This window comes from Achromobacter insolitus, from assembly GCF_002209555.1.
In the GTDB taxonomy this organism is placed as follows: Bacteria; Pseudomonadota; Gammaproteobacteria; order Burkholderiales; family Burkholderiaceae_B; genus Achromobacter; species Achromobacter insolitus.
In genome coordinates this window covers 513,330-569,538 of the sequence record NZ_NJIF01000001.1, presented here as the reverse complement: position 1 = coordinate 569,538, position 56,209 = coordinate 513,330, and the positions used below count along the sequence as shown (strand labels likewise).

55 protein-coding genes (2 of these 55 only partly in view) are annotated in these 56,209 nt (G+C 64.8%); 38 read left to right on the top strand and 17 right to left on the bottom strand.

The features are described from left to right. Window positions 1-986 carry the 3' end of a RelA/SpoT family protein gene (locus CEY08_RS02525; RefSeq protein WP_076815820.1) on the top strand. It extends 1,282 nt beyond the left edge of the window, so 986 of the gene's 2,268 nt are visible here — the last part of the coding sequence; the start codon falls outside the window, past its left edge; its stop codon occupies window positions 984-986. 40 nt (window positions 987-1,026) lie between these two features. Here CEY08_RS02525 and CEY08_RS02520 read toward each other — a convergent pair whose 3' ends face one another. Next, entirely contained in the window at window positions 1,027-2,340 is a 1,314-nt protein-coding gene (locus tag CEY08_RS02520) for an MFS transporter (RefSeq protein ID WP_076815818.1), read from the bottom strand. A gap of 121 nt (window positions 2,341-2,461) precedes the next feature. Here CEY08_RS02520 and argE point away from each other — a divergent pair, with 121 nt between their 5' ends. From argE to CEY08_RS02485, 7 genes are all read left to right on the top strand, one after another. Further along, a complete protein-coding gene (gene argE, locus CEY08_RS02515; RefSeq protein WP_076815816.1) occupies window positions 2,462-3,613 on the top strand; it encodes an acetylornithine deacetylase in 1,152 nt (383 codons plus the stop codon). Window positions 3,614-3,744: 131 nt separating this feature from the next. Next, window positions 3,745-4,944 (top strand): tryptophan synthase subunit beta, encoded by a 1,200-nt coding sequence (gene trpB, locus CEY08_RS02510; RefSeq protein WP_063959865.1) that lies wholly within the window; start codon window positions 3,745-3,747, stop codon window positions 4,942-4,944. A 7-nt stretch (window positions 4,945-4,951) separates the two neighbouring features. Next, window positions 4,952-5,815 (top strand): tryptophan synthase subunit alpha, encoded by an 864-nt coding sequence (gene trpA, locus CEY08_RS02505; RefSeq protein ID WP_076815814.1) that lies wholly within the window; start codon window positions 4,952-4,954, stop codon window positions 5,813-5,815. A 35-nt stretch (window positions 5,816-5,850) separates the two neighbouring features. Beyond that, complete coding sequence (accD, locus tag CEY08_RS02500; protein WP_042796832.1) at window positions 5,851-6,729, top strand: acetyl-CoA carboxylase, carboxyltransferase subunit beta; 879 nt, start codon at window positions 5,851-5,853, stop codon at window positions 6,727-6,729. A gap of 229 nt (window positions 6,730-6,958) precedes the next feature. Further along, complete coding sequence (locus CEY08_RS02495; protein WP_042796833.1) at window positions 6,959-7,507, top strand: acyloxyacyl hydrolase; 549 nt, start codon at window positions 6,959-6,961, stop codon at window positions 7,505-7,507. A gap of 310 nt (window positions 7,508-7,817) precedes the next feature. Continuing rightward, window positions 7,818-8,825: a Bug family tripartite tricarboxylate transporter substrate binding protein gene (locus tag CEY08_RS02490; protein ID WP_076815812.1), complete on the top strand. Its 1,008-nt coding sequence runs from the start codon at window positions 7,818-7,820 to the stop codon at window positions 8,823-8,825. A gap of 62 nt (window positions 8,826-8,887) precedes the next feature. Further along, complete coding sequence (locus tag CEY08_RS02485) at window positions 8,888-10,435, top strand: UxaA family hydrolase (RefSeq protein WP_076815810.1); 1,548 nt, start codon at window positions 8,888-8,890, stop codon at window positions 10,433-10,435. A 68-nt stretch (window positions 10,436-10,503) separates the two neighbouring features. On the opposite strand, the gene CEY08_RS02480 is transcribed toward CEY08_RS02485, so the two are convergent. Next, window positions 10,504-11,439: a dihydrodipicolinate synthase family protein gene (locus CEY08_RS02480; protein WP_063642013.1), complete on the bottom strand. Its 936-nt coding sequence runs from the start codon at window positions 11,437-11,439 to the stop codon at window positions 10,504-10,506. Window positions 11,440-11,611: 172 nt separating this feature from the next. On the opposite strand from CEY08_RS02480, the gene CEY08_RS02475 reads away from it, so the two are divergent. Continuing rightward, a complete protein-coding gene (locus tag CEY08_RS02475; protein WP_063642318.1) occupies window positions 11,612-12,508 on the top strand; it encodes a LysR family transcriptional regulator in 897 nt (298 codons plus the stop codon). Window positions 12,509-12,648: 140 nt separating this feature from the next. On the opposite strand, the gene CEY08_RS02470 is transcribed toward CEY08_RS02475, so the two are convergent. Further along, window positions 12,649-15,717 (bottom strand): Rne/Rng family ribonuclease, encoded by a 3,069-nt coding sequence (locus CEY08_RS02470; RefSeq protein ID WP_076815808.1) that lies wholly within the window; start codon window positions 15,715-15,717, stop codon window positions 12,649-12,651. A gap of 508 nt (window positions 15,718-16,225) precedes the next feature. Here CEY08_RS02470 and CEY08_RS02465 point away from each other — a divergent pair. From CEY08_RS02465 to msrQ, 4 genes are all read left to right on the top strand, one after another. Continuing rightward, complete coding sequence (locus tag CEY08_RS02465) at window positions 16,226-17,203, top strand: RluA family pseudouridine synthase (RefSeq protein WP_088607576.1); 978 nt, start codon at window positions 16,226-16,228, stop codon at window positions 17,201-17,203. A gap of 2 nt (window positions 17,204-17,205) precedes the next feature. Next, window positions 17,206-17,856: an HAD family hydrolase gene (locus CEY08_RS02460; protein ID WP_042792381.1), complete on the top strand. Its 651-nt coding sequence runs from the start codon at window positions 17,206-17,208 to the stop codon at window positions 17,854-17,856. 151 nt (window positions 17,857-18,007) lie between these two features. After that, the gene (gene msrP, locus CEY08_RS02455) at window positions 18,008-18,970 is read left to right on the top strand and encodes a protein-methionine-sulfoxide reductase catalytic subunit MsrP (protein WP_063642011.1); all 963 of its coding nucleotides are present in this window, start codon (window positions 18,008-18,010) and stop codon (window positions 18,968-18,970) included. Between the two features lie 9 nt (window positions 18,971-18,979). After that, entirely contained in the window at window positions 18,980-19,630 is a 651-nt protein-coding gene (msrQ, locus tag CEY08_RS02450; protein WP_076815806.1) for a protein-methionine-sulfoxide reductase heme-binding subunit MsrQ, read from the top strand. Between the two features lie 12 nt (window positions 19,631-19,642). Here msrQ and CEY08_RS02445 read toward each other — a convergent pair whose 3' ends face one another. Genes CEY08_RS02445 through CEY08_RS02435 form a run of 3 tightly spaced genes read right to left on the bottom strand, consistent with a single transcriptional unit; the run spans window position 19,643 to window position 21,741 of the window. Then, window positions 19,643-20,428 (bottom strand): N-acetylmuramoyl-L-alanine amidase, encoded by a 786-nt coding sequence (locus tag CEY08_RS02445; protein WP_076815804.1) that lies wholly within the window; start codon window positions 20,426-20,428, stop codon window positions 19,643-19,645. 3 nt (window positions 20,429-20,431) lie between these two features. Next, window positions 20,432-21,142 (bottom strand): SAM-dependent methyltransferase, encoded by a 711-nt coding sequence (locus tag CEY08_RS02440; protein WP_042792385.1) that lies wholly within the window; start codon window positions 21,140-21,142, stop codon window positions 20,432-20,434. Then, entirely contained in the window at window positions 21,139-21,741 is a 603-nt protein-coding gene (locus CEY08_RS02435) for a Maf-like protein (RefSeq protein ID WP_063959835.1), read from the bottom strand. The genes CEY08_RS02440 and CEY08_RS02435 overlap by 4 nt, the downstream gene beginning before the upstream one ends. 318 nt (window positions 21,742-22,059) lie before the next feature. Here CEY08_RS02435 and CEY08_RS02430 point away from each other — a divergent pair, with 318 nt between their 5' ends. From CEY08_RS02430 to CEY08_RS02340, 19 genes are all read left to right on the top strand, one after another. After that, a complete protein-coding gene (locus CEY08_RS02430; protein ID WP_197723188.1) occupies window positions 22,060-22,608 on the top strand; it encodes a YceD family protein in 549 nt (182 codons plus the stop codon). Between the two features lie 52 nt (window positions 22,609-22,660). Continuing rightward, a complete protein-coding gene (rpmF, locus tag CEY08_RS02425) occupies window positions 22,661-22,843 on the top strand; it encodes a 50S ribosomal protein L32 (protein ID WP_042792387.1) in 183 nt (60 codons plus the stop codon). A 59-nt stretch (window positions 22,844-22,902) separates the two neighbouring features. Then, the gene (gene plsX, locus CEY08_RS02420; protein WP_042792388.1) at window positions 22,903-23,970 is read left to right on the top strand and encodes a phosphate acyltransferase PlsX; all 1,068 of its coding nucleotides are present in this window, start codon (window positions 22,903-22,905) and stop codon (window positions 23,968-23,970) included. Further along, window positions 23,970-24,956 carry a beta-ketoacyl-ACP synthase III gene (locus CEY08_RS02415; protein ID WP_042792389.1) on the top strand — a complete coding sequence of 329 codons (987 nt, stop codon included), beginning with the start codon at window positions 23,970-23,972 and terminating at the stop codon, window positions 24,954-24,956. The genes plsX and CEY08_RS02415 overlap by 1 nt, the downstream gene beginning before the upstream one ends. Before the next feature lie 97 nt (window positions 24,957-25,053). Then, window positions 25,054-25,989, top strand: coding sequence for an ACP S-malonyltransferase (fabD, locus tag CEY08_RS02410; protein ID WP_042792390.1), 936 nt, complete (start codon window positions 25,054-25,056; stop codon window positions 25,987-25,989). A gap of 4 nt (window positions 25,990-25,993) precedes the next feature. Then, window positions 25,994-26,746, top strand: coding sequence for a 3-oxoacyl-ACP reductase FabG (gene fabG / locus CEY08_RS02405; protein WP_042792391.1), 753 nt, complete (start codon window positions 25,994-25,996; stop codon window positions 26,744-26,746). 213 nt (window positions 26,747-26,959) lie between these two features. Then, window positions 26,960-27,199, top strand: a complete 240-nt coding sequence (gene acpP, locus CEY08_RS02400) for an acyl carrier protein (RefSeq protein ID WP_003813816.1) — start codon at window positions 26,960-26,962, stop codon at window positions 27,197-27,199. A 192-nt stretch (window positions 27,200-27,391) separates the two neighbouring features. Next, window positions 27,392-28,621: a beta-ketoacyl-ACP synthase II gene (gene fabF, locus CEY08_RS02395; protein ID WP_042792392.1), complete on the top strand. Its 1,230-nt coding sequence runs from the start codon at window positions 27,392-27,394 to the stop codon at window positions 28,619-28,621. A gap of 79 nt (window positions 28,622-28,700) precedes the next feature. Next, a complete protein-coding gene (locus CEY08_RS02390; protein ID WP_243759346.1) occupies window positions 28,701-29,117 on the top strand; it encodes a hypothetical protein in 417 nt (138 codons plus the stop codon). Next, entirely contained in the window at window positions 29,114-29,713 is a 600-nt protein-coding gene (gene rpoE, locus CEY08_RS02385) for an RNA polymerase sigma factor RpoE (protein WP_063642004.1), read from the top strand. The genes CEY08_RS02390 and rpoE overlap by 4 nt, the downstream gene beginning before the upstream one ends. A 12-nt stretch (window positions 29,714-29,725) precedes the next feature. After that, a complete protein-coding gene (locus tag CEY08_RS02380; protein ID WP_063642003.1) occupies window positions 29,726-30,232 on the top strand; it encodes a sigma-E factor negative regulatory protein in 507 nt (168 codons plus the stop codon). After that, complete coding sequence (locus CEY08_RS02375) at window positions 30,232-31,314, top strand: MucB/RseB C-terminal domain-containing protein (RefSeq protein WP_063642002.1); 1,083 nt, start codon at window positions 30,232-30,234, stop codon at window positions 31,312-31,314. Before CEY08_RS02380 ends, CEY08_RS02375 begins: the two co-directional genes overlap by 1 nt. A 106-nt stretch (window positions 31,315-31,420) precedes the next feature. Next, a complete protein-coding gene (locus tag CEY08_RS02370) occupies window positions 31,421-32,833 on the top strand; it encodes a DegQ family serine endoprotease (RefSeq protein ID WP_372341558.1) in 1,413 nt (470 codons plus the stop codon). Window positions 32,834-33,089: 256 nt separating this feature from the next. After that, window positions 33,090-34,883: a translation elongation factor 4 gene (gene lepA, locus CEY08_RS02365; protein WP_063642000.1), complete on the top strand. Its 1,794-nt coding sequence runs from the start codon at window positions 33,090-33,092 to the stop codon at window positions 34,881-34,883. 23 nt (window positions 34,884-34,906) lie between these two features. Next, window positions 34,907-35,791 (top strand): signal peptidase I, encoded by an 885-nt coding sequence (gene lepB / locus CEY08_RS02360; RefSeq protein ID WP_042792395.1) that lies wholly within the window; start codon window positions 34,907-34,909, stop codon window positions 35,789-35,791. A 2-nt stretch (window positions 35,792-35,793) separates the two neighbouring features. Next, on the top strand, window positions 35,794-36,555 hold the full coding sequence (gene rnc, locus CEY08_RS02355) for a ribonuclease III (RefSeq protein ID WP_042792396.1): 762 nt from the start codon (window positions 35,794-35,796) through the stop codon (window positions 36,553-36,555). After that, window positions 36,552-37,442 (top strand): GTPase Era, encoded by an 891-nt coding sequence (gene era / locus CEY08_RS02350; protein ID WP_063641999.1) that lies wholly within the window; start codon window positions 36,552-36,554, stop codon window positions 37,440-37,442. The genes rnc and era overlap by 4 nt, the downstream gene beginning before the upstream one ends. Next, a complete protein-coding gene (gene recO, locus CEY08_RS02345; RefSeq protein ID WP_063641998.1) occupies window positions 37,435-38,022 on the top strand; it encodes a DNA repair protein RecO in 588 nt (195 codons plus the stop codon). Before era ends, recO begins: the two co-directional genes overlap by 8 nt. An 18-nt stretch (window positions 38,023-38,040) precedes the next feature. Beyond that, window positions 38,041-38,949, top strand: a complete 909-nt coding sequence (locus CEY08_RS02340) for a LysR family transcriptional regulator (protein WP_063641997.1) — start codon at window positions 38,041-38,043, stop codon at window positions 38,947-38,949. Window positions 38,950-38,974: 25 nt separating this feature from the next. Here CEY08_RS02340 and CEY08_RS02335 read toward each other — a convergent pair whose 3' ends face one another. The 9 genes from CEY08_RS02335 to CEY08_RS02295 all read right to left on the bottom strand — a co-directional run bounded on the left by CEY08_RS02335 (window position 38,975) and on the right by CEY08_RS02295 (window position 47,723). Next, window positions 38,975-40,072: a pyridoxal-phosphate dependent enzyme gene (locus CEY08_RS02335; protein ID WP_063641994.1), complete on the bottom strand. Its 1,098-nt coding sequence runs from the start codon at window positions 40,070-40,072 to the stop codon at window positions 38,975-38,977. 3 nt (window positions 40,073-40,075) lie between these two features. Next, window positions 40,076-41,056 (bottom strand): M14 family metallopeptidase, encoded by a 981-nt coding sequence (locus CEY08_RS02330; RefSeq protein WP_042792400.1) that lies wholly within the window; start codon window positions 41,054-41,056, stop codon window positions 40,076-40,078. A 31-nt stretch (window positions 41,057-41,087) separates the two neighbouring features. Beyond that, window positions 41,088-42,050: a Bug family tripartite tricarboxylate transporter substrate binding protein gene (locus CEY08_RS02325; RefSeq protein ID WP_076815802.1), complete on the bottom strand. Its 963-nt coding sequence runs from the start codon at window positions 42,048-42,050 to the stop codon at window positions 41,088-41,090. 90 nt (window positions 42,051-42,140) lie between these two features. After that, window positions 42,141-43,430, bottom strand: coding sequence for an NTP/NDP exchange transporter (locus tag CEY08_RS02320; protein ID WP_042796836.1), 1,290 nt, complete (start codon window positions 43,428-43,430; stop codon window positions 42,141-42,143). A 4-nt stretch (window positions 43,431-43,434) separates the two neighbouring features. Next, window positions 43,435-44,352, bottom strand: coding sequence for an aldo/keto reductase (locus CEY08_RS02315; protein ID WP_042792402.1), 918 nt, complete (start codon window positions 44,350-44,352; stop codon window positions 43,435-43,437). A gap of 90 nt (window positions 44,353-44,442) precedes the next feature. After that, window positions 44,443-45,153 (bottom strand): Bax inhibitor-1/YccA family protein, encoded by a 711-nt coding sequence (locus CEY08_RS02310; RefSeq protein ID WP_042792403.1) that lies wholly within the window; start codon window positions 45,151-45,153, stop codon window positions 44,443-44,445. 130 nt (window positions 45,154-45,283) lie between these two features. Continuing rightward, on the bottom strand, window positions 45,284-45,682 hold the full coding sequence (locus CEY08_RS02305) for a hypothetical protein (protein WP_084738612.1): 399 nt from the start codon (window positions 45,680-45,682) through the stop codon (window positions 45,284-45,286). Window positions 45,683-45,727: 45 nt separating this feature from the next. Continuing rightward, complete coding sequence (locus tag CEY08_RS02300; RefSeq protein ID WP_042792405.1) at window positions 45,728-46,192, bottom strand: DNA polymerase III subunit chi; 465 nt, start codon at window positions 46,190-46,192, stop codon at window positions 45,728-45,730. A gap of 22 nt (window positions 46,193-46,214) precedes the next feature. Continuing rightward, window positions 46,215-47,723 carry a leucyl aminopeptidase gene (locus tag CEY08_RS02295; RefSeq protein WP_063962222.1) on the bottom strand — a complete coding sequence of 503 codons (1,509 nt, stop codon included), beginning with the start codon at window positions 47,721-47,723 and terminating at the stop codon, window positions 46,215-46,217. 57 nt (window positions 47,724-47,780) lie between these two features. Here CEY08_RS02295 and lptF point away from each other — a divergent pair, with 57 nt between their 5' ends. Next, entirely contained in the window at window positions 47,781-48,884 is a 1,104-nt protein-coding gene (gene lptF / locus CEY08_RS02290; RefSeq protein WP_042792406.1) for an LPS export ABC transporter permease LptF, read from the top strand. 51 nt (window positions 48,885-48,935) lie between these two features. Here the strand turns inward: lptF and CEY08_RS02285 are convergent, their stop codons facing one another. Further along, on the bottom strand, window positions 48,936-49,856 hold the full coding sequence (locus CEY08_RS02285; RefSeq protein ID WP_042792407.1) for a LysR family transcriptional regulator: 921 nt from the start codon (window positions 49,854-49,856) through the stop codon (window positions 48,936-48,938). 224 nt (window positions 49,857-50,080) lie between these two features. Here CEY08_RS02285 and CEY08_RS02280 point away from each other — a divergent pair, with 224 nt between their 5' ends. The 4 genes from CEY08_RS02280 (at window position 50,081) to CEY08_RS02265 (ending at window position 54,412) form a co-directional block, all read left to right on the top strand. Next, entirely contained in the window at window positions 50,081-51,298 is a 1,218-nt protein-coding gene (locus tag CEY08_RS02280) for an ABC transporter substrate-binding protein (protein ID WP_063641980.1), read from the top strand. 62 nt (window positions 51,299-51,360) lie between these two features. Further along, window positions 51,361-52,854 carry a CoA-acylating methylmalonate-semialdehyde dehydrogenase gene (locus tag CEY08_RS02275; protein ID WP_063641977.1) on the top strand — a complete coding sequence of 498 codons (1,494 nt, stop codon included), beginning with the start codon at window positions 51,361-51,363 and terminating at the stop codon, window positions 52,852-52,854. Between the two features lie 94 nt (window positions 52,855-52,948). Next, a complete protein-coding gene (locus CEY08_RS02270; RefSeq protein WP_042792410.1) occupies window positions 52,949-53,893 on the top strand; it encodes a CysB family HTH-type transcriptional regulator in 945 nt (314 codons plus the stop codon). A 195-nt stretch (window positions 53,894-54,088) separates the two neighbouring features. Continuing rightward, window positions 54,089-54,412: a DUF2325 domain-containing protein gene (locus tag CEY08_RS02265; protein WP_042796837.1), complete on the top strand. Its 324-nt coding sequence runs from the start codon at window positions 54,089-54,091 to the stop codon at window positions 54,410-54,412. A gap of 160 nt (window positions 54,413-54,572) precedes the next feature. Here CEY08_RS02265 and CEY08_RS02260 read toward each other — a convergent pair whose 3' ends face one another. Beyond that, window positions 54,573-55,232, bottom strand: a complete 660-nt coding sequence (locus CEY08_RS02260; protein WP_042792411.1) for a C40 family peptidase — start codon at window positions 55,230-55,232, stop codon at window positions 54,573-54,575. Window positions 55,233-55,519: 287 nt separating this feature from the next. Here CEY08_RS02260 and CEY08_RS02255 point away from each other — a divergent pair, with 287 nt between their 5' ends. Continuing rightward, window positions 55,520-56,209 carry the start of a propionate--CoA ligase gene (locus CEY08_RS02255; protein ID WP_063641974.1) on the top strand. Its footprint extends 1,200 nt past the window's final position, so the window shows 690 of its 1,890 coding nt (coding positions 1-690); the start codon lies at window positions 55,520-55,522; its stop codon lies beyond the right edge, outside the window.

The following is a 56,209-nucleotide window of genomic DNA, read 5'->3' as shown; positions in this document are numbered from 1 at the left end:
AACGCATCTATGTGCTGACGCCGCAGGCGCGCGTGATTGAATTGCCGGCGGGCGCCACGCCCGTGGATTTCGCCTATCACCTGCATACCGACCTGGGCCACCGCTGCCGCGGCGCGCGCGTCGATGGCCAGATGGTGCCGCTACAGACGCATCTGTCCACCGGACAGACCGTGGAGATCATTTCCGCCAAGTCTGGCGGGCCGTCGCGCGACTGGCTCAATCCTCAGCTGGGCTTTTTGGCGAGCCCCCGGGCCCGGGCCAAGGTGCGCATGTGGTTCAACGCGATCGAGCTGCAGCAACGCATTACGCAGGGCCAGGCCCTGGTCGAAAAAGAACTTCAACGTCTGGGCAAGACTGCCGTCAACCTGGAGCAGCTGGCGCAGAACCTCGGGTTCGCCCGCGCCGACGACCTGTACGTGGCGGCGGCCAAGGAAGAGTTCAGCCTGCGGCAGATCGATACCTTGTTCCAGCAGCCGGCGCCGGCCGCCGAGCCGCAACCGGCTGCCTTGCGCCATGCCAGCGCAGGCAGCGCTGAAAAAAGCGGCAAGAGCGGCGTGCTGGTGGTTGGGGTGGGATCGCTCCTGACCCAGCTGGCGCGCTGCTGCCGTCCGGCGCCCCCGGACCCGATTGCCGGCTTTGTCACGCGCGGGCGGGGCGTGTCGATTCACCGCAGCGATTGCCACAGCTATCTGGCTTTGGCGGCGCGCGAGCCCGAACGCGTCATCGAGGTCGCCTGGGGCGAAACCGCCGATACCTTTTATCCGGTGGACATCAGTGTGCGCGCGCACGACCGTTCCGGCCTGCTGCGGGACCTGTCCGAGGTTTTTGCCCGGCTGCGCCTGAATGTGGTGGGCGTGAACACGCAGAGCAAGCAGTCGCTGGCCCACATGGTGTTCACGGTGGAAGTGCGCGGGGGGGAGTCGCTGTCCCGCGCCCTGGACGCCCTGGCCGAAGTGCCGGGCGTGTCGTCGGCGACGCGCCGCTAGGCGGGAAACCCGGGCCCTGCGGCCCGGGTGGCGGCGGGACTCAGTGGTCCAGCTGCTCGTGCGCGCGCTCGCGCATGTAGAACGCGGCGATCAGCCCCAGCGCCACGCCGAACATCACGTAGTAGGCAGGCGCCATCGGCGACCCGGTGGTCTTGATCAGCCAGGTCACGATGAACTGCGCGAAGCCGCCGAAAATCATCACGGCGACGTTATAGGCCAGGGACAGGCCCACCGAGCGCACGCGAGCCGGGAACAGTTCCGCCATCACGGTGCTGAACACGCCGAAGAAGGCCGACACGAACAGGCAGACCACCACTTGCACGGCCAGCAGGCGGCCGATGGACGGGGCGTCCGACAGCCAGTAGTACAGCGGGTACAGCACGATCAGGTAGCCGATGAGCGAGCCGATCACGATCGGACGGCGACCGACGCGGTCCGACCAGGCGCCCATGAAGGGCGTCAGCAGCACCATCAACGCCGCTCCCGCCATCTGCACCAGGAAGGTCTGGTTCAGCGGCAGCTTCAGGATTTGCGTGGAGTAGGTCACCAGATACGTGAAGGTGATGTAGATGGACACGGTCGCCGTCACCACCAGGCCCACGCCGATCAGCGTCTCCCGGGTGTGCGTCTTCAGCATCTGGCCCAGGCTCAGGCGTCGCACGTCGCCGCGCGCGGCGGCTTGGCGCTCTTCTTCCTTGAGCTGCTTGAAGGCGTCGGTTTCGTCGACGTTGCGGCGAATATAGATGGCGATGGGCACAATTACTAGGCCAAAGGCGAAAGGCAGGCGCCATGCCCAGTCCGCGATCTGCTGCGGCGTGAAGAACTCGGTGATGAGCGTGCCGCAGGCTGCGCCGATCAGCAGGGCCAGCATCTGGCCAGCCATCTGCCAAGAGCCATAGAAGCCGCGCTTGCCGTTGGGCGCCATTTCAATCAGCAGCGCTGTCGAGGTGCCGAATTCGCCGCCGGCCGAGAAGCCCTGCAGGAGGCGTGCGATCAGGATGAAGATCGGGGCGAGGATGCCTGCCGCATGATACGTAGGAGCGACGGTGATGAGCGCGATCGAAATGGCCATCAGCGAGGTCACCATGACCATGGCCGCCTTGCGGCCTTTCTTGTCGCCATAAAGGCCCAGGATGATGCCGCCGACCGGCCGCATGAAGAAGCCTACGCCGAAGATCGCCGTCGTCATCAGGATGGCGTTCAGCTCGCTGCCGGGAACGCTGGGGTCGGTCGGGAAGAACAGCTTCGAGATGATCGGCGTCATGAACGCGAACACGAGGAAGTCGTACCATTCGAGGGCATTGCCTATAACTGCCGCCACGATGTTGCGCGTGGGAACTGCTTTGTGCTGCACGGTTTCTCCTTGGGGGTTTGCCTAACCGGGCGACATTCTAGGCGCTTGCGCGCCGCACCCCGTCCGAGACGCGAACGCCCGCTGGCCTTACACTCCTGTTTTTCCCCAAGAGAGTAGTGACATGAACGCGCGCACCTGGCTGGAAACGCTGGTTGGCTTTGACACGACCAGCCGCAATTCCAATCTTGCCCTGATCGAAACCGTCCGAGATTGGCTCAAGGGCCAGGGCGTCGACGCATGGCTGGCGCACAACTCCGAGCGCACCAAGGCCAACCTGTTCGCCACCTTGCCCGCCCAGGACGGCGGCATGCAGGGCGGCATCGTTCTGTCCGGCCACACCGACGTGGTGCCCGTGGACGGCCAGGAATGGAGCACGGATCCGTTCAAGCTCGTCGAAAAAGACGGGCTGCTCTACGGGCGGGGCAGCTGCGACATGAAGGGCTTCATCGCCAGTTCGCTGGCGCTGGTGCCGGAATTCCTGGCCATGCCGCGCAAGAAGCCGATGCATCTGGCCTTTTCCTACGACGAGGAAGTCGGCTGCGCCGGCGCGCCCTACATGCTGGCCGATCTGCTCGAGCGCGGCATCCGTCCCGAAGGCTGCGTGGTGGGCGAGCCCACCGGCATGCAGGTGGTCGTGGCGCACAAAGGCATTAACCTGTTCCGCTGCAAGGTGCACGGCAAGGCGGCGCACTCGTCCTTGACCCCGCGCGGCTGCAACGCCATCGAATACGCCGCCCGCCTGATCTGCCGCATCCGCGATCTGGCCGACAGCTTCAAGGCCAACGGTCCGTACGACCAGTTCTACGACGTGCCGTTCTCCACGATGACCACCAACCAGATCCGTGGCGGCATCGCGGTCAATACCATCCCCGAGCTGTGCGAATTCACATACGAATTCCGCAACCTGCCCGGCATGCAGCCCGACGAGATCCAGGCAGAAGTCGAGAAATACGTGCGCGAAGAGCTCTTGCCGCGCATGAAAGCCGAATTCGATGGCGCCAGCATCGAAATCGAGACGGGCGCCGCGGCGCCGGCCCTGGAAGCGTCCGAAGAGGCCGCCATTACTCAGCTGGTGCGTGCCCTGACCGAAGACCGTGCCACCCGGAAGGTCGCCTACGGCACCGAGGCCGGCCTGTTCCAGGGCATCGGCATCCCGACGGTGGTCTGCGGCCCAGGCCATATCGAACAGGCCCACAAGCCCAACGAATACGTGGCGCTGGACCAACTGGCCGCCTGCGACACCTTCCTGCGCCGCCTGGGGCAGTCGCTCTGACGGCAAGCTGACGGTTCCCGGCACGGCCACGGCATTGCGCCCGGCCGTTGCCGGCGTCAGGTAAAATGACGGGTTGCAAACCGGATTTGCGGCCGGCAGTGGCCTGCCGCGATACCCGGGGGAGATGCTTGGTGAAACCTTACGACTTTCCGGATGCCCAGGGCCATTTCGGCCCTTATGGCGGTGTTTTCGTGGCAGAAACGCTCATGCACGCGCTCGACGAGCTGCGCGCGGCCTATGACCATTACCGTCTCGACCCCGCCTTCCAGGAAGAGTTCAACTACGAACTCAAGCATTTCGTCGGCCGGCCCAGCCCGGTCTACCATGCCCGCCGCTGGTCGGAAATGCTGGGCGGCGCCCAGATCTGGTTCAAGCGCGAAGACCTGAACCATACCGGCGCCCACAAGGTCAACAACTGCATCGGCCAGGCATTGCTGGCCAAGCGCATGGGCAAGCCCCGCGTCATCGCCGAAACGGGCGCCGGCCAGCATGGCGTGGCCACGGCCACGGTGGCGGCCCGCTACGGCATGGAATGCGTCGTCTACATGGGCAGCGAAGACGTTCGCCGCCAGGCCTCGAACGTCTACCGCATGAAGCTGCTGGGCGCGACGGTCGTGCCGGTGACCTCCGGCTCGCGCACCCTGAAGGACGCGCTGAACGAAGCCATGCGCGACTGGGTCACCAACATCGAGAACACCTTCTACATCATCGGCACGGTGGCGGGTCCCGATCCCTACCCCCGCATGGTGCGCGATTTCCAGACCGTCATCGGCAATGAATGCCTGACGCAAATGCCCGAAGCCGTCGGCCGTCAGCCCGACTACGTGGTGGCGGCGGTGGGCGGCGGTTCCAACGCCATGGGCATCTTCCATCCCTACATCCCGTACGAAAACGTGCGCCTGATCGGCGTCGAGGCGGCGGGCGAGGGCATGGACAGCGGCCGCCACGCAGCTTCCCTGGCCGCGGGCCAGGTGGGCGTGCTGCACGGCAACCGCACCTACGTCATGCAGGACGCCGACGGCCAGGTCCAGGAAACCCATTCGGTTTCCGCCGGCCTGGACTATCCCGGCGTCGGTCCGGAGCACGCCTGGCTGAAGGACTCCGGCCGCGCCGAGTACGTCGGCATTACCGACGAGGAAGCCCTCAAGGCGTTCCACGATTGCTGCCGTATTGAAGGCATCATGCCGGCCTTGGAGTCGTCGCACGCCATTGCGCAAGCCGTGAAGATGGCCGCCACGCTGCCGCGTGACGCCATCATCCTGGTCAATTTGTCGGGCCGCGGCGACAAAGACATGCATACCGTGGCCGAAAAGGCCGGTATCGAGCTCTGAGGCGTCCATGACCACTCGCATCGATCGTATCGCCGCCGCTTTTGCGCGCACCGCCGAATCCGGCCGCGCCGCGGCGCTGATTCCCTACATTGCCGCCGGCGACCCTTCGCCTGCCGCGACCGTCCCCCTGATGCATGCGCTGGTCGAGGCCGGCGCCGATGTCATCGAGCTGGGCGTACCGTTCTCCGATCCCATGGCCGACGGTCCGGTGATCCAGCGCGCAGCCGATCGGGCCATCGCTCAGGGCGTGGGCCTGGCCCGCGTGCTGGAGCTGGTGGGTGAGTTCCGCCAGGGCGACGCCTCCACTCCCGTGGTGTTGATGGGCTATGCCAACCCGATAGAACGCATGGGTCAGGCGGAGTTCGCGCGCCGCGCCGAGCAGGCTGGCGTGGACGGCGTGCTGGTGGTGGATTATCCGCCCGAAGAAGTCGTCGAGTTCGCCGCCACGCTGGGCGAACACGGCATTGCGCCCATTTTCCTGCTGGCGCCCACGTCGACGGAAGCGCGGATCAAAGCCGTCGCCCAAGTAGCGCGGGGCTACGTGTACTACGTGTCGCTCAAGGGTGTCACCGGCGCGGGCTCGCTGAATACCGACGACGTCGCCGAGCGCCTGGCCGTGATCCGCCGCCATGTGCGCGATATTCCGGTCGGCGTGGGCTTCGGCATCCGCGACGCCGAAAGCGCCCAACGCGTGGCGCGCGCGGCGGATGCCGTCGTGATCGGCAGCAAACTGATTGAAACCATGGAGCAGGCGGCGGCGAATGCCCCCGCGGCCCAGAAAACCGACGCTGCAGTCACCGCCGCCAGCGGCTGGCTGCGCACCATCCGGCAAGCGCTGGATCAAGTAAAACGAGAAAGCGCGTCGGCCTGAGCGGCGGGCGTGACCTCAAACGGGATGAATAATCAATGAGCTGGATCGAAAAACTCCTGCCTCCTCGCATCAACAAAACCAGCGATAGCGGCGCCCGCCGCGTTCCCGAAGGCCTTTGGGTGAAATGCCCGTCGTGCGAATCGGTGCTGTACAGCGAAGACCTGGCGGCCAATCTGCACGTTTGCCCCAAGTGCGACCACCACATGCGCATCGGAGCCCGCGCCCGCATCGATTCGCTGCTGGACGTGGAGGGCCGCGTCGAGATCGGCCAGACCACGCGTTCGGTCGACACGCTGAAGTTCAAGGACACGCGTAAGTATCCCGAGCGCCTGCAGGAAGCAGTCAAGCAAACCGGCGAGACCGATGCGCTCGTGGTCATGAGCGGCTCCATCCGTGGTGTGCCGGCGACCCTGGCCTGCTTCGAATTCGAATTCATGGGCGGTTCCATGGGTTCGGTGGTGGGCGAGCGCTTTGCGCGCGGCGCCCAGGCCGCCCTGGACAACAAGACGCCTTTCATCTGCGTGGCCGCCTCGGGCGGCGCACGCATGCAGGAAAGCCTGTTGTCGCTGATGCAGATGGCCAAGACCAACGCCATGCTGACGCGTCTGTCGGCGGCCGGCCTGCCGTTCATCAGCGTCCTGACCGACCCGACCATGGGTGGCGTATCGGCCAGCTTCGCCTTCATGGGCGACGTGGTCATCGCTGAACCCAAGGCGCTGATCGGCTTTGCCGGTCCGCGCGTGATCGAACAGACCGTGCGCGAAAAACTGCCGGAAGGCTTCCAGCGCGCCGAATTCCTGCTGCAGAAGGGCGCCATCGACATGGTCGTCGATCGCCGCCAGCTGCGCGAAGAAATTGCCCGTCTGCTTGCCTTGCTGACCAACCAGCCGGCAGATGTCGTCACCGCGGCCTGATGGCCTGGTGATCCAGCCCATGCGCGGGTAGGGCAGATAGTGGCAGAAATGCCGCCGGCAGCATCGGGCTCCCGGCGGCATTTTCGTATGGACTGGGAGCCCGTGTGACGCTTGTTTTGCGGAACAGTGTTTTCCATCCGCGATGTTGCCTGCGTGCGACAAAGCGGGAGCCGTCCGGCCCGGATTTTGCTATGTTGCGTACTAGGATTGAAATCTACGGAGTTTCCCAATGCAGTTGACCAAGAAGAAGATGCTTACCGGCCTTTTGGGGCTTGCGCTGGCTGCTGGCGCGTCGTTGGCAAGCGCCCAATCGTCCACGGGTACTCAGGGCGGTGTCAGCGTGCATTACGGCATTGGAGACCACTACCAGCGTCTGACGCTCAACTACGAGACGCCCTCGGTCTGGACGTACCAATTCGGCGGCAACTGGGGGCGCCTGGACCTCACGCCTGAACTCGGCGCGTCGTACTGGAAGGCGAGCGGCTCGCGTTCCCCGGGCCATGTCTGGCAACTGAACGCCATCCCGATGTTCCGCTGGTGGACCGGCGAGCGCTTCTACATTGAAGCGGGTATTGGCGCCACGCTCTTTTCCAGCACGCGTTTCGCCGACGAGAACATCAGCACGGCCTTCCAGTTTGGCGACCACATCGGCATGGGTTTTCTCGTGACGCCGAACAATCGCATCGGCGTGCGCTATTCCCACTTTTCGAACGCCAGCATCAAACGCCCGAATCCCGGCCTGGACGTGGTGCAGCTGACCTACACCTACCAGTTCTGATCCCCGGCGCGTTGATGCGCGCATGGCGCCGCCCGCGGGTGCGCCACACACACAGATCCACCCCCACCGGGGTGGATTTTTTTTGGGCGGCCGCCGCCCCGTTCTGCCGTTCGGTATCTGATTCGATTCAAGAACATAAAAATATTATGTTCTGACGGTGTGTACACATACTTGTTGGTACGGGATGCAATCGCCAGAATGCCCTGGCATTGCCCAACACACACAATGGCCGCCGCTAGGCCTGGCCTCTCCGTCGCGCCCATGGCCGCGCGGGGGGAGGGAAGAGACGGCGGCCGACGGAGACCAATACATGAACTACCCCTGTACGCCCGCGCGTCGCCTGGCGCGCATGGCCCCCGCCGTCTGCTTGGCCCTTGCGTTGTCCAGCGGCCCGTCCGCCGTCATGGCCGAGGAGTTTCCCAACAAGCCGCTGCGCATGGTGGTGGGCTTCGCTCCCGGAGGCGGCGCGGACATCGTGGCGCGCCTGGTGGGTGCCAAGATGGCCGAAAGCCTGGGGCAGCAGGTGGTCGTGGAAAACCGGGCTGGCGCCACCGGCACCATTGCTGCCGACAACGTCGCGCGTTCGCCAGCCGATGGTTATTCGCTGTTCCTGGGATCGCAATCCACCATGGTGGTCGCACCGTCCCTGTTCCCATCCCTGCCGTTCAAGCCTGAAAAGGACTTCGCGCCGGTGTCGCAGGTCGTGACCATGCCCCTGATACTGGTCGTCAACCCGGCACTGGTCGAGGCGAAAACCGTGCAGGAACTCACCGAGCACATCCGCAAGGCGGGCGATGGCGCGGTGAGCTACGCCTCTTCCGGCCAAGGGGGGCCACAACATATCGCCGGGGAACTATACGCGCACATGGTGGGCACCAAGGTCACGCACGTGCCCTACAAGGGCGAATCGGCGGCCATGGCCGACGTGCTGGGCGGGCATGTGCCGTACATGTTCGCCAACCTGCCGGTGGCGCTGCCGCACATCAATTCGGGCAAGGTCCGGCCGCTGGCCATTACCAGCCTGAAGCGGGATCCCAAGGCGCCGACGATCCCGACGCTGGCCGAGTCGGGCTTCAAGGACTTCGAGGTGTCTACCTGGTATGGCGTTTTCGCGCCGGTAAACACTCCCAAACCCGTGGTGGGCAAGCTCTCCAATTCCATTCGCGCCGCCCTGGAGCAGAGCGACATGCAGGCCAAGCTGAGCGAGCAGGGATTCACGGTCGTGGGCAGCGACTCCGAGACCTTCACGCGCTTCGTGGGCGCGGAGTTGCCGCGCTGGTCCGTCCTGATCCGCGACATAGGCATCAAACCCGAATAGCCGGCCCGCCCGCGCGCGAGCGTCCTCGGCCGGGCATCCGTTTATCCATACGAGAGCAAGACATGATCGATTTCACAGAAAAGCGCGCTGCCGGCCCTGTCATCCGGCTGCATTCCGCGGACAACGTCGTGGTGGCTCGCGTGCCTATCAGCATAGGGATGGCCGTGCCTTCCGAAGGCATCGTCAGCCGCAGCCAGATTCCGGCCGGGCACAAGATCGCGGCGCGCGACCTGCGCGCGGGCGAGCCCATACTCAAGTACAACGTGTGCATAGGCTTCGCGGCCAGCGACATCCCGGCGGGCACCTACGTCCATTCGCACAATATGGATTTCCAGGAATTCGACCGCGACTATGCGCATGCCCGCGATTACGTGCCCACACCCATCCTGCCCGAGTCCGAGCAGGCGCGCTTTCTCGGTATCGTGCGCGCCAACGGCCAGGTCGCCACGCGCAACTACATAGGAGTCATGGCGACCGTCAACTGTTCGGCGACGGTCGTACACCGCATCGCCGAGGCCTTCACGCCGGCGTTGATGGCCGCTTATCCCAATGTGGACGGCGTGGTGGCATTGAGCCATGGCATGGGCTGCGGCATGGAAATGTCGGGTGAACCCATGGATCTGTTGCGCCGGACGATGGGCGGCTATGCCTGCCACGCCAATTTCGCGGCTGTACTGATTGTTGGACTGGGCTGCGAGCGCAACCAGCTGGATGCCTTGCTCAAGGACCAGGGGCTGGAGGCGGGCGCGCGCCTGAAGACGTTCATCATGCAGGAGACCGGCGGCACTCGGAAGACCATCGAGGCGGGCGTCGCCGCCGTGCAGGCGCTGCTGCCCGAGGCCAACAATGTCGAGCGCGTGCCGGTGCCGGCGAGTCATCTCACGGTAGGACTGCAGTGCGGCGGCTCGGACGGATTTTCTTCGATTACCGCCAATCCGGCATTGGGTGCGGCCATGGACATCCTGGTGCGCCATGGCGGTACCGCCATTCTGTCTGAAACGCCTGAGATCTACGGCGTGGAGCATACGTTGACGTCGAGAGCCCGGAACCGCGAGGTCGGCGAGAAACTGGTGCAGCGCATCCGATGGTGGAAGGAAGAATATTCTCCCGGGCGGGACGTGCAGATCAACGGCAAGGTCAGCCCCGGTAATCAGATGGGCGGATTGGCCAACATCTTCGAGAAGTCACTCGGCTCCTCGATGAAGGGCGGCACGACGGCGTTGATGGAGGTGTACCGTTACGCGGAACCGGTGCGGCAGCCCGGGATGGTCTTCATGGATACGCCGGGCTTCGATCCCGTGTCCGCGACCGGCCAGATCGCCGGGGGCGCCAATATGATTTGTTTCACCACCGGTCGAGGCTCGATGTTCGGCGCCAAGCCCGTGCCGTCGATCAAACTGGCGACCAATACGCCGATGTATGAAAGGCTGACGGAAGACATGGATGTCAATTGCGGCGACATCCTGGATGGCACGGCCACTCTGCAAGAGGTGGCGCAGCGGATCTTCGAGGAAATCCTGCTGGTGGCCTCCGGCACCCGAAGCAAAAGCGAGCTCCTGGGACTGGGCGACCACGAATTCGTGCCCTGGAACATCGGCGTGGTGAGTTAGGACCCACCCCGCGGCACAGGGCTGCCGTCCTGTCCCGCAGGTACTGGCGTACCTGCGGGCGGATTGGATCAGTTGTCGGCCAACGAGTCCGCGCCCGGCATGTCAAAGCCGTTGTCGTTCAGGGCGGCTTGCAGGGCGGAGCGCTGCTCGGCGTTCAGTTCCACCAGCGGCGGGCGCACCGTCGCCCAGGCGGGATCGCCGGACTTCCAGGCGATGGCGGCCTTCATTGCGGGAATCATGGGGAACTTCCCGAACACATTGCGGGTTGCGTTCAGCCCGGCCTGGCGGGCGTCGGCGTCTGCCTCCTGCCAGTGCTGCTGGAGCGCGACGATAGGGCCCGGATTGACGTTGCCGGTGGCGGTGATGCAACCCACGCCGCCCGCGCGCAGGGTCTGCAGCAGGAATGCTTCGCTGCCCGCATAGACCTGGAAGCCACGCGGCGCAAAGCGTTCGATCATGGCGGCGGTATTGTTCCAGTCTCCGCCGCTGTCCTTTACGCCCGCGACCTGGCCGGGATAGCGGTCCAGCAGGCGGTCGATCAGGTCCAGGCTCAAGGGCACCTGGCTCACGGGCGGGATGTGGTACAGGTACATGCGCAGTCTGTCGTCGCCCACACCTTCGATCAGTTCGGCGTAGTAGCGGAACAGGCCCTCGTCGCTCACTCCCTTGTAATAGAAGGGCGGCAAGACCAGCACGCCCATGCTGCCGCTGTGCACGGCATGGCGTGTCAGTTCGATCGCGTCAGGCAGCGCGCAGGCCCCCGTGCCGGGCATCAACGCGGAGGGCTCCACGCCGGCTTCCAGCAAGGCGTCCAGCAGGCTGCGCTTTTCGGACAATGCCAGCGAGTTTGCTTCCGAATTGGTTCCGAAAATGGCCAGGCCGACCGATTGTTCGCGCAGCCAGCGGCAATGCTTCACGTAGCGTCCCAGTGCCGGGCGATAGGCTTCGTCGAACGGCGTCAGGACCGGAGAAAAAACGCCGGGAATGCTGGCTTGGGTGCTCATGATCTGTACTCGCAGTCGGATGGATGGGGAAGACGCACCATGGCGGCGCGCCAACAACATCTGATTCTGGCATCGAACCGGCCGATGAACATCTGCTGTTTAATTGCTTCAATCCATAAAATTGTTGTGGTTTGCCCTGGCGCAAACCGTGCATATAGAAAAAGGGGGCGCAGTGGATACTCGGTATGTGCAGAGCTTTGTGTCGGTCGTCGAGAGCGGATCGCTGGCGGAGGCGGCTCGCAGACTGGACCTGACCCCGGCCGCCATCGCCGCGCGTGTGCGCACCTTGGAAGAAGAACTGGGCGCCATCCTGATCAAGCGCGTGGGCCGCAGCGTCAAGGCCACCGAGGCGGGACTGAAGGTGCTGGAGCGGGCCCGCAGCGTGCTGCGCGAGGTGCGGGATCTGCGCGCCAGCGCAAGCGACGATGCACCGCTGGGCGAGCTTCGCCTGGGAGTGTCGGTGTCGGCGCTGACCGGCATCATGCCCACGGTCTTGGCGCGTCTTTACCGCCGCCTGCCCAAACTTGCCGTATTCGTGGAACCCGGCACTTCCAATCACCTGTATCACCGCGTGATCAATGGCGACCTGGACGCAGCCTTCATCGTCAAGCCCCAATTCAACCTGTCCAAGGGCTACGCCTGGAAATTGGTGGCGGAAGAGCCGCTGGTAGTGCTGGCGCCGCCCGATACCGTGAGCAATGATGCGCACGAGCTGATGAGCACCCAGCCTTTCATCCGATACGACCGCAACGTCTGGGGAGGCCGCCTGGCGGACCAATACCTGCGGCAGCATGGCATCGTGCCGCGCGAACGCCTGGAGGTCGACGGCCTGATGGGGATCGCCTGCATGGTGTCGGAAGGGCTGGGAGTGTCGCTGGTGCCAGACTGGGCGCCGGATTGGCTGGACAGCCGGCGCGTCAAGCGCGTGCCTTTGCCCGGGCGCGCACCGTTGCGCCGCATGGGGATCATCTGGGCGAGGCATATGCCGCATTCGGCGTTGGCGGAGGCTTTCGTCGAGGAGGCGGGACTGGCGCTCAACCTGCCTGCTGATCCAATAGAAGGGGACTGAACAGCAGGGATGGATCCGATGGGGGCAGGCTTGGGCGCGGCTGCCCCAGGTCCGCCATGAAAAACACCCCGGCGCCGGATCAGTGTCCAGCTTCCGGGGTGGCAGGCTACTGCAGCCACAAGCCCTTGCGGGCCTGGGGTTTAGTGGCGCGTTTCGACCTGAACCAAGGGTTCGTTGGAAACGGGGGCAACGGGCTTGCGCTCGCGGCCCAGACGGACCGGCGTATGCGCGGCGGCGATGCGCAGCTGGGTCTGTGCGTGGCGGTCCGGATCGGTTTCCACCCACTGCAGGCCGGCGGCGTTCACCACGTCATGCAAGGCTTGCGCCTTGGCGGACGGCGCGGCTGCCGGCACCACGATGGGCTGGCTGGCGGGCGCCGCGGGCGCGGGCGCTGCGGCAACCGCTTCCTGGGCGACCGGTGCGGGCGCGGGGGCCGGGACAGGAGCAACCACGGGCTCGACGGCGGCAGCTTCCACCGGCGCCTGTTCGGACGCGGCGGGAGCGGACACCTCGCTAGCGGCCTGCACGGCGATCGACTGCGTCACTTCGGGTGCGGCGGTCTGCACGGGCTGGGCCACCTGCTCGACCGCTTGCACGGCTTCGGCCTGGACGGGTTCTACCTGCTGGGCCTGAACGGGAGCCTCGGCAACCTTGGCGGGTTCAACCGGCGCGGCTTCGGTCTGCTGGGCTTGCGCCGGGACGGTCTCGGCTTGTTGAGCCTGGGCGGGTTCCACGGCTTGCTCGGCGGTCGCGGCCGTCGCGACGGGCTGGGCGACAGCTTCTTCCGACTGGTCGGCGCTGTCGTCGTCGGCGCCATCATCCTGCTGCTCGTCGCTGCCGGCCAAGCCTGCTTCTTCCTGGCTGCGGCGGCCACGGCGGCTGCGGCGGCGGCGGCGCTTGCGTTCGGGATCGGCTGCGCCTTCGGTGCCTTCCACCGAGGGCACGCCATCGGCGGTTTGCTCAGCGGTGTCGGCGGTCTCGGCCACGACCGGGGCTGCTTCAGCGGCAGGCTTGGTCTCGGGCAGGGCGGTAGCGACGGTCTGGGCCAGGGCGGCGACCATGCTTTCCTGTTCGCTCATCGGAGCGTCGGACTGACCTTCTTCGCGCCGATTGCGGCCACGGCCGCGGCGGCGGTTGCGGCCGGCGCCGCTGTCCTCGGCACCGACTTCCGCGGCCTGCTCGGGACGGTTGGACGCCAGGGCGGCGTGCGTAGCCTGGGTATCGCGTTCGCCGCGGGCTTCGTTGCGGTTGTGGCGATCCGTGCGCTCTTGGCGTTCGCCTTCGGCGCGCCGGTTGCCGCGCACGTGGTGACGGCCGCCTTCGCTGCCCTCGGCGCCTTCGCCGCGCGATTCGCCGCGGCGGTTGCGGTTGCGGTCCGAACCGTGGCGTTCGCCACGGCGTTCCTGGCCGTCATGGCTGCTGCGGCCCTTGCCGCGGCCGGAGCTCGCACGCTTGGCGCTGTCTTCCTGGGCGGCGGGGGCGGGCTTGGCCGTGTCGGCGCCGCCGCCCAGCCAGCCGAACAGACGCTTGAACAGGCCGCCCAGGCCGCCGGTGGCCGCCGGAGCGGGAGCCGGTGCGGCGGGAGCGGGCGTCGAAACCGGAGCGGGCTGCGAGGGCGTGATGCCCTTGACCAGCGCTTCGGGACGCGACTTGATTTCGTGCTCGCGAGGCTGCCAGGGGGCGTCCGTGGCCGGAGCTTCAACCAGTTCGAAGCTGGTCTTCACTTCTTCCAGGCGCGGATCGTCGTGGCGCAGGCGTTCGATGTGGTGGTGCGGCGTTTCCAGATGCTTGTTGGGGATCAGCATCAGGTTGACCTTCAGGCGGGCCTCCATCTTGGTGATGTCGGCGCGCTTTTCGTTCAGCAGGTAGGTGGCCACGTCGACCGGCACTTGGGCGTGCACGGCGGCGGTGTTTTCCTTCATTGCTTCTTCTTGCAGCAGGCGCAGCACGTGCAGGGCGCTGGACTCGGCGTCACGGATCACGCCGGTGCCGTTGCAGCGCGGGCAGGTGATGTGCGAGCCTTCGTTCAGGGCGGGGCGCAGGCGCTGGCGCGACAGTTCCATCAGGCCAAAGCGCGAAATCTTGCCCATCTGGACGCGGGCGCGGTCGAAATGGAGGGCATCACGCAGGCGCTGTTCGACGGCGCGCTGGTTCTTGCTGTCCTCCATGTCGATGAAGTCGATGACGATCAGGCCGCCCAGGTCGCGCAGGCGCAATTGGCGGGCCACTTCGTCGGCTGCTTCCGAATTGGTGCGCAGCGCGGTTTCTTCGATGTCGGCGCCGCGGGTGGAACGGGCCGAGTTGACGTCCACGGAAACCAGGGCTTCGGTGTGGTCGATAACGATGGCGCCGCCCGAGGGCAATTGCACCGTGCGCGAGTAGGCCGTTTCGATCTGGTGTTCGATCTGGAAGCGCGAGAAGAGCGGAATATCGTCGCGGTAGCGTTTGACGCGCTGGACGTTGTCCGGCATCACCACGCTCATGAAGGCCGTGGCCTGGTCGGCGATCTCGTCGGTATCGATGAGGATTTCACCGATTTCCGGGGAGAAGTAGTCACGGATGGCCCGGATGACCAGGCTGGATTCCAGGTAGATCAGGATGGGCGCGGAGTTGTCGCGCGCGGCGCCATCGATGGCCGTCCAGAGCTGCAACAGGTAGGACAGGTCCCACTGGAGTTCTTCGACGTTGCGGCCGATGCCGGCGGTGCGGGCAATGATGCTCATGCCCTGGGGCAGGTCGAGCTGCTCCATGGTGTCGCGCAGTTCCTGGCGGTCCTCGCCCTCGACGCGGCGCGATACACCGCCGCCGCGGGGGTTGTTGGGCATCAGGACCAGGTAGCGGCCAGCCAGCGAGATGAACGTGGTCAGGGCGGCGCCCTTGTTGCCGCGCTCTTCCTTTTCGACCTGGACGATCAGTTCCTGGCCTTCGCGCAGGGCGTCCTGGATACGGGCGCTGCGGACATCCACGCCTTCCTTGAAGTAGCTGCGGGCCACTTCCTTGAAGGGCAGGAAACCGTGACGGTCTTCACCGTAGTTGACGAAGCAAGCTTCGAGGCCGGGTTCGATCCGGGTGATGACACCTTTGTAGATATTGCCTTTGCGTTGTTCGCGGCCGGCAGTCTCGATGTCGAGGTCGATGAGTTTTTGCCCATCGACGATAGCGACGCGTAATTCTTCCTGATGCGTCGCATTGAACAGCATGCGCTTCATGAGAGGGGTTCTCCGTTGTCATGACGCGCCGATATCGGCGCGTGACCTCGGGTCACTCGGGCTGCGGGCTGAAGCGGGCAAGAGTTGCGGACCGTACCTGGGCGGCGCCCAGGCGTATCCGCCGCGGGTCAGGCGGGCACGTCGTGCCGTGGGGCACGGGGTTCTGTCAGCAGGAGGGTCAGCTTCACTGAATGTGGTTTGACGGAAAAGTGCTGTGAACGGCAGTTGCGGTCGGATTGGTTGCCCACACGCAGCTGGTGCTTTAAATATGCGACGATTCTTGCGGTGCTTCAGAGCCGCTTGCGGCATGCAACGGACCTGCTGGGACAGCGGGCAAAATGAATGCCACACCACTATCCGGCAGGGCGCGGTTGCGCCGGCGACCAAATGACCCCAGGGGTTGAATAAGCAGGCAGTACAATGGCGGCCCGCGCGCTCGACGGAGTTGCGTACAGTTGCATCTCTACGTCAGGCGGCTAGTTCAGCCCCGTTAGGCTGTCCCGATTATATGTCGCTTTCCGCAATGCGCAAAGAAACTTCCTCCTCGAAATCCCCCTCTAAAGCTCCCCCTGCCGTCCGGCTGGTGGAAGTCGACGCCGAGCATGCCGGCCAGCGCCTGGACAACTACCTGGCGCGTCTGTGCAAGGGCGTCCCCAAAACCCATATCTACAAAGCGATCCGCGGCGGTGAGGTGCGCGTAAACAAGGGACGCACTTCAGCCGACTACCGGGTCGCTGAAGGAGACGTGGTCCGTGTTCCGCCCCTGCGGCTGCCCGATCCGGGCAAGCCCCGTCCGGTGCCTGGCGCGGAGTTTCCGGTGGTTTTCGAGGACGAGGCGCTGCTGGTGGTGGACAAGCCCGCCGGCGTGGCGGTCCACGGCGGGAGCGGGGTGTCCTTCGGCGTGATCGAGCAATTGCGTGCGGCGCGGCCTGGCGCCAAGTTCCTGGAACTGGTCCATCGCCTGGACCGCGAGACCTCGGGCCTCCTGATGGTCGCCAAGAAGCGCAGCGCCTTGCTGGCGCTGCACGCCATGCTGCGCGAAGGAAAAGGGGACAAACACTATCTGGCCCTGGTCGAGGGCGATTGGGTCAACGACCGTCAGCACATCAAGCTGGGCCTGTCCAAGTGGACCACCCAGTCCGGAGAGCGGCGCGTCAAGGTGGATCCGGACGGTCAGTCGGCGCACACCATCGTCACCCTCAAGCAGCGGTTTGGTGGCTATAGTCTGGTCGACGCCGAGCTGCGCACCGGCCGAACCCACCAGATCCGGGTGCACCTGGCCGCCAGCGGCTTTCCCATCGTGGGCGACGACAAGTACGGCCACGACGAGGTGCGGGCGCATTTTGCGCGCATGGGCTTTGGCAGGATGTTCCTGCACGCCCATCAATTGACCTTGGCCCACCCGGTGACGGGCGAGCCGCTGACGCTTACCGCCGAGCTGCCCCCAGCTTGCCGGAAAATACTGAAACAACTGGAGTCGGTCTGATTATGTCGTATTCGCTGGTCGTCTTTGACTGGGATGGCACCCTGATGGATTCCACGCACAGCATCGTGGCCGCCATCCAGGGCGCCTGCCGCGACCTGGGGCTGGCGGTGCCCTCGGCTTCCGACGCCAGTTGGGTCATCGGTCTGTCCCTGGAAAGCGCCCTGCGCCGAGCGGTGCCGGAACTGACGCAGGCAATGCTGCCGCGCTTCCTGGAGCGCTACCGCACGCATTATCTGCTGCGCGACCCGGAACTGCGCCTGTTCGAGGGCGTGCAGGAACTCCTGGCTGAGCTGGCGGGGCAGAACGTGCGCCTGGCGGTGGCCACCGGTAAAAGCCGAGTGGGCCTGACCCGCGCCCTGGCCGCCACCGGCCTGGGCCCGCTGTTCGACGCGACCCGAACCGCGGACGAAACCTTCAGCAAGCCTCACCCCGCCATGCTGCACGAACTGATGCAGGAGCTGGACGTGGATCCGGATCGCGTCGTCATGGTGGGCGATACCTCGCACGACTTGCAGATGGCGATTAACGCCGGCGTGCACGGCCTGGGAGTCACCTACGGCGCGCATACCCTAAAGGAACTTGAGGGTTGCTCGCCCCAGGCGGTGCTGGACAGCGTGCCGAAAGTGCGCGAGTGGCTGCTTCCGCGGGTCTGACCACCGCAGGGCGTGGAACGCCCGCCGCTGGCGCAGGTCTATAGGAAATACCCGCAATTGCTCGCCGCTGCGGAATATCATGGGGCGGCGCGGCGTCCATGGCTTGCGCAGGTGCGCCCATGACCAGGCGGGTGCCAGACCGGAGACCATGATGTTGATACGCAAGCCCGACGATATTCTTCCCTCCGAGATCACCTCCGAGGCCGTCTGGCGCTCGCGCCGAGAACTGATGTTGCGCGCCGGGATGGTTGCGGCTGCCGCGGGCTTGCCGGGATGGGCCATGCGCAGTGCGCACGCCCAGGAAGCCGGCGCCTTGCCGGGCAAGGCCAATGCCGCCCTGAGCGTCATGGACAAGCAGACTTCCCTGGCCGATGTCACTTCGTACAACAATTACTACGAGTTCGGCGTGGATAAGGACGATCCCGCCGCAAATGCGGGCAAGTTGCAGACACGCCCTTGGAGCGTAAGCGTCGAGGGGGAGGTCGGCAAGCCGCGTGTCTTCTCGATCGAAGAGCTGCTCAAGCTGGCGCCGATGGAAGAACGCGTCTACCGGCTGCGCTGTGTCGAGGGTTGGTCCATGGTGATTCCGTGGGTGGGCTATTCCCTGTCTGCGCTGCTCAAGCAGGTCGAGCCCACGGGCAACGCCAAGTATGTGGAATTCGTGACTGCCGTGCAGCGCGAGAACATGCCGGGCGTGCGGGCGGCGATCCTGGAGTGGCCCTACGTGGAGGGCTTGCGCATCGACGAGGCCATGAATCCCCTGGCCATGCTGGTTTTCGGGGTCTACGGCAAGGTATTGCCGAACCAGAACGGCGCGCCGCTGCGGCTGGCAGTGCCCTGGAAGTACGGTTTCAAGTCAGCCAAGTCGCTGGTGAAGATCCGCTTGGTGGAAAAGCCGCCCGTGTCATCCTGGATCAAGGCCGCGCCACAGGAATATGGCTTTTATGCCAACGTGAACCCGGATGTACCTCACCCGCGCTGGAGCCAGGCCACCGAGCGCCGCATCGGCGAAGACGGCTTGTTCTCGCCGAAGCGCAAGACCTTGATGTTCAACGGCTATGGCGAGCAGGTGGCCTCGCTCTACCAGGGCATGGATCTGAAGGCGAACTACTGAGGCGATTCCATGCCTGACGGCACCCCGCGGGCGGCTTCGGCCGCGCCGCCACGCAAGACGGCGCTTTCCGCCAAGACGGTGGGGCGCTTCAAGCCATTCCTGTTCCTGTTGGGATTGGCGCCTTTCGCGCGCTGGATCTGGTTGGGCATGAATAACGGGCTGACGGCCAATCCCGTCGAGTTCCTGACCCGCTCATCGGGTACCTGGACCCTGGTTTGTCTGCTCGTGACTCTGGCCATTACGCCGCTGCGCCGGATCACCGGCCAGCCCGCGCTCGTGCGTTTGCGCCGCATGTGCGGGCTGTTCGCCTTTTTCTATGGCTTCATGCATTTCATGGCCTGGGTCTGGTGGGATCGCGGTTTCGACCCGGCGGGTATGCTGCGCGACGTCGGTGAGCGTCCCTTTATCACCGTGGGATTCGCGGCGTTCGTGCTGATGAGCGCGCTGGCGGCCACCTCTACGCAATGGGCCATGCGCAAGCTGGGCAAGCGCTGGCAGACCTTGCATCGTGCCATCTATGCCATCGGCCTGCTGGCGGTGCTGCATTATTGGTGGCACAAGGCTGGCAAGAACGATCTGGCGCAACCTGCGCTTTACGCCGCTGTGCTGGCGCTGTTGCTGGGCTGGCGGTTGGTTGTGTGGCTGCGCAGCCGGCGCTAGCCCTGCCCGGTTTTACAGCATCGCCAGCATGATGGCGGCGGTTTCCGCGTCGGGTTGGCCGTCGTATAGCGCTGGCCGGTAATGCATCTGGAAGGCTGCCAGCGCGCCGATCGTCGCCGGGTCCAGCGTGCCATCCTGCGGGCAGGCGTAGCCCAGCCGCGCCAGTTGCTTCTGGAACCATGCCACGTCGGGGATGCCTTGGACCTGCAGGCGCGCGAGATGCGCGGGGGCTCCGCTTTCGTCATACCAGCGTCCGATTCCGGCTTCGGCCAGCATTTTCCACGGGAAAAGAGGGCCGGGGTCGACCTTGCGCTGGGGCGCGATATCGCTATGGCCCACCACGTTCTCGGGCGCGATGCCATGCCGTTGCGCGATGTCGCGCAGCAGTATGGTCAGGGCGCGCAGTTGCCGTTCGTCATAGGGGTGCCAGACAGGCTTGCCGTCCGTCCCCTGTGTCCAGCCCGGGTTGACGATCTCGATGCCGATGGAGGTGCTGTTCATGGCGATGTTGCCATACCAGGAACTGGCGCCGGCGTGCCAGGCGGCGCGGTTCTCGTCGACCAGCCGGTAGACGCGGCCCGCCTCGTTCACGAGGTAATGGGCGCTGACTTTGCCCTTGGAGAGCAATTCCATCGAGCGGGCGTCATCAACGCTGGTGTAGTGCAGGACGATGCTGCGTACCCGGCTGGCCTGGCTGACGGCAGTGACCGAGGTGTCCAGGTCCAGGCCGGCAGGGCCGCGCGCGGCGCATCCCGCCAGGATGGCCGCGGCAAGCGGCGCAAGAATCAGGTGGCGCATGGATCAGCGCGCCAGGAAAAGGAACAGGGTGGGCAGCTTGTCGAGCTGGGGCGCCGGCTGCTTTTTCCAGTCGGCCACGCTACGCGTGACGATCCATTCGTCCGCGGTGGTGACCGAGCGGGCCACGCACAGCTTGGTGTCGCCCTTCAGGCTGGTCAGCAGCGTCGCGAACATGGCGGCGTTGCGGTAGGGGGTCTCGATCAGCAACTGGGTCTGGTTGTGCTTGGCCGAATGCTGCTCCCAGGCCCGCAGTTGCTTGGCGCGTTCCGCCGGGTCCACCGGCGCGTAGCCATGGAAGGCGAAGCGCTGTCCGTCCAGGCCGCTGGCCATCAGGCCCAGCAGGATGGAGGAGGGGCCGACCCAGGGTTTCACGGTGATGCCGAGTCGGTGGGCGGCGTCCGCGACCTTGGCGCCCGGATCCGCGACGGCGGGGCAGCCGGCCTCGGAAACCAGGCCGATTTCCGCGCCGCTCAATGCCGGCGTCAGCCAAGTCTTGATCTGGGCGGCGTCGACCTTGTCGCTCAGGGTGTGGATCGTGATTTCCTGCAGCGGCCGGGTGGTGCCGATCAGCTTGAGGAAGGCGCGGGCGGTCTTGGCGTTTTCAGCGATGTAAGTATCCAGCCGGCCTGCCAGGGCGCGGACCTCGGCCGGAAGCCAGCGTTCGGGTGGGGCTTCTCCCAGTCCGACCGGTATCAGGTGCAGTGCGCCGCTCATGCCGCGGCCCCTGGGGCGTCCAGCGGGTCCAGACCGAAACGCGCCAGCATGCCGGTCAGCGCGATCAGGGGCAGGCCGATGATGGCCGTGGGGTCATCGCTCTGGATGCTCTCCATCAGGGCGATGCCCAGGCTTTCCGCCTTGGCGCTGCCTGCGGTATCGTAGGGTTCTTCGGCGCGCAGATAGGCTTCGATGGCGCGGTCCGTCAGTTGGCGGAAACGGCAGCGCGTGACAATGTCGGCTTTTTCCACCCGGTGGCCGTCGGTGACCGCCAAAGCGCTGTGGAATTCCACGATCTGACCCGACAGGGCCCGCAATTGCGCCAGGGCGCGCGGGAAATCTCCCGGTTTCCCGATAGGCTGTCCGTCCACCGTGGCCACCTGGTCCGAGCCGATCACGATGCTGCCGGGGTGGTTGGCGGCGACCGCCATGGCTTTGGCCACGGACAGGCGTAGCGCCAAGGCTTCGGGGGTTTCGCCGGATTGTGGCGTTTCGTCTACATCGGGAGAAATGGCCGTGAACGGCAGGCGCAGGCGGGACAGCAGTTCTTTGCGGTAACGCGAGCTGGACGCGAGGATCAGGCTGGGTTTTGAAGGCATGCGATATTTGACGTTAATACGTAAGTCACAGTATTATCTAACGTTTTGCGGGATTTTTGCATGAGCGGGCGCGAGCCCCGCGCTCTGAGAGGCTTTGGCCGACGCTTTATAAAGCACTGCTAAGCAAGCAGACTGCTTTAAGGGCGGACTGCTTAGGCAGGCTCTAAGAGCGCCATGCAGGTGGTGTGTATGCGGCTAAGCATGTGGCAAGTAGCTGCGGCTGGCGAGAAGCAACGAGCTGCATAGACGCCCCCGAATTTTTCCCGCGAATGCAAAGGACTGAAAATCAAGCGCATCGATGCCTACGCATTTGCCCAGATGGGCAAGGAAGCGCAAGGAACCATACCTCTTGTGCGGCTTACGCGCGTGGTTGACGGGCTGCCCGAACAACCGCAGGGCGATGCCGGACTCGTGACGTGGTCCGTGCGTGGCGAAATCGGCAAATCCGGCCTGATGCTGGGTCGGCCGCTGTTGCATCTCCATGTACAGGCGAATCCTGTGCTGGTGTGCCAGCGGTGCAATGAGCCGTTCGTGTTTCCGATCGACAGCGAAGTCCTTTTGCAGCTGGTCAAGTCCGAGGCCGATCTCGACGACGATGCTTCCTACGGGGATGCATCCGGCGAGGACGACGAAGACGAAGAAGGAAATGGTTTTGTGTCCAACCTGCCTGAAAAGGTGGTGGGTTCGCATCATTTTGACCTGCTGGCCCAGGTCGAAGATGAGCTCATTCTGAGCGTTCCGTATGTGCCCAAGCATGATGTATGCCCGGGCGCGCTGGCCAATGTCAGCGAAGCTTCTCCCGAGGAGCCCGCTGTCAAGCGTCCGTCGCCGTTTGCGGTGCTGGAACAACTGAAGCACAAAGATTGAGATCAACATCGGGCCGCATCGCGTACAATGCGCCCCGTTTCTAGGAGTCATCATGGCCGTTCAACAAAACAAGAAGTCCCCGTCCAAGCGCGGTATGCACCGTGCACACGATTTTCTGGTGAACCCGCCGACGGCGATCGAACCCAACACGGGCGAAACCCATCTGCGTCACCACATCAGCCCCAACGGCTTTTACCGTGGCCGCAAGGTCCTGAAGACCAAGGCCGACGAATAAGGCCTCCGGGCCGAACTCGTACTCGGACCATTTCGGCTGAGCGCTGATACCTGGCACCCGTGATACGCATCGCCATAGACTGTATGGGCGGAGACTTCGGTCTGCCCGTCACGATTCCGGCTGCGATCGAGTTCGCCCGGCAATTTCCGGATACCCGGCTATTGCTGGTCGGGCTTCCCGACGCCATCGAAGCGGCGCTCTCCGAGCACCGCGGCGTGGCGCGTGATCGCATTGAAATCGTGGCGGCTTCCGAAGTCGTCACCATGGACGACCCGGTCGAGGTCGCCCTGCGCCGCAAAAAAGACTCCTCCATGCGCCTGGCCGCCCAGTCCGTCAAGGACGGGCGCGCCGACGCCTGCGTTTCCGCAGGCAATACCGGCGCGTGGATGGCCATTTCACGCTATGTGCTCAAGACGCTGGACGGCATAGACCGCCCCGCGATCGCCACGTCCATTCCGAACCAGACGGGCCGCGCCACCACGGTGCTGGACCTGGGCGCGAATGTGGACTGCACGGCCGAGCACCTGCTCCAATTCGCCATCATGGGCGCCGCGCTGTCGCAGGCGGTCGACCATCGTGAGCGCCCGTCGGTGGGCTTGCTCAATATCGGCGAAGAGGTCATCAAGGGCAACGAAGTCGTCAAGGAAGCCGCCGAGCTTCTTCGGAGCAGCCCGCTCAACTTCTACGGCAACGTGGAAGGCAATGACATATTCAAGGGTACGGTCGACGTCGTCGTCTGCGACGGTTTCGTCGGCAACGTCGTGCTCAAGTCCGTCGAAGGACTGGCGAAGATGTTGTCCAGCGTCATTCGCGAAGAGTTCAAACGCAATCTGATCACGCTGCTGGCTGGCGCGGTGGCCAAGCCGGTGCTCAACCGCCTGCGCACCCGCGTCGACAACCGGCGCTATAACGGCGCCGCGTTGCTGGGCTTGCGCGGCGTGGTCATCAAGAGCCATGGTTCCGCGGACGTCTACGCCTATGGTTTTGCGTTGCAGCGCGCCCGCGAAGCCGTAGTGAGTAAACTGCTGGAGCGCACCGCTGAGACGGTCGCTCAGATTACCAAGCGCGTTCAATCTGGCGGGGGCCCTACGGCGCCGTTGCCAAACGTGGCTGGGGACACCGCTTGATGGATACCGCAATGAAATATTCCGTGATCGCGGGCACCGGCAGCTTCTTGCCGGAACGCGTGGTTTCGAATGACGAACTGGCGGCGGAGCTGGCGACGCGCGACATCGCCACTTCCGACGAATGGATCGTCGAGCGCACCGGCATCCGCCAGCGCCATCTGGCCGAACGCGGCGTCACGACCAGCCAGTTGGCCACCGAGGCCGCGCGCCGCGCGCTGGCCGACGCTGGCGTGGAGGCCTCGGACATCGACCTGATCGTCCTGGCCACCTCGACTCCCGATTTCGTCTTCCCCAGCACCGCTTGCATCGTGCAATCCAACCTGGGCGCCAAGGGGTCGGCGGCATTCGACGTGCAGGCCGTGTGCAGCGGTTTCGTCTATGCGATGACCACCGCCGACAGCTTCATCCGCGCCGGCCGGGCGCGCTGCGCGCTGGTCATCGGCGCTGAAGTCTTTTCGCGCATCCTGGACTGGAATGACCGCTCCACCTGCGTATTGTTCGGCGACGGCGCCGGCGCCGTGGTGCTCAAGGCTTCCGACAAGCCCGGCATCCTGGCCGCGCAATTGCACGCCGACGGCAGCCAGGCCAAGATCCTGAACGCCGCGGGCAACGTCGCGTACGGTGACGTCACCGGCGATCCGTTCCTGCGCATGGACGGGCAGGCCGTGTTCAAACAGGCCGTCACCGTGCTGGACCGTTCCGCGCGTGATACCTGCGCCGAAGCGGGCGTGGAGATCGCCGATGTCGACTGGCTGATTCCGCACCAGGCCAACGTGCGCATCCTGAATTTCCTGGCGCGCAAGCTTGCCGTGCCGGTCGAGAAGGTCGTCGTAACCGTCGACAGCCACGCCAACACCTCTGCGGCCAGCGTGCCGCTGGCCTTGGACGCCGCGCGCCGCGATGGCCGTGTCAAGCCGGGTCAGCTGATTCTGATGCAAGGTGTGGGCGGCGGATTCACCTGGGGCTCGGTACTGGCCCGCATGTAAGGGCGCGGTCCGGCGTGGCGCGGCGTACCCGCCGCAGCCGCCGGAACGATGTGCCTGGCATTCCACACAGACACTGAATCAATCCATACGGTCAATCATGAAAATCGCTTTTGTCTTTCCTGGCCAAGGTTCCCAAGCTGTCGGCATGCTGGACGCCTGGTCTGGCGTTGCGGCCGTCACGGACACCGTGGCGCGGGCCTCACAGGCGCTTGGGCAGGACCTGGGCGCGCTGATTGCGCAAGGTCCCGCGGAACAACTCAACCTGACCACCAATACGCAGCCCGCCATGCTGACCGCCGCTGTCGCGATGTATGAGGCCTGGTGTGCCGCGGGCGGCCGCAAGCCCGATGTCGTGGCCGGTCACAGCCTGGGCGAGTATTCCGCGCTGACGGCAGCGGGTTCGCTCGCGCTTGAAGACGCCGTGCGCCTGGTGCGCGTGCGCGCCGATGCGATGCAGGCCGCCGTGCCGGTGGGCACGGGCGCGATGGCCGCCATCCTGGGCTTGGACGACGATGCCGTGCGCGCTGCCTGCGAGGCCGCCGCTCAGGGCGAGGTCGTCGAGGCCGTGAATTTCAACGCGCCTGCTCAAGTCGTGATCGCCGGCCACAAGGCTGCTGTCGAGCGCGCCTGCGAGGCCGCCAAGGCCGCGGGCGCCAAGCGGGCGCTGCTGCTGCCGGTATCCGCGCCGTTCCACTCCAGCCTGCTCAAGCCCGCCGCCGAAGTGCTGGCTGGCGCGTTGGCTGGCGTGGCCGTGTCCGCGCCGCAGGTGCAAGTGATCAACAACGTCGATGTGGCTTCGCCCGCAGACCCCGGGGCAATCCGGGATGCGCTGGTGCGCCAGGCATGGCATCCTGTGCGCTGGGTTGAAACCTTGCGCGCGATGAAAGCGCAGGGCGTCACGCACGTCATCGAATGCGGTCCCGGCAAGGTGCTGGCCGGCTTGACCAAGCGCATCGACCCCGAACTCACGGGCATGGCCATTACCGATCCTGCTTCGCTTGAAGCAGCGTTGGCCGCCGTCAACGGAAATTAAGAACATGGACAACACCTCGATCGAACTGCAGGGCAAGATCGCGCTGGTGACCGGCGCCACGCGCGGCATCGGCCGCGCCATCGCGCAGGAACTGGCCGCGCGCGGCGCCACGGTCGTCGGCACCGCCACGTCCGAATCGGGCGCTGCCGCCATCACCGAAGCGCTGGCCCCGTTCGGCGGCCGCGGCGTGGTGCTGGACGTGACCGACGCCGCTGCATGCGACGCGCTGATCGACACGCTGGGCAAGGAAGGCGGCGGTCCGCACATCCTCGTCAATAACGCCGGCATTACCCGTGATACGCTCGCAATGCGCATGAAGGACGACGACTGGTCGGCTGTCATCGACACCAACCTGGCTTCGGTTTTCCGTCTGTCGCGCGCCGTATTGCGCAACATGATGAAGGCTCGCTGGGGACGCATCATCAACGTTACGTCGGTGGTGGGTTCCAGCGGCAATCCCGGCCAGGCCAACTACGCGGCCGCCAAGGCTGGCGTGGCAGGCATGTCCCGCGCCCTGGCGCGCGAGCTGGGCAGCCGCAACATCACCGTGAACTGCGTCGCACCGGGTTTCATCGATACCGACATGACGCGCGCGCTGGGCGAAAATCAAACTGCGGCCCTGCTGCAGCAGATTCCGCTCGGCCGCCTGGGTTCGCCCGCGGACATCGCCCACGCAGTGGCGTTTTTGTCCGGGCCGCAGGCGGGTTACATTACCGGCACGACCCTGCACGTCAACGGCGGGATGTACATGCAATAAATCACGGATCGCGCGTAGGCGGCCCAGGCTGCCGTGCCGCCGCCGGACAACCGGCCAGGCAACGCGAGATTCAACCGGAAACGCCGCACACCGGTTTCCTGCGCCATTCCCGGCGACAGATCAAGTGCGCGGTGTTATTTTTGTCACGGCCAGGCGTCGCAAATCTCAGCGCTTGGCTATAATTCGCGGGATTTTTCCCAATTGGAGATCTGCATGGAAAGCATCGAACAGCGCGTCAAGAAGATCGTCGCTGAACAACTTGGCGTCAACGAAGCCGAGATCAAGAACGAATCCTCCTTCCTTGACGACCTCGGTGCCGATTCGCTCGACATGGTCGAACTGGTCATGGCTCTCGAAGACGAATTCGAGACCGAGATCCCCGACGAAGAGGCCGAAAAGATCACGACCGTGCAACAAGCGATTGACTACATCAATTCGCACGGCAAGCAGTAAGCTGGGCTTTTACCCTTCTGGTTGCCTCGCGACGCAAGTCGGGGCCAACCGGGAAATCGGGGCGGTTTCAGGAATTTGCCGTGTGGTCCGCGTGCGGGAAGGGCGTTGTAATGCCCGACCCGCTTTCGCGTGGGCCGCACGTGCAGCGCATCCCGAAAACCGCCTTTCTTTTGTCTGTTTGAGGAGTCATCCGTGAAGCGACGTGTCGTCATCACTGGCCTGGGTATCGTTTCTCCCGTCGGGAACGACTTGACCACCGCTTGGGACAATATCGTCAACGGACGTTCTGGCATCAGCCGCATCACCCGTTTCGATCCCTCGGCCATCACCACGCATATTGCTGGCGAAGTCAAAGACTTCGACATCAGCACCTATATCTCGGCCAAGGAAGCCCGCCAGATGGATACCTTCATCCATTACGGCCTGGCAGCAGGGATGCAGGCATGGCGTGACAGCGGCCTGGAAGTTACCGAAGCCAACGCGGAACGCATCGGCGTGATCGTGGGCTCCGGCATCGGCGGCTTGCCGCGCATCGAGGAAACGCAGGTCGAATACCTGTCCAAGGGGCCGCGTCGCATTTCGCCGTTCTTCGTGCCGGGTTCGCTGATCAACCTGATCTCGGGGCACTTGTCCATCGCCTATGGCATGAAGGGGCCGAGCTACGCCGTCGTGTCGGCTTGCACCACCGGCCTGCATTGCATTGGCGATGCCGCCCGCCTGATCGAGTACGGCGATGCCGACGTGATGGTAGCCGGCGGAGCGGAATCGACCGTGTCGCCGCTTGGCATCGGCGGTTTTGCCGCCATGCGCGCTTTGTCGACCCGCAATGACGATCCTCAGACGGCATCGCGTCCCTGGGACCGCGACCGCGACGGCTTCGTGCTGGGCGAGGGCGCGGGTGTACTGGTGCTGGAAGAGTACGAGCACGCCAAGAAGCGCGGCGCGCGCATCTATGGTGAATTTGCCGGCTATGGCATGAGCTCGGACGCGCACCACATCACGGCTCCCGACAAGGACGGTCCGCGTCGTGGCATCGTGAATGCGCTGCGCAACGGCGGCCTGAACCTGGAAGACGTCCAGTATGTCAACGCTCACGGCACCTCGACGCCCCTGGGCGACAAGAACGAAACCGATGCCTTGAAGCTGGCTTTTGGCGATCACGCCAAGAAGCTGGTGGTCAACTCGACCAAGTCCATGACCGGGCACCTGCTCGGCGCGGCCGGTGGCATCGAGGCGGTGTTTACGACCCTGGCCGTCTACAACCAGGTGTCGCCGCCCACGATCAACATCTTCAATCAAGATCCGGAATGCGATCTGGATTACTGCGCCAACGAGGCGCGGCAGATGAAGATCGAGGTAGGCCTGTCCAACTCGTTCGGCTTCGGCGGCACCAACGGCTCGATGGCCGTTCGCCGGGTCTGATTTGGAAGAGCCGCTCGGGGGACGCTGGGCGTTTCGCGTGCCTGTCCGACGGCCAGGAAGCGCCACGGCGCTTTTTGGCTTGGCGCTGGTCTCGGCAGGGGCCTGCGTGGTGACGGCAGCGTACTGGCACGGCATGGCATGGGTGGCGAGCGCGCTGGTTGCGCTCCTGCTCGTGCTGGCCGGGCTGTTACACTCGGCACGGAGCAGCCTGTCCCCGGTATCTGCATTACGTGCGGCCGCCGGGGCTGGGCGCTGGCAGGTGCGCCTGCCGCAAGGCTGGCAGGACGCGAGGCTGTTGCAAGGCCAGCGCGGTCTTGGCTGGCTGACGCTCACGTTGCAGCCCTTGCCCACCGGGAGTACGGCCTTTACCAATAGCACAATCACCCTCACCGTCTGGCAGCGGACGTTGCGACCCGAATCCTGGCGGCGCCTGTGCCTGCTGGCGGGCGCGGCGCGGCCCGCCCGTCCGGCGGCCACCCTGCGGGAGGCGTCATGAGCGAGCGCGAAGTCGACGCTGAGCTTGTCGCGCGCGTCCAGCGGGGCGACAAAAAGGCCTTCGATCTGCTGGTGCTCAAGTACCAGCGCAAGATTCTCCGTCTATTGGCCCGCATGATCCGGGACCCCTCGGAAATCGAGGACGTGGCCCAGGAGGCCTTTATCAAGGCTTACCGGGCCTTGCCCCAGTTCCGGGGGGAAAGCGCCTTCTACACCTGGTTGTATCGGATCGCCATCAATACGGCGCGTAACTGGCTGGCCTCGCAGGGTCGGCGTCCCAGCGCGCCCAATGCGATAGAAACGGAAGACGGTGAAACTTTTAACGAAACCGACAACCTAACCGATATAAGCACGCCGGAATCCATGGTTGCCAGCCGCGAAATCGCCGAGACGGTGAATGCGGCCATTGAGGAATTGCCGGAAGAGTTGCGTACCGCAATTGTCCTGCGGGAAATCGAAGGTATGAGTTACGAAGACATCGCCCAGAGCATGGATTGCCCGATCGGTACGGTGCGTTCCCGCATTTTTCGTGCGCGCGAAGCCATCGCCATCAAGTTGCGTCCATTGCTAGGCACCGATGCCGAGCGTCGCTGGTAAGGAGTGGCAGTCATGCAAACAGCAGCCAAATCCGTCGTGATCGCCGAGTCCTCCTGGGAGGAATCGGTTTCCGCCTGGATGGACGGAGAAGAATCCGACGACATATTTCCCGGCTTGTTGTCCCGCGAGGGGCGCGAGACCTGGGACACCTATCATTTGATCGGTGATTCCCTGCGCAACGCCGATCTGGCGCTGACCCCCAGCGCGGCCTTTCAGGCCCGCCTGGCACGGGCGCTGGACGCGGAATTACCCATTGTGGCGGCGCCTCGGCGCCGTTCGCCTTTGCGCGTCGGGCTGTCGGGCCTGGCGGTGGCCGCGGCGGTTGCAACGGTTGCCTGGGTGGCGCAGCCTTACCTGACCGGCGAGCCGGCCACCGAAGTGCGCGTGCTGGCCGATGCCAGTACGCCGGCGTCGGCTGCGGACGACTCCGGCCTGCGCGACTATCTGGAGGCCCATCGCCAGATGGCCGGCCCCAGCGCCGTGCGCCAGGTGTCCTTTGACACCGGGGTGGGGCGCTGATGGCGCTGGTGCTTCCATCGCGTTGGCCGGTGCTGGGTCGGGCCGCCACGCTGCAGGCCCACCGCGCCGGCTGGTTTGCCGCAACGCTCCTGACCGCTTTCCTGGCCGCGCACGAACCCGCGCGCGCCGCCGATGCCGCTCCCGCCGCCACGGATGACGTGGTCCAATTGCTGACCCGTATCCAACAAGCCGCCCGCAAGCAGGACTATGCGGGCGTCTTCATGTATCAGCAGGGCGAGACGATCCAGTCTTCGCGCCTCGTGCACGTCATGGATGGCACCGGCGAGCGCGAACGCCTGGAAATCCTCGACGGCCAGCCCCGCGAATACCTCCGCCACAACGAAGACGTGCAGTGCCTGATTCCCGAACGCAAGACCGTGCTGCTGGAGCGCCGCCGCGGCGACCGCTTCCCGGGCTTGTTGCTGGGAGATGCCGCCAACCTGTCCGAGCACTACAAGATCCGTGCCGAGTCTGCCCTGCATCGTGTGGCCGGACGTGAGTGCCGCCTGATCACGATCGAACCGCTGGACAAGCTGCGCTATGGTTACCGGCTGTGCGCCGACGTCGAGACCAATCTGCTGCTCAAGGCCCAGACCCTCAATGCCGCACGCGGTGTGGTCGAGCAGGTGTCGTTCACCTCACTGCGGCTGGGCTCGGAAGTCGATCCCCAGTTGCTGACGTCGCGTTGGAGCACGCGCGACTGGAAGGTGCTAGAGCCTTCGATGAAGCCGGTGGATCTGGCCGCCCAGGGGTGGCGCATCCCGGCGCCCAAGGGATTCAAGGCCGTCATGCAGGTCGCGCGTTCGATGGGGCGGGGTGTAACGGTCAATCAGATGGTATTGTCAGACGGACTGGCGGCCATTTCCGTATTCATCGAGCCCTACGACAGCCAGCGCGGCCACCGCCCTCCCCACGGTGCGGCGCAGCGCGGGGCGATCACGGTATACGGCACCCGCATTGCTGATTTCTGGCTCACGGCCGTGGGCGAAGTGCCCGTCGCGACGCTGGAGCAGCTTGCGCAATCCACTGAATATGTGCCCGCCGCGCCTGCGGCAGCGGCGCCCGCGGCCGAATCCAAGTGATCGGCCGGGCGCGGCAAGCAGCAATTTCGGAGTAACACTTATGAAAGCAATGACAGTGTCGAATGCAGTTTTCCGGCGCTTTCTGGTGGCGGCCGCGGCCAGCGTCATGATGTCCGCCGCCTACGTGCCCGCCGCGGTGGCCCAGGCGCCGGCGGTAACGCTGCCCGATTTCACCAGCATTGTTGAGAAGGCCGACCCCGCAGTCGTGAACATCCGCACCACGGCCACCGTGCCGGTGCGCGGCATGGGGCCCGGCGGCGGCAGCGACCCTTACGAATTGTTCCGCTGGTTCTTCGGTCCTGAATTCCAGCCTCCGGGCCAACCCGGCCCGTCGCCGCGCCAGCGTCCCCAGCCTTCCCAGCCCGAAGAGCGCACCGTGCCTCGCGGCGTGGGTTCCGGCTTTTTCATTTCGGCTGACGGCTACATCCTGACCAATAACCACGTGGTGGTGGATGCGACGGACATTTACGTGACGCTTACCGACGGCCGCGAGTTCAAGGCCAAGGTCATCGGCACGGACGAGCGCACGGACGTGGCGCTGATCAAGATCGAAGCCAAAGACATGACGCCGCTGGTCATCGGCGACCCCAAGAAGCTCAAGAAAGGGCAGTGGGTGCTGGCCATCGGTTCGCCGTTCGGCCTGGATTCCACCGTGACCTCCGGCATCGTCAGCGCCATCGGCCGCGACACCGGTGAATACCTGCCCTTTATCCAGACCGATGTGGCGGTCAACCCGGGCAACTCGGGCGGCCCGCTGATCAACCTGGAAGGCGAGGTCGTGGGCATCAACTCCCAGATCATCTCGCGCAGCGGCGGCTTCATGGGTATTTCGCTGGCCATCCCGATCGACGAAGCCATGCGCGTGGTGGACCAGTTGCGCGCCACGGGCAAAGTCACTCGCGGCCGTGTCGGCGTGCAGATCGGCGAAGTAGGCAAGGATGTGGCGGAAGCCATCGGCCTGCCCAAGGCCGAAGGCGCGCTGGTCAGCAGCGTGGAAGCCGACGGTCCCGCCGAGCAGGCGGGGGTGCAGCCCGGTGACGTCATCCTGAAGTTCAACGGCGAGCCCATCAAGCGCTGGTCCGATCTGCCGCGCATTGTGGGTGAAACCAAGCCGGGCACGCGCGCCGACATGGAAGTGTGGCGCAAGGGCAAGAATGTGACGCTGTCGGTCAAGGTGGGTGAAATCCCGACGGAGAAGGCGGCGAGCGCCAACAAGAAGGGCGCGACACCGGCGCCGGAAGTCACCAACGCGCTGGGCCTGGGCGTGATTGACGTGCCGGCCGACGTGCAGAAGAAGCTGCGCATCAAGGGAGGCGTCCAGGTGAAGGTCGCCGAAGGGGCTGCCGCCAAGGCCGGCCTGCAGGAAGGCGATATTGTGTTGGCCCTGAACGACACCGACGTCACTGGCGCCAAGCAATTCGGCGACCTGGTGGCCAAGCTGGACAAGGGCCGCGCCGCCGGATTGTTGGTACGCCGCGGTGACCAGACGCAATGGGTGGCCGTGCCAGCTTCAAAGTAAATTCGCTCAACGCCACGCCCCTGCGCGGCGGGTTATACCCCACCGGGGCGTGGCGCCTTTTTGCCTCAGGACGGTCCCGTCGGCAAAAAAGGTCCAAGACCGGCTAAAATGCCTGGTTGCCGCAAGAGGGGGCGCATGGCGCCCCCTTGTTTTGCCCGGGCCAGGCCCGTTGGCACCCTCCTCGTCAGCCGTGCGTACTCCGGCGGCGGTGTCTTCCGGCTCCGTGCCGAGTGTTCCGTCCCTTATAACTTCAAGCATGCAGCATATTCGCAACTTCTCCATCATTGCCCACATCGATCACGGCAAATCGACCCTGGCCGATCGCCTGATTCAGCGCTGCGGCGGATTGGCGGATCGCGAGATGTCGGCGCAGGTCCTCGATTCCATGGAAATCGAGCGCGAGCGCGGCATTACCATCAAGGCGCAGACTGCGGCTCTGCATTACAAGGCGCAGGACGGCAAGATCTACAACCTGAACCTGATCGACACCCCGGGGCACGTGGACTTCTCATATGAAGTCAGCCGTTCGCTTTCGGCCTGCGAAGGCGCGCTGCTGGTTGTGGATGCCTCGCAGGGCGTCGAGGCTCAGACCGTGGCCAACTGCTACACCGCGATCGAGCTGGGCGTGGAAGTCCTGCCCGTGCTGAACAAGATGGATCTGCCCCAGGCCGATCCTGATGGCGCCCGCCAGGAAGTCGAGGATGTGATCGGCATCGACGCCTCTGAAGCGGTGCTGGCCAGCGCCAAGACCGGCATGGGCATCGATGAGATCCTGGAATCCATCGTTGCGCGCGTGCCCGCGCCCAAGGGCGATCCGGACGCACCGTTGCAAGCGCTGATCATCGACTCGTGGTTCGACAATTACGTGGGCGTGGTGATGCTGGTGCGCATCATCAACGGCGTGCTCAAGCCCAAGGACAAGATCCTGCTGATGGCTTCGGGCGCCACCCACCTGTGCGAGCAGACCGGCGTGTTCACGCCGAAGTCGCAACAGCGTCCGCATCTGTCTGCGGGCGAAGTGGGCTTCATCATCGCCGGCATCAAGCAGCTAGAAGACGCCAAGGTGGGCGATACCGTCACCCTGGCCAACAAGCCCGCAGCCCAGCCGCTGCCTGGCTTCAAGGAAGTGAAGCCGCAGGTGTTCGCGGGCCTGTATCCCGTGGAAAGCTCCGAGTACGACCAGCTGCGCGATTCGCTCGAAAAGCTCAAGTTGAACGACGCCGCCCTGATGTTCGAGCCGGAAGTGTCGCAGGCGCTGGGCTTCGGCTTCCGTTGCGGCTTCCTGGGCCTGCTGCACATGGAAATCGTGCAGGAGCGCCTGGAGCGCGAATTCGACATGGACATCATCACCACCGCGCCGTCGGTGGTGTACGAGGTCGAACAGCGCGACGGCTCCGTGATCACGGTGGAAAGCCCGTCGCGCATGCCGGAAATCGGCAAGATCGCAGACATCCGCGAACCCATCGTGAAGGTCACGCTTTTCATGCCGCAGGACTACGTGGGTCCTGTCATGACGCTGTGCAATAACAAGCGCGGCGTGCAGGTCAACATGAGCTACCACGGCCGCCAGGTGCACCTGGTGTACGAGATTCCGCTGGCCGAGATCGTGCTGGACTTCTTCGACAAGCTGAAGTCGGTTTCTCGCGGCTACGCTTCGATGGACTACGAGTTCCTGGAGTACCGTTCGGCCGACGTGGTGCGCGTGGACCTGCTGATCAACAACGACCGCGTCGATGCGCTGGCCGTCATCGTTCACCGCAGCAACGCCCGTCACCGCGCGCGCGACGTGGTCACGCGCATGCGCGGCCTGATCCCGCGCCAGATGTTCGATGTGGTCATCCAGGCCGCCATCGGCGCCGAAATCATCGCGCGCGAGAACGTCAAGGCGCTGCGCAAGAACGTGCTGGCCAAGTGCTATGGCGGCGATATCTCGCGCAAGAAGAAGCTGCTTGAAAAGCAGAAGGCCGGCAAGAAGCGCATGAAGCAGGTGGGTAGCGTGGAAATTCCGCAGGAGGCGTTCCTCGCCATCCTGCAAGTGGAAGACAAATAGAACCCAAAGAAGGCGGTTAGCTGATGAGTTGGAACTTTGCCCTGATTCTTTTTGTTTTGCTGGTATTGACCGGCATTATCTGGGTGCTTGATCTGGCAGTGCTGCGCAAGGGCCGCGAACGCCGGGCCCAGGCGGCGATGGCGCAGTATGATGCTGCCCTGGTCGGCGATGCGCAGGAAGCCGAGCGTTTGCGGCGCGAAGCCGGCGACGCCGCGCGCCGTGTGCCGTGGTGGATCGAATACGCCGTCAGCTTCTTCCCCGTCATCCTGTTCGTGTTCATGCTGCGCTCGTTCGTGGTCGAGCCGTTCCGCATCCCTTCGGGCTCCATGCTGCCGACCCTGCAGTCGGGCGACTTGATCCTCGTGAACAAGTTCAGCTATGGACTGCGCCTGCCGGTCATCGACAAGAAGATCATCGACGTGGGCAAGCCGCAGCGCGGAGACGTGTTCGTGTTCCGCTACCCCGTGGATCCGGACGTCGACTACATCAAGCGCGTGGTCGGCCTGCCGGGCGATGAGGTCGCCTACCTGGACAAAAAGCTCTACATCAACGGCGAATTGGTGCCGCATGTGCGCGACGGCGATTATTTCGAGCCGGATCGCGTTTCGTATATCGCGCAATTTAAAGAGAAATTGGGCGAAGTTGAGCACAAAATCCTGCTGGATGAGGGAAAACCGCAGGAATACGCACCGATGTGGCAATTTCCCAACCGGCAGAACTGCCAATACAGCCGTAATGGGGTACGCTGCAAAGTACCCGAAGGGCAGTTTTTCGCCATGGGCGATAATCGGGATAACAGCGCCGACAGCCGATATTGGGGCTTCGTTCCGGAATCCAATATCGTCGGCCGCGCGTTCTTCATCTGGATGAATTTCAGCGATCTCAGCCGTATCGGCCGGTTCAACTGATCATGTCGCTAGCCACGCTAGAAAACCGCCTGGATCACCACTTCAGTGATCCGGCATTGCTCGAACAGGCGCTGACGCATCGCAGCCACGGCGCGCGCCACAACGAGCGGCTGGAATTCCTGGGGGATTCCGTGCTGAACTTCGTCGTTGCCGCAATGCTGTTCGAGCGCTATTCGAAAATCGACGAAGGCGATCTGTCGCGCCTGCGGGCAAACCTGGTCAAACAGGCGTCGCTGGCGGATATTGCGCAGCGGCTGGAGTTGTCGCAGTACTTGCGCCTGGGCGAAGGCGAGCTGAAGAGCGGCGGTTTCCGCCGTCCTTCCATCCTGGCGGACACGGTCGAAGCGCTGTTCGGCGCCGTCTTCCTGGACGCGGGTTTCGATGCCGCCCGTCGCGTGATCGTGCGCCAGTACCAGCCGGTGCTGGCCTCCGTCGATCCCAAGACCCTGGGCAAGGATGCCAAGACCTTGCTGCAGGAATTCCTGCAGGGCCGCAAACTGGCGCTGCCGGTGTACACGGTGGTGGCCACGCATGGCGCGGCCCACAGCCAGCAGTTCGAAGTCGAATGCGCCATTCCGGCGCTCGAGATCAAGGTGATGGCGCCCGGCGCCAGCCGCCGCGCCGCCGAGCAGTCGGCGGCCAAGCTGGCGCTGGAGGCCGCATTGGCCGTCAGCCCGGCGACCAAGGCTGCCCGCAAGTCGGGCAAGGCGCGCAAAACCGCGCAATTGTCGCTGCCCGTGGCAGTGGCTCAAGAGACTAAATGAGCGATACCCCTTTTCGTACCGGCTTCGTCGCCATCGTGGGCCGCCCCAATGTGGGCAAGTCCACCCTGACGAATGCCCTGATCGGTTCCAAGATTTCCATCGTGTCGCGCAAGGCGCAGACCACGCGCCACCGCATTCACGGTGTGCTGACGCGCGAGCACGAGCAATTCGTCTTCGTGGACACTCCCGGTTTCCAGACCCGCCACGGCGGCGCGATGAACCGCATGATGAACCGCGTGGTCACGCAGGCCCTGGCCGACGTGGACGTGGTGGTCCACGTGGTGGAGGCCGGCAAATGGTCGGAGGGCGATGCCAAGCTGCTGCCGCTGCTGCCGGCGCCTGAGCGCACCATCCTGGTGGTCTCCAAGATCGACGCACTGAAGAACCGCGACGACCTGTTCGCCTTCGTGTCCAAGATCATGGCGCTGCATCCGTTCGGCGCCGTGGTCCCCGTCAGCGCCACCAAGAACCAGCAATTGGACCAGCTGTTGGAAGAAATCGCGTCGCGCCTGCCGGAAGGCGAGCCGATGTTCGAGGAAGACACGCTGACCGACCGTCCCATGCGCTTCATCGCCGCCGAGCTGGTGCGCGAGAAGATCTTCCGCCTGGTGGGCGACGAGCTGCCCTATGGCTGTACCGTCGTCATCGAGCAATGGGAAGAAACCAACAAGGGCGCCAGCATCAATGCCTGCGTGGTGGTCGAACGCGACAGCCACAAGCCCATCCTGTTGGGCACGGGCGGCATGCACATGAAGCGCATCGCCACGGAGGCGCGGCAGGACATTGCCAAGCTGCTGGACAAACCGGTGCACCTGGAGGTCTACATCAAGGTGCGCAAGGGTTGGTCCGACCGCGAGGGTGCGCTCCGCGATCTGGGTTATGAGTAGACGGGCGCCCCGCGTCCAGGATCGCCCCGGATACATGCTGCACGCCACCGCGTGGCGTGAGACTTCCCTTATCGTTCAGACTTTCTCCCGCGACCACGGCTGCGTAGCCATGGTCGCCAAGGGCGCCAAGCGCCCGTATTCCGTCCTGCGCCCGGTGCTGTCCGCGTTCCAGCCGCTGCTGCTGTCATGGACCGGAAACGGCGAGGTCAAGACCTTGACGCGCGCCGAGATCGCCGGTATCCGGCCGCTGACGGGCACCGCGCTGATGTCGGCCTGGTACATGAACGAATTGCTATTGCGCCTGCTGCCTCGCGAAGATGCCCATCCCTTGTTGTTCGACGCCTACGATTTCGCCTTGCAGCAATTGTCCGGCGGCACGCGCGCCGCTGGCGCTCTGCGGCGCTTCGAATGGACGCTGCTGCGCGAGACGGGCTATGGCGTGGATGAGGCAGCCCCTGATTTCGACGACCCGGTGATCGAGCCCGCCCTGCGCCGCGACCTGCGCGAACGGCTGGCCGAAATCCTGGCGGGTCGTCCCTTGTCGACCCGGCGTGTGTTGCTGGATCTGCAACGCATCTGAGCGCATTGCGCCGCGGCCATGACCTTCACGCTAAAACAGGTCGAGACCTTCCGCACCGTCTATGAAACGGAAAGCGTCACAGCCGCCGCCCGGCGGCTGGACGTGTCGCCGGCCACCGTCAGCGCTACTCTCGCTGCGCTTGAAGCAAGCATCGAGCTGCGCCTGTTCGAACGCGTGCGCCAGCGCATGCAGCGCACGCCCGAAGCGACTCTGCTGTATGAGGAAATCCGCCGGCTGAATGTCGGGCTGGAAAGCCTGGGCCGCAAGATCCGCGCGATTCGCGGCGCGGCGCAGCCGCGGCTGCGCATCGGCTGCATCCATGCGTATAGCGGTGCGGTGATCAGCGACACCATCGCGCGTTTCCGTGAACGTTATCCCGATACCGGGCTTTATCTGCAGATCCGGGATTCCAACACCTTGCGCGACATGGTGGTGTCGGGCGAACTGGACCTGGCCGCAGTGGCCGACGAGTCCGAACTTGAAGGGTTGCGAGGCCACCGGCTGGCCAGCCTGCGCGCCGTGGTGGTCTTTCCGAAGGGCCATCCGTTGGCGCGGCTGGAACAAGTGGATTTCTCGCACCTCGCGGACGCCGACGTGATCGCGCTGAACGCAGAGGACGGGTCGCGCAAGCGCCTGGACGCGCTGCTGGCGCAGGCCGGGCAGAGCCTGAAGATCGCCATCGAAACGCCATACTCCAGCACCGTGTGCCAGCTCGCGCTGGCGGGACACGGGGTGGGCATCGCCAATCCGGCCACGGCGGTGGGCATGGCGCCCGCGGGCCTGTGCTATCGCCCGCTGGCGGCGCCCGTGCATTTTGAATGCCACATGATCCTGCACGGCAGCCGCCCCTTGTCCGAAGCGGGCAAGTTCTGGGCTACTTGCCTGCGCGGCGCGCTGGCGCCACTGACGGACAGCTTCGGCGTCTAGCGCGCTGCAGGCGGCTACGCGCGCGTCAACCCCGACGTCCGTCCGAGGTCACGATCAGCACGACGGACGATTCGGCATCCAGCAGACCTGAACGCCGCAGCCGGGAGACGGCAGCCAGCGCCGCCGCCGAGGACAGTTCGGTGGCCAGGCCCATGCGTTCCAGCCGCTGCTGCGCTTGAGCGGCTGCGGCGTCCGATACTTCCACGGGCGTGCCGCCGGAACGCGACAGGGCTTCCAGCGATTGCAGCGTGCTGGTGCCGCCCGCGATCGAGTATTGGTCCGTCACGCCGTCCCAGATCTTGCGCGCGTCGCCGGTGGCGCGGGCGCGCGACAGGCGGGCATAGGGTTCCACCGCATGAAGCCGGGGCAGGCGCGCAATGCGCCCGCTTTGCAGCAGATGCTGCCACCCCAGGAATATCCCCCACAGCAGATCGCCGCGCGCGGTGGGCACGACGATGTCGGTGGGCAAGCCGCAAGTCTCCAGCAGTTCCAGGGCGATCGGCTTGTAGCCTTCCACGCCGTAGGGATGCGTGCCCACGGGCGGATTCAGGTAATTGGTGCCGGCGAAGGCGCCATGATTGCGGCACAGGTCTTCCACATGGGGCCAGCGGCTCAGGCTGTCTTCGAACGCGGTCAACCTGGCGCCAAAGCGTTGCATGGCTTCCCGCTGCAAGGGAGGGCAGTTACTGGTGATGGCGATGTCGGCCTCCAGCCGGGCGGCGGCGCAGTATGCCGCCAGCGAGACGCCGGCATTGCCGCTGGAGGCGGCCGCCACGCGCGTGGCGCCGGCCAGGCGGGCGCGCGACACAAGCTGCGCTGCCATGCGGTCCTTGTGGCTGCCGGTCGGATTGGCGCTTTCGCATTTCAGCCAAAGCTGGCCCACACCCTCGGCTTGCGCCAGCGCGGGCGCGTCCAGGCAGGGGGTGTCGCCTTCGCCCAGGGTGACGGCGCCCAGCACCGGCACGGGCATGGTTTGCGCCGCGGAGGATTCGTAAAGGCATTCCAGGCTGGCGGGATGGCCGGCTTCCAGGCAACTGGGGCAGCCTTCGGGGTAATCGGCGGGGGGCCACAGGCTGGCGCAGCGGATGCAGCGCAGGCCGGACAAACTGGGGTTCATCTGCATGTCTCAGTACTTTGAAGCAAGAGTGTCGAGGGGAAGGGCGGGCGCGACCTGCAGCAGGCAATCGCCATCGTCGCTGCGGGCAATCGAACGCAGGCAGACGACGGTGCCCGCCTGCGGACTGGTCAGGGCGCGCGCGGGAGAGTCGGGGCGGGCGGGTTCTATCAATTGGCCGATACGCTGGCGCGCGCTTACGATCTGGCCCAGTTCGACGGCGGGTACGAACACGCCAGCCTCGCTGGCGCGCAAGGTGGCGGCGGCAGCGTCCAGATCGTAGAGGCGGACTTCGGGAGTGCTGACGGCAGGGCGGTCGGGCAAGAGGCCCAGCTCGCCCAGGCAGCCCAAAAGGCCGTCTCGGCAGCGATCCACCAGCGCCTGGCTGGTTTCGCGGCCGCCGCCGATTTCGGCGCTGAGCCGCAGCACGCCGTGGCGGCTGGCGGCGGCGGGCATCGAGCCAGCTTCCGTGCCGCGGAAGAACACGCAATCGGGCAGGCCGAACGCGCGTGCTAGGGCAGGCAGGCGTTCATCATAGGCATCGTTGCCGTAGCGCGTGATCACCGATGAGGGCAGGTAGCGCAGCGACGCGCCGCCGCTGTGCACGTCCACCAGCGCCTGTATGCGGGGCAGCAGGCGGGCTTCCAGCGCGGCCGCCACGCTTTCCGTGTAGCCGCGCGCCGGGGCTCCCAGGAAAGCACGGTTGAGGTTGCCGTCGTCCGAGGGCGACAGGCGTGTGCCCGCCAGCGACGCTTCCGCATTGACCGCCGGCAGCAGATACACCGTGCCGCGCCGCAGGATGCCGGGCAGGTGGCGCCACAGGTCCAGGATGGCAGCCTGGCCTTCCCATTCGTCGCCATGCACGCCCGCCATCAAGGCGACGGCGGGGCCTGGCCCCGCCTCGATCCGCAGCATCGGGATGGTGACGCGCCGGTAGGCCGACGCGTTGGTGGCGGCGGCGCAGGAAAAGTCCTCGCGGCTTACCGTGGCCATGCGGGAACTCCTGCGCGTGACACCTGCCGGCTTAGTCCAGCGTCGTGCCGGCGGCTTTGATGATGCCTTCCCATTTGGGCAGCTCCTTGCGTATCTGGTTCTGTACTTCCTGCGGCGTGCCGCCCAGCGGTTCCTGGGAGCGGCTGCGCAATTCCTTGCTGACATTGTCCGAGCGCAACGCCGCATTCATGGCCGCGTTCAGCCGGGCGATGACCTCGGGCGGGGTGCCTGCGGGCGCGATCAGTGCGCTCCAGGCGGATTGCTCATAGTCGGGATAGCCTTGTTCCGCTACGGTGGGCACGTCCGGATTGGAGGCGGCGCGGGTCCTGGTGGTGACCGCCAGCGCGCGCAGGCGGCCGTCTTTCAGGTTGCCGATCAATGGAGGCAGGTTTTCCATCATGGAATCGACGTGGCCGCCCAGCAGGTCGGACAGTTGCGCGGCGGTGGCCTTGTAAGGAATCTGGCGCACGGCGGCGCCGGTCTGGGCAATGAAGAGCTTGACGCCCACCTCGCTGGTGGTGCCGGGGTCGGCAGACGTCATCGTCAGGCGCTCCGGTTGCGCGCGGCTGGCATCGATGAAGCCCTTCAGGTCTCGATAGGGCGAGGACGCATTCACCACGATGACATTGGGCGTTTCGGCGACCAGACCGATGGGCGCGATGTCGCGGTCCAGGTCGTAGAGCTGCTGCTTGAACAGGAAACGGTGCAGCACCAGCGTGCCGACGTGGGCGTAGCCGATGGTGTAGCCGTCGGCGGGCGCGCGTGCCACGGCCTGGGTGCCGATGCGGCCGCCCGCGCCCACGCGGTTTTCCACCACGATGGGCTGGCCGAGCTGCCGGCTCATTTCCTGGCCCACCAGGCGTGCCGTGATGTCGGCGTTGCCGCCGGCCGCCGCAGGCACGATGAGCGTAATGGCGCGTTCAGGATAGGCGGCCAGCGCGGCGGGCGCGGCCAGGCTGAGCAACAGGGCGGCAAAACAGGCGATGCGTTTCATGACGTTTCCCCAGGCATTGAAAGCTGCGCCATTGTGCGGTCGCCACCCAAGGAATACGTTTGCCTTAGTGATATGGATATTCAGGAAAATCTAAGATCCTTCGGCATTGCGCCGGTCCGCGGTCCGGCCCAGCCCATGGCCCACCGCCGCCGCCGCCAGGGCGCATGCGGCGCCCAGCATGGCGATCAGGACCACGCCGTGCCCCAGCATGTCCACGCCCGCCTTGACCCAGCCGCTGGCCGCGTCGCCCGCGCGGTAGACCACGGTGTCGATGACATTCTTGGTCTTGTACTTGTCTTCGGGCGGAACCGCGGTAAACAGCATTTCGCGCCCCGGCCGGATCAGCGCATATTCGCCAACGCGGCGCACGATCATGGCGGCCGCCAGCACGCCGAAGACGGGGAAGGCCGCCAGCGCCAGGAAGGCGATCGTCATCGTCAAGGGCACGGCGGTCAGCAGGAAGCGCAGTCCCAGGCGGGTGGCCACCCGGCCGGTGATGAATATCTGCGATAGCAGCGACAGCGCCTGCACCGTAAAGTCCAGCGCGCTGAAGACGCGGATGCGCTGGGCCGTGTCGGGAAAAGCATGCGCCACCAGGCGCGCCTGTTCCATGTAGAGAAACGTGTTGAGCGTGGCCAGCAGGATCACCAGCAGCGAAATTCCCAGCAGATAAGGGGACTGGAAGATGCGCGAGATGCCCGCGAGGATCGAGCCTTCTATCGGCTGCCGTATGTCGTCCGGGGCCGGGTCCTCGCGGTTGGCCGCGCGCCAGCGCAACAGCCAGCGCTTGAGAGGGAGCGTGGCTGCCAACAGCAGGGCGGACAGAAGCAGCAGGCCGGCGGGCCCCAGGGCGCCCGCCAGCAAGCCGCCCACAAGCGGGCCGGCCAGCCCGCCTGCACTGGCTCCCGCCGCGATCAAGGCAAACAGGCGCTTGGCGGAATCCAGGCGGAACACGTCGGCCATCAGGCTCCAGGCGATGGATACGACGAACAGGTTGAAGACCGACAGCCAGACGTAGAAGCTGCGCGCCGCCCAGACGCTGCCGGGCCGAAGGTGGAGCAAGACGGCGAAGCCCGCCATGCTGAGGGCGAAGGCGGCATAGACCCAGGTCACCAGCATGGCACGCGGCACGCGCGCCGATAACCAGCCGAATAGCGGCACCACGGCGAGCATGGCGACGAAGGTCGCGGTGAACAGCCATTGCAACTGGTCGACGCCCGCCTGGATGCCCATCGTCTCGCGTATCGGGCGCAGCATGAAATAGCCGCAGAACAGGAAGAAGAAAAAGGCGAAGCCGCAGGCGGCCGGCGCCAGTTCCTGCGGCGGGATGCCCAGCGCCCGCGCGGCGCGGCCCGGCAGGCTGGCGGGAGCCGGCGTCATGGCGTCAGGCCAGCAGGGCTGCGATGCGTTCGCGCATGGCGGCATCCGGGAGCCGCCCAAAACCGGCCTGCGCGTTGTCGACCATGTTGGCCGGTTTGGAGGTGGCAGGGATGACGGCGGTGACCGCGGGATGGCCGATAACGAACTTCAGGAAAACCTGGGCCCAGGACGTGCAATCGATCTCGGCCGCCAGCTCGGGCAGCTTCATGCCCTTGATTCGGCGGAACAGGGCCCCGTCCTGGAAGGGACGGTTGATCAGCACCGCCACGCCATTGGCCTGGCATGCGGGCAGCAGGCGTTTTTCGGCATTGCGGTCGCCGACGGACAGATTCACCTGCAGGAAGTCGGGCTTTTCCCGTTCGACCAGCGCGGTCAGTTCGTCGTGAGCGTACTCGGTGTAGTGGGTAATGCCGACATAGCGGATAACGCCTTGCCGCTTCAGGTCGCGCAGCAGCGCCAATTGGTTGACGGTGTCGATCAGGTTGTGCACCTGGATCAGGTCGAGCTTGTCGCTGCCGAGCGCCTGCTGCGACTGGCGTACTTGGCGCAAGGCCGATTCATGGCCTTGCGTGCTGATCTTGGTTGCCAGGAAGGTCCTGGCCCGCAAGGCGCCCTCGCGGGCCAGCAGCGCGCCGGTGACCGCTTCCGCCTGGCCGTAGCTGGGCGCCGTGTCGATAAGCTTGCCCCCCTTTTGCAGCAAGGTGTCCAGCACCTGCGCCAGGGGCGCCATGGCGGTCTTGTCGGCGGGGGACACGTTGAAGGTATCGGCGGTGCCCAGTCCGATGACGGGCAGCGTTTCGCCGGATGCGGGTATGGGCCGGGCGAGCATCGGTGTCAACACGCTGAGGGCGCTGGCGGTCCTGGCGGGCCCGATCAGGGCGGTGGCGGCTGCGGTCTGGAGGAAGCGGCGGCGGTCGGGCATGGAGGGGTTCCGACAAAGAGGGAGCACGGGCAAAGAAAAAGGGCCTACACGTCAAATGTAGGCCCTTTGTGCCGGTTTGGCTGGCTGCGATTATTCGCGGTTGCCGCCGAAGATGCCCAGCAGCATCAGCAGGTTCGAGAAGACGTTATAGACATCCAGGTAGATGGCCAGCGTGGCGGACACGTAGTTGGTTTCGCCGCCGTTGACCACGCGCTGCAGGTCGACCAGCATGAATGCCGAGAAGATGACGATGGCCAGGACCGAGATGGTCAGCATCAGGGCGGGCAACTGCAGGAAGATGTTGGCCAGGGCCGCCACCAGGATCACGACTGCGCCGATGAACAGGAATTTCTGCAATCCCGACAGGTCGCGCTTGATGGTGGTAGCCAGCGTGGCCATCGTACCGAACACGATCGCGGTGCCGCCGAAGGCCGTCATGACCAGCTGGGACCCGTTGCTCATGCCCATGACGAAGCCCAGCAGGCGGGACAGCATCACGCCCATGAAGAACGTGAAGGCCAGCAGCAGGACCACGCCCAGCGAGCTGTTCTTGTTCTTTTCGATCGCGAACATGAGACCGAACGCGCCCACCAGGAACACGATGGCGGACAGGCCAGGGCTGGCGCCCATGACGCGGTTGATGCCGGTGTACATGCCCACGGCAGCGCCCAGCACGGTCGGGATCAGCGAGAGCGCCAAGAGCCAATAGGTGTTGCGCAGGACCTGGTTGCGCGCGACCTCGCCCGGCGCGCCGGCCATGGTGCCGGAACGGTTAAAAGGGGACGGACGATATTCGTTCATGGAGAACTCCTGTGTACGGCAGAGTAATGGTTGCCTAGAAGGCTTAGATGGGTAGGATACCTTACAGTTCCCTGAAGAATCCAGCTCTGACTAGGATTAGACCAGAGGCGGGAAATAGGTTCCAGACGGGTCAACCCGGCCGGACGTCTTGCAGCACCCGGGCCACGATGCGCGGCAATTCAGCGTCCATGCGGGCCTGGATCTCTTCGATGGCGTCGGCCAGGGCCTCGCGCATCAGTTGTTCGATCTCGGCCTGCAAGCGGGCGCTCAGCACCGTGGCATCCGGCAACGCGGCGGGCGCGGCCTGGGCAGGCGCTGGCGCGACGGCGGCGTTGTCCAGGGACGCATCAGGGCTGTCGGCCACGTCGGTCAAGAGCGGAAAGGCGTCGTCGTCATAGGCCGGCTCGTCGTCGGCCAGTTCGGTCAGTACGGGCGCGTCGGCGTCATCCTGGGCGGATGACGGGTGCAGGGACGGCTCGGCCCGCTGGGTCAGGGTAGGAATGCCGGGATCGGCGGAGCGAGAGGGCATGATGGCTCCCGAAAATCGAAATGGCGCGCCGTAGGGGCTGGGCGGTCAGCCGTCCGGCTGCTGGCGACTGAGGTCGTGGCTTTGCGGCGTGTGGCCCGCGGTCTGGTACGTACGCCAACGTTGGCGGGCTGCCTGCTTGTCTTCCGGGTCGTCGGAGACAATTTCAAGCAGCCGCTCGAAAGCCTCGAAACCGGGAGGGCAGTCGGTGTCCAGGTTCAGCAGCCAGGAAGGCTGGGGCTGCTCGCCCTGGCCAGCCGCGGCGGCTGCCTGCTGCGGATCCCCGGCGGTCAGGATCACCGGCGTTTCGGCTGCCAGGGGATCGTTGGCCAAAACATGCGGCACGAAAGACGTATCGTCGAACGCCCAGAGCATGCGGTCAAACGCGGCCAGGCGGGCGCCATCCCTACAGTACACCACCAGCCGCTGTCCTGCCAGGTAACGCTTGCGCACCACCTGGCAGGCGGTGCGCAAGCGATCGGGCGCGCCGAAGGCGAAATCGATGCGCATCATGCAGGCTTCCGTTGCTGCCGCTTCAAGCCTGGTCCAGCAGGAACTGCATCAGCAAGGGCACGGGCCGGCCGGTGGCGCCCTTGTCCTTGCCGCCGCGCCAGGCGGTGCCGGCGATGTCCAGGTGGGCCCAGCGGTATGCCGTGGCGAAACGCGAAAGGAAGCAGGCCGCCGTGACCGCGCCCGCCGGGGGGCCGCCGATGTTGGCGAGGTCGGCGAAGTTGGACTTGAGCTGCTCCTGGTAGGCGTCGTCCATGGGCATGCGCCATGCAGTGTCCAGCGACTGGCGGCCGGCGGCGGCCAGCGCGTCGGCCAGGGCGTCGTCCTTGGAGAACAGACCGCTGTTGACGTTGCCCAGGGCCACGACGCAAGCGCCGGTCAGGGTGGCGATGTCGATGACGGCGGACGGTTTGAAGCGCTCGGCGTAGGTCAGCGCATCGCACAGCACCAGGCGGCCTTCGGCGTCGGTATTGAGGATTTCGATGGTCAGGCCGGCCATGCTGGTGACGACGTCGCCCGGTTTGTTGGCCTTGCCGCTGGGCAGGTTTTCGCAGGCGGGGATCAGGCCGACCACGTCCAGCGGCAGCTCCAGTTCAGCCAGGGCGCGGAACGAACCCAGCACGCTGGCGGCGCCGCACATGTCGTACTTCATTTCGTCCATGGTGGCGGCAGGCTTGAGCGAGATGCCGCCGGCATCGAAAGTGATGCCCTTGCCGACCAGCACAATGGGGCCTTGCGCGCTTTTGGCGGTTTTCTTGGCGGCCTTGTTGCCGGCGTGACGCAGCACGATGAAGCGCAGCGCTTCCTCGGAGCCACGCGCGACCGACAGGAACGACCCCATGCCCAGCGCTTCGACCTGCTTGCGGTCCAGCACTTCTACTTTCAGCGACTTGAATTCGCGGGCCAGGCGCTTGGCCGTCTCGCCCAGGTAGGTCGGCGTGCAGATATTGCCGGGCAGGTTGCCCAGCGTGCGGGTCAGGTCCATGCCGTTGGCGATGGCGCCGCCTTCGCGCAGGCCCTTCTGGGCCTGGGCCGCGTCGGCGCGTTCGACGACCTGGACGATCTTCTTCAGCTTGGGGCGGGCGTCGCGGTCGGGTTTTCCGAAACTGGCGTCGTAATGATAGGTGGCGTTGCCCGCCGCGATGGCGGCGCTGCGCGCGCGCGCGATGACGGCAACGTCTGCGATCGGGTTGGCGACGAGCGTCGACACGCCTTCGGTCAGCTGAGCGGATACGCAGGCGGCGGCAAAGGCCTGCTCGGCCGAAGCGTGCGCGCGGGCCGAATATTCTTCCTGCTTGCCCAGGCCGACCAGCACCACGCGCTGCGCGGACACGCCAGGCAGGTTGCGCAGGGTCAGCGTGGAGCCGGCGCGGCCGCGGAACTCGGCCTTGACCACCGAGCGCACGGCGCCATTGGAGGCGCGGTCGATGAGGTCGGCGGCGGGGCTCAACACGCCTTCCGCATATACCCCGACGGCCAGGGCGGCGGTCTTGACTTGGTGCAGGGAAGCAGTGGTCTGTGTGCTAAATTCCATGAGGGTTTCCCGTGTGCGTCTGTGTAGAATGCGGTCGATTATCCCGCATATTCTCCCATGTCTCTATTTAAACGCTCTGTCGTCAGCGAGATCACCAGTCACGCTGGCGTTGTCTTTTCCACGTTGCTCATCGTGTGGCTCAGCGTGTTGCTCGTGCGCCTGCTCGGTGAAGCGGCGGGCGGCAACATCGGAGCCGACGTTGTGCTGGTGCTGGCCGCGTTGTCGACCATCACGGCATTGCCGACCATCCTCGCGGTGTCTGTCTTCATCGCGGTTCTCACCACCGTCACGCGCAACTACCGTGAATCCGAAATGGTGGTGTGGTTCGCCAGCGGCCTGTCGCTGGCCGATTGGCTCAGGCCCGTGCTGCGCGTCGCTATCCCGGTGGCGCTGGCGGTGGCGGGGTTGACGCTGGTGGCGGCCCCATGGGCATACCGCCAGATCGGCGAATACCATGAACGTTTCGAGCAGCGTTCGGACCTGTCCAAGGTCACGGCCGGCCAGTTCGCGGAATCGTCGGGCGGCAACCGCGTATTCTTCGCCGAAGATCCCCTCGAACCCAGCGACGAACTGGGCAACGTGTTCGCGCGCGAAAACGGTCCTGAATGGCTCAGCGTGCTGACCGCCAGCAAGGCGCACAGCGAAACGCTTCCCAACGGCGACCGCTTCCTGGTGTTGGGCGAAGGCCACCGCTATGACCTGAAGCCGGGCACGCCCGAGATCCGCCTGGTGCATTTCGACAAGTACGGCCTGCGCCTGGAAAGCAAGTCGGGTGGCGACCCTGTGGCCGAAGCGCGCGCCAATGCGGAACGCTCCGCCAAGGCCCGCACCACGCCGCAGCTGATCGCTGACAACACGGACAGCAGCTGGTCGCAAGTGATGTGGCGGATCTCTTTGCCGCTGGCCGCGCTGAACCTGGCGCTGCTGGCGATTCCCCTGGGTGCGGTCAATCCGCGTCTGGGACGGTCGGGCGACCTGCTCATCGCCGGCCTGGTGGGCTTGCTGTACATGAACTTGATCAACCTGTCGCGTGCCTGGATTTCCAACGGCAAGCTCAGCTTCGGCATAGGCGTCTGGGCGATCCACGCTGCGGTGGCGATGCTGACGGTATTCCTGCTGATGCGGCGTTTGCGCGTCAAGGCGCCCAAGAACAGCGCTTGATGCCTGTTCGAACCGGCGCATTGCGGCCCGCCTGAGCGGGCCGCTGTGTTTTCAGGGCAGGTACTTCATTGTGCCGCCTTTGCCGGCCAGCAGGTCGGCGTTCTTCAGCACCGATTTGCGGATGAATTCCCACAAGGCGGTCACGCGCTTGAGCTTGCGCAGGTCTTCGTGGCAGTACATCCAGAACGAGCGCGTGATTTCGACGTCGTTTTCCAGCACCGGCGTCAGCCGCGGATCCTGTGCGGCAATGAAGCACGGCAGGATCGCCAGCGACTGGCCCTGCAGCGCGGCGTGGTACTGCGCAACCACGCTGGTGCTGCGCAAAACCACTTTGCTGGCGGGCAGCAGGTCTTCCAGATAGCGCAGGCGCTCGCTGAACAGCAGCTCGTCCACATAGCCGATGAAGGTGTGGTCGGCCAGGTCCGCGCGTTCCCTGATCGGGGGATGGCTGGCCAGGTAGCCGGGCGTGCCGTACAGGCGCAGCGTGTAGTCGCACAGCTTGCTGCATACGTAGGGGCCGCGCTGGGGGCGCTCGATGGTGATGGCCAGGTCGGCCTCGCGCTTGGACAGGCTGACGAAGCGCGGCACCGGCAGGATGTCCAGGGTGATGTGCGGGTAGCGCCGCTGGAAATCCGCCGCCAATGGCGTCAGCACGTAGCTGCCGAAGCCCTCGGTGGCCCCGATGCGCAGATGGCCCGACAGCGCCTGGCCGATACCCGACAGGTTCTCTCGGGCGGAGTGCACGGTGCTTTCCATCTGTTCCGCATGGACGAACAGGCGCTGGCCGTCTTCGGTCAGCACGAAGCCGGCGCTGCGTGATTTCTCGAACAGCAGCGTGTCCAGTTCGGTCTCCAGCGCGCGGATACGCCGCGATACTGTCGTGTGCTCGACGCCCAGCTTGCGCGCCGCGGCGCTGGCCCGCTGGGTGCGAGCTACTTCCAGGAAATATCGCAGGCTGTCCCAATCAAGCACTTTCCGGCTCTCCAGGCCCGGCCGCGCTCCGCGCCGCCGGGCAAATTCTAGTTGTGCATGAATGCACAAGGAATGTGCATTTCTAGTGTTGCTTGTTAATTTTCACACATCTACACTGGGTCGGCGGGCTCAGGGCCTGTAGACGGGCTCTCCGGGGCCGAAACCCTGGAACCGCAGGCCGCGAAGACGGCGCCACAACGCATAAAAACTCAGGAGACAAATCCATGAAATTGCACGCACGCGGGCTGGCCGTAGGCTTGTGTCTGGGCGCCGCATTGGTCGGCCAGGCTCAGGCGGCGGACAAGCCGCCAGTGAAGATCGGCATTCTGACGGACATGTCTGGCACCTACGCCGGCATGGGAGGACCGGGTTCGGTAGCGGCGGCGCAGTTGGCGATCGACGATTGCCTGGCCGCGGAATGCAAGGGCATGAAGATCGAACTGGTGTCCGCGGACAACCAGAACAAGGCCGACGTGGGCGCGGCCAAGGCGCGTGAATGGTTCGATCGCGATGGCGTCACCGCCATTGCCGACCTGACCAACTCCGCGGTGGCGCTGGCGGTGCAGGGCATCGCGCGCGAAAAGAACAAGGTCGTGATGTTCTCGGGTCCAGCCACGACGGCGTTGACCAACAAGGAATGCTCGCCCGTGGGCTTTCACTGGATGTTCGACACCTACTCGCAATCCGCGGGCGGTGCGAAGGCCACGGTGAAGGCGGGCGGCAAATCCTGGTATTTCATTACCGTGGACTATGCCTTCGGCCATTCGCTGGAGGCCGACACGGCCAAGGCCGTGCAGGCGCTGGGCGGCACCGTGGCGGGCAGCGTGCGCCATCCCCTGAACGCGCCGGATTTCGCATCCTATCTGCTGCAAGCGCAGGCATCCAAGGCCCAGGTCGTCGCGCTGGCCAATGGCGGCCAGGACACGGTCAATGCGGTCAAGCAAGCGCGTGAATTCGGCATCGTGGCTGGCGGCCAGCGCCTGGTGTCGCTGCTGATCTTCCTGTCGGATCTGCGCGCGCTGGGCCTGGAAAGCGCCCAGGGCCTGTCGTATGTGGACGGCTTCTACTGGGATTACGACGACGCAACGCGCCAGTGGTCTTCGCGCTTCGAAAAGGCCTTCCGCGGCTTGAAGCCCACCATGACGCAGGCCGGCGTGTATTCCAGCGTGCGGCATTACCTGCGCTCGGTCGCTGCTTCGGGCAGCACCGATGGCAAGGTAGTGGCCGACAAGATGCGCGCCTTGCCGATCGAGGATCCGATCATGCGCAACGCCTCCATCCGTCCCGATGGTCGCGTGATACACGACATGTACCTGTATGAAGTGAAAAAACCGTCCGAGTCCAAGGGCGGCTGGGACTATTCCAAGCTGGTGGCCACCATTCCGGCCGCCGAGGCCTTCCAGCCCCTGTCAGATTCGACCTGCCCGCTGGTGAAGCAGTAGGTCCTGAAGATTCATGAACGCGGATTCCATCCGCATCGACTACGCAGTGTGAGGAGCATCAAATGAGTGAAGTCCCCCGCGTTCCGCTATTGATCGGCGGCAAGCTCGTGCAGTCCAAAACCACCGAATGGCGGGACGTGATCAATCCCGCCACCCAGGAGGTCGTAGCCAAGGTGCCTTTCGCCACGCGCGAAGAACTGGATCTGGCCGTCTCCAACGCCAAGGAGGCTTTCAAGACCTGGCGCAACAGCGGGCAGGGCGCCCGCATGCGCGTCATGCTGAAGTTTCAGGAGCTGCTGCGCGCCAATACCGGTAAGCTGGCCGAAATGATCACCCGCGAGCACGGCAAGACGCTGCCGGACGCCGAAGGTGAAGTCGGCCGCGGCCTGGAAGTGGTGGAGCACGCATGCTCCATCGCCAACCTGCAGTTGGGCGAGTATGCCGAGAACGCCGCGTCCGGCATCGACGTCTATACGCTGATTCAGCCGCTGGGCGTGTGCGCGGGGATTACCGCGTTCAACTTCCCGGTCATGCTGCCTTGCTTCATGTTCCCGATCGCCGTGGCCTGCGGCAATACCTTCGTGCTCAAGCCTTCGGAACAGGATCCGACGTCTTCGCTGTTCCTGGCGCAATTGGCGCTGGAAGCCGGCTTGCCGCCGGGCGTGCTGAACGTGGTGCACGGTGGTCCGGATACGGCCAATGGTCTGTGCGAACACCCTGACATCAAGGCGGTGTCGTTCATTGGCTCGACCCGCGTGGGCACCGAGATCTACAACCGCGCGTCTGCCGCGGGCAAGCGCTGCCAGTCCATGATGGGCGCCAAGAACCACTGCGTGATCCTGCCTGATGCCGATCCCGAGGTCGCGCTGAACCAGCTGGTGGGCGCCGCCTTCGGCGCGGCCGGCCAGCGTTGCATGGCCTCGTCCGTGGCCGTGCTGGTGGGCGAGGCCCGCAACTGGCTGCCCGACTTCGTCGAGCGCGCCAAGAAGCTCAAGGTCAATTCGGGGATGGACCGCGAAGCGGATCTCGGTCCCCTGGTTTCGCCCAACGCCAAGAAGCGCGTGGAAAGCCTGATCCAGAAAGGGGTGGACGAAGGCGCCAAGCTGCTGCTGGACGGTCGCAGCCTGAAGGTTGCCGGCTTCGAGCAGGGCAACTTCGTGGGTCCGACGATTTTCGACGGCGTCACCGAAAACATGACTATCTACACGGAGGAAATCTTCGGGCCGGTCCTGTGCGTGGTGGGCGTGGAAACGCTGGAGGACGCCGTGGCGTTCATCAACCGCAACCCCAATGGCAACGGGGTGGCGCTGTTCACCCAGGATGGCGGCGCGGCGCGCTATTTCCAGAACAACATCGACGTCGGTCAGGTTGGCATCAACGTGCCGATCCCCGTGCCGGTGGCCTGGTTCAGCTTCACGGGTTCCCGTGGTTCCAAGCTGGGCGACCTGGGCCCCAATGGCAAGCAGGCAGTGCAGTTCTGGACGCAGACCAAGACCGTCACCGCGCGCTGGTCGGCGCATGCCAAGAGCGTGAACACCACGATCTCGATGCGCTGAACTGGGGACGCCTTGCGTGTAAGCTTATATAAATAAGTTATATAGTAAGGCGTCCTTATTACTTATAATTGGCCCGTCTATCAGGGGCCAATTCATGAACCTGCAGCAATTTCGTTTTGTGCGTGAAACCATCCGGCGCGACTTCAACCTGACCGAAGCCGCCCGGATGCTCTACACCTCGCAGCCCGGGGTCTCCAAGGCGATCATCGAGTTCGAGGACGAGCTCGGCATCAAGATCTTCGAACGGCACGGCAAGCGCATCAAGGGGCTGACCAAGCCCGGCCTGGCGGTGTCCCAGGTCATTGACCGCATCATGCGCGAAGTGGACAACCTGAAGAAGGTCAGCGACGAGTTCGCGCGCCGCGACGAGGGCGGCCTGGTTATTGCCTGCACCCACACCCAGGCGCGCTATTTATTGCCTCGCGTCATTCCGGCATTCCGCAAGCAATTCCCGAAGGTGCACCTGTCGCTGGCCGAAGGCAGCCCTGCGCAGCTTGCGGAAATGGTGCTGCACGAGCAGGCCGACCTGGCCCTGGCGACGGAATCGCTGGCTTTGACGCCAGGCCTGGCGACCTTGCCGGTCTACGCCTGGGAACACACGGTGGTAGTGCGCCCGGACCATCCCCTGGCTGAACTGACCTCCAGCGCCGCCAAGCGCCTGTCCTTGGCCCAGCTGGCCGAGTATCCCATCGTGACCTACGACCGCGCCTTTACCGGCCGCAGCACGATCGACGAGATCTTCGCCAATCAGGGCATCCATCCGGACATCGTGCTGGAAGCCATTGATGCCGATGTCATCAAGACCTACGTCGACGTAGGCCTGGGCATCGGGATCATCGCGGGCGTGGCCTACGATCCGCGCCGCGACGGCAATCTGGTGGGGCTGCCGGTAGGCCATCTCTTCGGCACGCACACCACCCGCGTGGGTGTGAAGGCAGGGGTGTTCCTGCGTGACTACGTCTATACCTTCCTGGAAATGCTGGCGCCGTCGCTGACGCGCGCGGTAGTGACGGAGGCGGTGCAGGGCACCCCCAAGTAGGCACGGCTCTCCTCGGTACCAGAGGCGCGGCGCCAGGTGGGGCCGCGCCTTTTTTTGCGGGCGCAGGGCGGCTCGCGCTATCCCCTTTCCTATGCTCATAAAAATAATTAAATAAGAACTGATCTCATTTGAGTTGACTAAAAAATAGGAATCATTATCATTACATCCAGTCTCAACGACCCAGTGAGGTTCATCATGACGGCAGGATTAAGTGCAGTGGTAGTGGGCGCCGACCGCCTCGGCAACATTCCGGATCTGCTCAAAGGACACAATATCTCGATCACGCACCACATCAGCGGGCGTGATCCCTCGCACCAGAAGAAAACGTTGCAGCTGCCCTCGGGCACCCAGTTGGTCATCCTGCTGACCGACTTCCTGGGACACAACGTCATGAAGACCTTCCGTAACGCCGCGCAGCGCGGCGGCATCCGGGTCGTTGCTTGTCGGCGTTCGGTATGCAGCATGCAGCAGGCCCTGCAGCAATGCGGCCTGTGCCCGCGAGCGGGCTCGGTGCACTGATAACGCGGTCTGCCGCCGCCAAACAAGAAACTGGGGAGGCCGAAACGGCCTGCGGCCCCAAGGCCGCGAAGAGATATGAAAAACGCCGCCGGACTGGAAAGTCCGGCGGCGTTTTGCTTGTTGGGAGGACTGCCTGGCGGCTATCCTGGGAGCGTATCAGTCAGTTGGACGCGCGGGCGGACGCCATCAGGCTGTTGTCCAGGCGGCGGGCGCCGTTGTACCGCTTGGACCAGTAGGCCATGGTCATGTTTTCCACACGGACCACGCCACCGGCGCTGGGCGAGTGTACGAAGCGGTCGTCGCCAAGATAGATGCCCACGTGGGAGTAGCGGCGGCCCAGCGTATTGAAGAAAACCAGGTCCCCGGCTTTCAGTTCGTTCTTGTTGACGGAGGTGCCCAGTTGGGCCATCTCGGCGGCGTTGCGGGGCAGCTTCAGGCCCAGCGAGCGTTCGGCCGTGTAGGTGACCAAGCCGCTGCAATCGAATCCGGTGTCGGGGGAAGTGCCGCCGAAACGGTAGCGGATGCCCAGGTGATTCAAGGCTTCGCTGACCAGGGCGTTGTCGCTGCTGACGCCCGAGTGGGTCTTCTGGCGGTCGCGCTTGAATTTCTGGCTTACCAGCACGCCGATGGGGTCATCGGTAGTGGCTACCCATTCCGTTTCGTAGGGATCTATCTCGGACGTATGGGCGGTTGACTTTTGATTTGTACCAGCACAACCTGCCAGACCCGCCACGCAAGCAACCAACGCCAGCAAGCGCAGACCGCGATTTGCTTGGCCGGAGGATGAATTCAGTCTCGCGTGGTTGGAGTGTCGATGCATTCGCCTGGGGGTGATTTGCAGATAACGACAAAAAACACGGAATTCGCCGTGAATTTGGCCGAGATGTCAGCAAAATCAACATTTTTCTACAACTTCGCGGGGATTCTACCAAACTTTTAAGACCAGTTCGTGACGAAACCGGCGTTAATGTCCATGCAGCGTGGACATTCGGCAGAACTTTTTGACTTGCGGCAAGCCTCGTGCAAGGTTTGCCTACCAGAATGACCAAAAGATTCGAGAAGAAATCAATCAGCCTTAAGGCGTACGAACGATAACAGGAGACATAAATGCAAAAAACCCGGGATTTCCATTACCGCTCGATACATGACCGCGATGCTTTCTGGCGGGAAGAGGCCGGCCGCATCCACTGGGAGACGCCTTTCGAGTCCGTGCTGGACTACTCCCGGCCGCCGTTCGCCAAGTGGTTCACAGGCGGGCGCACCAATCTTTGCTACAACGCCATAGATCGCTGGCTGCCGACCCAGGCCGATTCGCCGGCCTTGATCTGGGTGTCCACCGAGGTGGAACGCGAGCGCGTCTATACCCGGCAGGAAATGTACGACGAGGTCAACGCTGCCGCCGCCATGCTCAAGGAGCTTGGGGTGGGGCGCGGCGACCGGGTGCTGCTTTACATGCCGATGGTGCCGGAAGCCGTATTCACCATGCTGGCGTGCGCGCGGATCGGCGCCGTGCACTCGGTGGTGTTTGGCGGCTTTGCGTCGGTCAACCTGGCGCAGCGCATTGACGATGCGGCGCCCAAGGTGGTGGTCTGCACCGATGGCGGTTCGCGCGGCGGCAAGGTCGTGCCGTATAAGCCATTGCTCGACCGCGCGTTGGCGCTGGCCAAGTCGCCGCCGGCCTCGGTAGTGGTGTTCGATCGCGGCCTGGCGCCGTTTGAACCCGTGGCGGGGCGCGACCTGGACTACGCAGCCTTGCGCCAGCGCCATATGGGGGCGCGAGTGCCGGTGGAATGGCTG

Bases quoted from the DNA above. Each gene is read 5' to 3' on its own strand.
- argE (WP_076815816.1), top strand. From the start codon at position 2,462: ATGAACGCGCGCACCTGGCTGGAAACGCTGGTTGGCTTTGACACGACC.
- trpA (WP_076815814.1), top strand. From the start codon at position 4,952: ATGACCACTCGCATCGATCGTATCGCCGCCGCTTTTGCGCGCACCGCC.
- accD (WP_042796832.1), top strand. From the start codon at position 5,851: ATGAGCTGGATCGAAAAACTCCTGCCTCCTCGCATCAACAAAACCAGC.
- CEY08_RS02495 (WP_042796833.1), top strand. From the start codon at position 6,959: ATGCAGTTGACCAAGAAGAAGATGCTTACCGGCCTTTTGGGGCTTGCG.
- CEY08_RS02490 (WP_076815812.1), top strand. From the start codon at position 7,818: ATGAACTACCCCTGTACGCCCGCGCGTCGCCTGGCGCGCATGGCCCCC.
- CEY08_RS02485 (WP_076815810.1), top strand. From the start codon at position 8,888: ATGATCGATTTCACAGAAAAGCGCGCTGCCGGCCCTGTCATCCGGCTG.
- CEY08_RS02480 (WP_063642013.1), bottom strand. From the start codon at position 11,439: ATGAGCACCCAAGCCAGCATTCCCGGCGTTTTTTCTCCGGTCCTGACG.
- CEY08_RS02470 (WP_076815808.1), bottom strand. From the start codon at position 15,717: ATGAAGCGCATGCTGTTCAATGCGACGCATCAGGAAGAATTACGCGTC.
- CEY08_RS02465 (WP_088607576.1), top strand. From the start codon at position 16,226: ATGTCGCTTTCCGCAATGCGCAAAGAAACTTCCTCCTCGAAATCCCCC.
- CEY08_RS02460 (WP_042792381.1), top strand. From the start codon at position 17,206: ATGTCGTATTCGCTGGTCGTCTTTGACTGGGATGGCACCCTGATGGAT.
- msrP (WP_063642011.1), top strand. From the start codon at position 18,008: ATGTTGATACGCAAGCCCGACGATATTCTTCCCTCCGAGATCACCTCC.
- msrQ (WP_076815806.1), top strand. From the start codon at position 18,980: ATGCCTGACGGCACCCCGCGGGCGGCTTCGGCCGCGCCGCCACGCAAG.
- CEY08_RS02445 (WP_076815804.1), bottom strand. From the start codon at position 20,428: ATGCGCCACCTGATTCTTGCGCCGCTTGCCGCGGCCATCCTGGCGGGA.
- CEY08_RS02440 (WP_042792385.1), bottom strand. From the start codon at position 21,142: ATGAGCGGCGCACTGCACCTGATACCGGTCGGACTGGGAGAAGCCCCA.
- CEY08_RS02435 (WP_063959835.1), bottom strand. From the start codon at position 21,741: ATGCCTTCAAAACCCAGCCTGATCCTCGCGTCCAGCTCGCGTTACCGC.
- CEY08_RS02430 (WP_197723188.1), top strand. From the start codon at position 22,060: ATGGGCAAGGAAGCGCAAGGAACCATACCTCTTGTGCGGCTTACGCGC.
- rpmF (WP_042792387.1), top strand. From the start codon at position 22,661: ATGGCCGTTCAACAAAACAAGAAGTCCCCGTCCAAGCGCGGTATGCAC.
- CEY08_RS02415 (WP_042792389.1), top strand. From the start codon at position 23,970: ATGGATACCGCAATGAAATATTCCGTGATCGCGGGCACCGGCAGCTTC.
- fabD (WP_042792390.1), top strand. From the start codon at position 25,054: ATGAAAATCGCTTTTGTCTTTCCTGGCCAAGGTTCCCAAGCTGTCGGC.
- fabG (WP_042792391.1), top strand. From the start codon at position 25,994: ATGGACAACACCTCGATCGAACTGCAGGGCAAGATCGCGCTGGTGACC.
- acpP (WP_003813816.1), top strand. From the start codon at position 26,960: ATGGAAAGCATCGAACAGCGCGTCAAGAAGATCGTCGCTGAACAACTT.
- rpoE (WP_063642004.1), top strand. From the start codon at position 29,114: ATGAGCGAGCGCGAAGTCGACGCTGAGCTTGTCGCGCGCGTCCAGCGG.
- CEY08_RS02380 (WP_063642003.1), top strand. From the start codon at position 29,726: ATGCAAACAGCAGCCAAATCCGTCGTGATCGCCGAGTCCTCCTGGGAG.
- CEY08_RS02375 (WP_063642002.1), top strand. From the start codon at position 30,232: ATGGCGCTGGTGCTTCCATCGCGTTGGCCGGTGCTGGGTCGGGCCGCC.
- CEY08_RS02370 (WP_372341558.1), top strand. From the start codon at position 31,421: ATGATGTCCGCCGCCTACGTGCCCGCCGCGGTGGCCCAGGCGCCGGCG.
- lepA (WP_063642000.1), top strand. From the start codon at position 33,090: ATGCAGCATATTCGCAACTTCTCCATCATTGCCCACATCGATCACGGC.
- lepB (WP_042792395.1), top strand. From the start codon at position 34,907: ATGAGTTGGAACTTTGCCCTGATTCTTTTTGTTTTGCTGGTATTGACC.
- rnc (WP_042792396.1), top strand. From the start codon at position 35,794: ATGTCGCTAGCCACGCTAGAAAACCGCCTGGATCACCACTTCAGTGAT.
- era (WP_063641999.1), top strand. From the start codon at position 36,552: ATGAGCGATACCCCTTTTCGTACCGGCTTCGTCGCCATCGTGGGCCGC.
- recO (WP_063641998.1), top strand. From the start codon at position 37,435: ATGAGTAGACGGGCGCCCCGCGTCCAGGATCGCCCCGGATACATGCTG.
- CEY08_RS02340 (WP_063641997.1), top strand. From the start codon at position 38,041: ATGACCTTCACGCTAAAACAGGTCGAGACCTTCCGCACCGTCTATGAA.
- CEY08_RS02335 (WP_063641994.1), bottom strand. From the start codon at position 40,072: ATGCAGATGAACCCCAGTTTGTCCGGCCTGCGCTGCATCCGCTGCGCC.
- CEY08_RS02330 (WP_042792400.1), bottom strand. From the start codon at position 41,056: ATGGCCACGGTAAGCCGCGAGGACTTTTCCTGCGCCGCCGCCACCAAC.
- CEY08_RS02325 (WP_076815802.1), bottom strand. From the start codon at position 42,050: ATGAAACGCATCGCCTGTTTTGCCGCCCTGTTGCTCAGCCTGGCCGCG.
- CEY08_RS02320 (WP_042796836.1), bottom strand. From the start codon at position 43,430: ATGACGCCGGCTCCCGCCAGCCTGCCGGGCCGCGCCGCGCGGGCGCTG.
- CEY08_RS02315 (WP_042792402.1), bottom strand. From the start codon at position 44,352: ATGCCCGACCGCCGCCGCTTCCTCCAGACCGCAGCCGCCACCGCCCTG.
- CEY08_RS02310 (WP_042792403.1), bottom strand. From the start codon at position 45,153: ATGAACGAATATCGTCCGTCCCCTTTTAACCGTTCCGGCACCATGGCC.
- CEY08_RS02305 (WP_084738612.1), bottom strand. From the start codon at position 45,682: ATGCCCTCTCGCTCCGCCGATCCCGGCATTCCTACCCTGACCCAGCGG.
- CEY08_RS02300 (WP_042792405.1), bottom strand. From the start codon at position 46,192: ATGATGCGCATCGATTTCGCCTTCGGCGCGCCCGATCGCTTGCGCACC.
- CEY08_RS02295 (WP_063962222.1), bottom strand. From the start codon at position 47,723: ATGGAATTTAGCACACAGACCACTGCTTCCCTGCACCAAGTCAAGACC.
- lptF (WP_042792406.1), top strand. From the start codon at position 47,781: ATGTCTCTATTTAAACGCTCTGTCGTCAGCGAGATCACCAGTCACGCT.
- CEY08_RS02280 (WP_063641980.1), top strand. From the start codon at position 50,081: ATGAAATTGCACGCACGCGGGCTGGCCGTAGGCTTGTGTCTGGGCGCC.
- CEY08_RS02275 (WP_063641977.1), top strand. From the start codon at position 51,361: ATGAGTGAAGTCCCCCGCGTTCCGCTATTGATCGGCGGCAAGCTCGTG.
- CEY08_RS02270 (WP_042792410.1), top strand. From the start codon at position 52,949: ATGAACCTGCAGCAATTTCGTTTTGTGCGTGAAACCATCCGGCGCGAC.
- CEY08_RS02265 (WP_042796837.1), top strand. From the start codon at position 54,089: ATGACGGCAGGATTAAGTGCAGTGGTAGTGGGCGCCGACCGCCTCGGC.
- CEY08_RS02260 (WP_042792411.1), bottom strand. From the start codon at position 55,232: ATGCATCGACACTCCAACCACGCGAGACTGAATTCATCCTCCGGCCAA.